This is a genomic window from Aureimonas pseudogalii (assembly GCF_014196835.1).
GTDB classification, from domain to species: domain Bacteria; phylum Pseudomonadota; class Alphaproteobacteria; order Rhizobiales; family Rhizobiaceae; genus Aureimonas; species Aureimonas pseudogalii.
The window spans coordinates 675,363-731,215 of sequence record NZ_JACIEK010000001.1; the positions used below are offsets into that span (position 1 = coordinate 675,363).

Here is a 55,853-nt window from a genome sequence, read left to right on the forward strand (position 1 = left end):
CCGACGGCCCGAGGAAGGAGACGAACTCGCCGCGCTCCACCGAGAGGTCGAACCCCTGCACCACGGTGGTCGGGCCGAACGCCTTGCGAACGCCCGTGATCTCGAGAAAGCTCATCGCGGGGCCCGCCTTGCGAAGGAGAAGAGGGAGCGTCGGACGGAGGCCTCGCGGCGCCGACCCGGCGCCCGTCCGCCGACGAGTTGCAGCAGCACCATGCAGCCCCAGGTGATGGCGAAGGAGATCATCGCGAGCGCGGCGGGCTCGTAGGCGCGGTTGGCGCCGATGTTTTGCAGGTAGGGCCCGAAGGCCGGCCGGTTGAGGAGGCTGGCCAGTACGAACTCGCCGATCACGATCGCGAAGGTGAGGAAGGCGCCGGACATCACGGCGGGCCGCACGTTCGGCAGGATCACCTGCCAGAGGATGGCGCCGCGCTTGGCGCCGAGGCTCTCGGCGGCTTCCGTCAGCGTGCGGATGTCGATCGCCTGCATGCCGGTGTCGACCGCGCGGTACATGTAGGGCAGCGCCAGCACCGTGTAGCCGAAAACGAGGATGAGGTTGGTGCCCGCCACCGAGCCGGTGAAGGGCAACCAGGACGAGGAATTGTAGAGCCGGAGATAGCCGAACACGAGCACGATGGGCGGGATCACCAGCGGCAGGAGCGTCACGAACTCCACCACCGGCCGCAGCTTCGGCAGGCGTAGCCTCACCCAGTAGGCGGTGGGCACCACGAGAGCCGCGCCGAGCACGATGGTGGCGAGCGCGCAGACCAGCGAGAAGGTGAAGGTCGCCTGGAAGGCGGCATCGGCGAAGATCACGCGGTAGGCCTGGAAGCTCCAGGTGCCCCGGATCATCGAGAGCGAGAACTGGAAGGTCGCGACCAGCGGCAGCAGAAAATAGAGCACCGCCACGATCACCATCGCCCAGGGGGCGATGCGCGACAGGAGAAGGCGCGGCGCCTTCGCAGCCGCAGGACTGGGGGTCGCGCCGGCCGACACGGCGCTCATCGCAGCCACCGCTCGGCGCGCGAGCGCAGCCAGATGTAGAGGATGTTGGAGCAGCCGGTGATGAGGATCATGCCGAAGGCCAGCGCGTAGCCGAGATTGGGATTGTAGAGCACGTCGCCCCGGATCTGCGCGTAGAGGAGGATCGGGACGATGTTGAGCGAGGAGCCTGTCAGCGCATAGGCCGTGGCGATGGCGCCGAAGGCGTTGGCGAAGAGCAGGAGGAAACAGCCGAGAAGGCTCGGGAAGAGGACCGGCAGCGCCACCATGCGCCAGTACTGCCAGTTCGAGGCGCCGAGGATGCTGGAGGCCTCGCGCCATTCGCGCTTCAGCCCGTCGAGCGCCGGCGCGATGATCAGCACCATCAGCGGGATCTGGAAGTAGAGATAGGTGATCGTCAGCCCCCAGAACGACAGGAGGTTGAAGCCGAGCCGGTAGAGGTTGATCCCGAAGGTCTCGTTGAGGAACAGCGTCACCAGCCCGAGCCGCCCGAGCGTGGCGATGAAGGCGAAGGCGAGCGGGATGCCGGCGAAGTTGGAGGCGACGCCCGAGAAGGTCACGATCGAGGGCCGGATCCAGCTCGGCAGATTGCCGTGGACGATGGCGTAGGCGAGGAAGAAGCCGATCACCGCGCCGAGCGCGGCGGAGGCGAGGCTGATGCGGATGGAGATCCAGTAGGCCGCGACGATCTGGGGCTGGGCGAGCGCCGCGAGATTGGCGAGCGTCGCGTTGCCGGCCGGATCCTGGAAGGCGCCGGCCACGAGATAGAGCGTCGGGCCGACGAGAAAGAGCAGCGCGAAGAGGAAGAACGGCGCGACGCCGAGCCAGGCGAAGGATGGCTTCGCCCGCCGATCCGCCACCGGGCCGGCCTGCCCCGCCCGAATGCCGTCGCCGATGGACCCGGTGATGGACGTCACGTCGCCTCCGTCTCGCGCTGCCGAGCCAAGCTGGTGTCGATCCGGCGACCATGAGTTCACCGGATCGACACCAGGTCTTCGTTTGCCGCATTGTCCGGACGTGAAAGCCGAATCGGCTTTCACTGGAAATGCTCTCGAGCGAAGGCGAGCGACGCGCCCTCCCCCGTCTCGACGAACCATACTTACTGGACGTTGGCGCCGACGACGCTGTCCCACTTGGCGGCGACTTCGGCCTTCGAGGTGTTCTGGTCCTCGAGGGTCGGGAACTTGGCGGCCTCGTAGCTCGCCGCCGGGGGCAGCTTGTCGAGGAGGTCCTGCGGGATCTTGCCGGCCTTGGCCATCGCGTTGAAGCGGATCGGGTGGCAGTAGCCCTTGAGGTAGCCGATCTGGCCCTCGTCGGAATAGAGATACTCCATCCAGAGCTTGGCGGCGTTCGGATGCGGCGCGTAGGCGCTGATCGCCTGCACGTAGACACCGGCGATGACGCCGGTCTTGGGCACCACGACCTCGACGGCCGGGTTGCCGTTCAGCGTGTCGCGGCTGGAGAGCGCGTTGTAGTCCCAGCGGATCATGATCGGCGTGGTGCCCTGGGCCAGCGAGGCCGGCTTGCCGATCACGGGAACGAAGTTGCCCTTGGCGTTCAGCTCCTTGAAGAAGGCGAGGCCCGCATCGGTGATCTCGGAAGCCGTGCCGTTCGGCTTCTGGGAGAGGCCGGCCGAATAGATCGCCTGGATCGCCTGCGAGGACGAGCGCGGATCGCCCGCCAGCGCCACCGAGTTGGCGTAGTCGGACTTCAGGAGATCGGCCCAATCCTGCGGCACGGTCTCGACGATGTCCTTGTTCACCTCGAAGGTGAGCACGCCGTAATAGTCGCCGTACCAGTAACCCTCGGCGTCCTTGGCGTCGTCGGGGATCTCGGCCCAGGTCGCGACCTTGTAGGGCTGGATCAGCTTGTCGGTCTTGGCGGCCGGGCCGAACGAGAGGCCGACGTCGATCACGTCGGGCGCCTGCGGGCCGGAATTGCCCTGGTTGGCCTTGATCGCCTGGATCTCGTCGCCGGAGCCCGCATCGGGGTTCAGCTCGTTCACGGTCAGGCCGTACTTGGCCTTGAAGCCTTCGAGAATGCCGCCGTAGTTGCACCAGTCGTGCGGCAGCGCGATCGTGGTGAGCTGGCCTTCCTTCTTGGCGGCGGCGACGAGTTCGTCCATCGTCTGCGCGGACGCACCGGGAACGGCGAGCGATCCGAGGGCGAAGGCGGCGAGCGCCGTAGCGGAGACACCGCGCTTCAACGTTCCGATCATGCGAGAGACTCCCGTTTGCCGCCGACCGAACGGCGCTCGACTTCGTTTCGCGAGCCAGCCGCTCGCCGGCCTGGCCCTAGCACCGCCGCATGACAGTTGGGTGTCGGTTGAACGATCGATCAACAGGGCCGTCACGCAGGCGGTATGTGAACGGGTTATCGAAAGTCAGGCAAGCGAAAAGAATCGGCATTCCACTGCCTTGCACGGCGCGCGATCCCTGCCGTTCCCGGCGCCCGCGAGCGGCAGGGCATCCCCTATCTCAGACAAGGACCTCCATGAGCTTCGACGCCTTTCGCGCCCCCGGCCAATTCCGGCGCGCCAATCTGCACACCCATTCGACGCTCTCCGATGGCGCCCTCGCGCCCGAGGCGGTCTGCGCCGCCTATGCGGACCGAGGCTACGAGGTGCTCTGCTTGTCCGACCATTTCACGGAGCGCTTCGGATTCCCGGTCGCCGACACGCGGGCGTTCCGGAGCGAGGGCTTCACCACGATCTTCGGGGCCGAACTGCACGCGCCCGCCAATTCGCAGGGCGAGGTCTGGCACATCCTCGCCTGCGGCCTGCCGCTGGACTTCGCGCCCAACCGGCCGGGCGAGGACGGCGTGGCGCTGGCGCGACGGGCCCGCGAGGCCGGCGCCTTCGTCGCGATCGCCCATCCGCAATGGTCCTCGCTGACGATCGAGGACGGCCGCGCGCTCGCCGGCATCGCCCATGCCGTGGAGATCTACAACACGGGCTGCGATCTCGAATGCGCCCGCCCCGACGGGTTCCAGCTTCTCGACGCTCTGTGGAACGAGGGCCACCCGCTCACCGCCTACGCCGCCGACGACGCGCATTTCCGCATCCCCGACGGCTTCGGCGGCTGGACGATGGTGAAGGCGGAGACGAACGAGCCGGAGGCGATCCTCGCCGCGCTGAAGGCCGGCCTCTCCTACTCGACGATGGGCCCGACGCTCCACGACGTCGCGATCGAAGGAGACGCGGTGACGGTGCGCTGCTCGCCGGCGCGCAACGTCGCGCTGGTCGGGCGCGGTTCGCGCTCCGAAAACGTCTTCGGCGATGGCCTGACCGAGGCGCGCCTGCCGCTGGCACGCTTCGCCGGCGACTGGGCCCGCGTGGTCGTGAGCGATGCCGCCGGCCGCCACGCCTGGTCGCAGCCGCAGCGGTTCTGACGCCCGGCCGAAACGCAGAAAAGCCGGCTCGCGCCGGCTATTCCATTCGTCGTCGCGAAGGGCGAGATCAGCGCGCCTTGCGGTCGTCCGATCGGCTCTTCAGGAGGCTCGCCACCGTGGTGACCACGAGGATGCCGAGTATCACCGAGAGCGAGAAGCCGGTGGTGATGTGCGGCAGGCCCTCGATCGGCTGTCCGCCGTTGACGAAGGAGAGCTCGTTCGCCTCCATCGCGTGGATGATCAGCTTCACGCCGATGAAGGCGAGGATGAGCGACAGGCCGAGGCCGAGATAGACCAGCCGGTCGAGAAGGCCGCCGAGCAGGAAGTAGAGCTGCAGGAGGCCGAGCAGCGCGAAGGCGTTGGCGGTGAAGACGATGTAGGGCGCGTCGGTGAGGCCGTAGATCGCGGGGATCGAGTCCAGCGCGAACAGGAGATCGGTCATGCCGAGCGCCAGGATCACGATGAACATCGGCGTGAAGAAGCGCTTGCCGTTCTCCACCACCGTCAGCGCGTTGCCGCGGAAGTCCGGGGTCGTCGGCAGGTGCCGCTGGAAGTACTTCACCAGCGCGTTCGGCTCGTAGGCCTCGTCGGTCGACTTGGCGCCGTGCGAGAAGCTTTCCGCCGCCAGCTTCCACGCCGTGTAGAGCAGGAACAGGCCGAAGATGTAGAAGACCCAGGAGAACTCCTCGATCGCCGCCGCGCCGAGCGCGATGAAGATGCCGCGCATCACCAGCGCGATGACGATGCCGATGAGCAGCGCCTTCTGCTGGTAGGCCGCCGGCACCTGGAAGCTCTTCATGATGATGACGAAGACGAAGAGGTTGTCGACCGACAGCGACTTCTCGGTGATGAAGCCGGCGAAATACTCGACGCCGTGCTCGGCATCCCAGAAATAGTAGACGCCGCCGCCGAAGACGAGCGCCAGCGCGATGTAGAAGGTCGACCACAGCGCCGATTCGCGGAAGGTCGGCTCGTGCGGCTTACGAACGTGGGTGACGAAGTCGAACACGAACAGGGCGCCGATGGCCCCGATCGTCGCAAGCCAGACCCAGGTCGGCACGACATCCGCCGCGGCCAGTCCGGTCAACGCGGTTTGCTGCACCGCCTCCGAAGTCGTCGGTTCCAAACGTCGCCCCTTCTCAAACTCGTGTGGCACGCCGCAAGGGGCCGCCGTTCATGGATATCGACGGACACCGGGGCGGCTCGCAGCCTGCCCGATCTCCGTTTCATGCGACGCCCGTCTCCGAGCGCCGCCGCGCGCCTTAGATGTGATGCCGCGTGCAGGGCACAAGGTTTTCCGTCGCGTCCGCCATAAAAAGTTCGGCGAAGAAGAGAAACGGTCACAGCCATCCGAAATGTCTGCTGTCATTCGGGCAAAGACCGTAAGGGCGACTTTCTATCTATGAAGCATCATCACGCGATCATCACGGATCGGTGAATTCTAGTCTTGATCGAGTCCCGGTTCAGGCCACCACCGCCGCTCGCAAGGCCTCGATATTCTGCCGATAGGCGGCTTCCGAGCCGCCGCGATAGATTGCCGAGCCCGCCACGAAGCAATCGGCGCCGGCCCGTGCGAGATCGCCGATCGTCTCGGGCGAGACGCCGCCGTCCACCTGCAGCCGGATGTCGCGCGTGCCGATCATCGCCCGCACCCGCGCCACCTTCTCGAGCATCGCCGGAATGAAGCTTTGGCCGCCGAAGCCGGGATTGACGGTCATCACCAGCACGAGGTCGAGCCGGTCGAGAACGTGCTCGATCGCCGTCTCGCTCGTCGCCGGGTTGAGCGCGACGCCCGCCTTGCAGCCGAGGGCGCGGATGCGCTGGAGCGTGCGGTCGAGATGGCGGCAGGCCTCGGCATGGACGGTGATTCCCTCGCAGCCCGCCTCGGCGAAGGCGTCGAGATAGGGGTCGGCCGGCTCGATCATCAGGTGGGCGTCGAAGAACTTCACGGAGGCCTTGCGCACGGCGGCGACGATCGGCGGGCCGAAGGTGATGTTGGGCACGAAATGCCCGTCCATCACGTCGAGATGGATCCAGTCGGCGCCGGCCCGGTCGACGGCGGCGATCTCCTCGCCGAGACGCGAGAAGTCCGACGAAAGAATCGAGGGGGCGATGAGAATCTCGGCGGCCATCGTCAGAACCCGCCCACCGGCCGGTCGCCGAAAAGCGGCGAGGCCTCCGAGAGGCTCGCGGGGTCGGCCAGCGTGCGCGCCACCTGAAGGACCTCCTCGCGCGAGCCGAAGACCACGGGCGTGCGCTGGTGCAGCCCCTCGGGCACGAGGTCGAGGATCGGGTTGAGGCCGTCGCTCGCCGCGCCGCCCGCCTGCTCGGCGCAGAAGGCCACCGGGTTGGCCTCGTAGCAGAGGCGGATGCGCCCTTGCACGTAGCCCTTCCGGGCGTCGCCGGGATAGAGATAGATGCCGCCGCGCACGAAGATGCGATAGGCGTCGGCCACCATCGAGGCGACCCAGCGCATGTTGAAGTCGCGCCCGCGCGGGCCGTCCGCGCCGGCGAGGCACTCGTCGACGTAGCGCCGCATCGGCGCCTCCCAGTGGCGCTGGTTCGAGGCGTTGATCGAGAATTCCTTCGCCTCTGCGGGGATGGAAACCGTCATCGTCTTGGTGAAGACGTTCGTTTCCGGCGACCAGCCGAAGACATGGGTGCCCTCGCCCGTGGTCATCACGAGGAGAAGCTGCGGCCCGTAGACGAAGAAGCCGGCGGCGAGCTGGCGCCGGCCCGGCTGGCGAAACACCGTGGCGGGATCGGCGCGGTGCGACGCCTCCACCGGCAGCACCGAAAAGATCGTGCCGATCGAGACGTTGGTCTCGATGTTGGACGAGCCGTCGAGCGGATCGATCGCCAGCGCCAAGGTGCCGGCGGGGTCGATCGAGACGGCCTCGTCCTGCTCCTCCGAGCCGTAGAACGCGACGCCGGCGCTGCGCGCTGCGGCAAGGAACAGGCGGTCGGCCTCGAGGTCGAGCAGCTTCTGGATGTCGCCGCCGCCATTCGCGCCGCCCTCGGGCGCGGAGGCTGCAGCGCCGCCGGCGGTGCCGCCCGTCGATATCAGACGCTGCAGCGAGGCCGCGGCGCCCGACAGCGCCTCGACGAGCCGCGCGACGTCGGCGCGGCTTCCGCCCGCCGATGCGAGGGGGCCGAGATGGTCTTGCAGCGTCGCGGTCATGCGTCCTCCGGCGGGCGGTTGCGTGACGTCCGCTTAGCGGAACGAGCGCGGACGCCGCAAACGAAATCCGGCGTCAGGCCGCGCCGGGCTCCGGGATGCCGGCGATCGCCGCCCGGCGCAGGGCGGCGAGATCGGCCGAGCCCGTGCAGAAGCAGGCGATGCGCAGCTCCTCGACGACGCCGGCGAAATGGCGGGCGGCGGCCTCAGTCGAGACCTCCGCGGCGGCGAGGCTCGCCGCCGCCTGCCCCACCAGGTCGGCGCCGAGCCGGATCGCCTTGGCCGCGTCCAGCCCGTTGCGGATGCCGCCCGAGCCGATGAGAGTGATCGCCGGGCAGGCGGCGCGCACCGCCGGGATCGCCTGCGCGGTCGGGATGCCCCAGTCGGCGAAGAGCAGCGCCGTGGCGCGGGCGCGCGGATCGGCGAGGCGCTCGGCCTCGATCGCGGCCCAACTCGTGCCGCCGGCCCCCGCGACGTCGATCACGGCGACGCCGACATCGGCGAGGCGACGCGCCACGGGGCCCGAGATGCCGGCCCCGACCTCCTTCACCACCACCGGGCGGCCGAGGTCGAGAACGAGCGATTCGATGCCGGAAAGGATGCCCCGCCAGTTGCGGTCGCCGCCCGGCTGCACGGCCTCCTGCAGCGGGTTGAGATGAACGATCAGCGCGTCGGCGTCGATCATCTCGACGGCGCGGCGGGCCTCGTCCAGACCGTAGCCGAGGCCGAGCTGCGCGGCGCCGATATTGGCGAGCAGCGGCACGTCCGGCGCCAGCGCGCGCAGCGACCGGTCGAGCCCGCCGTCGCCGCGGCCTTCCAGCGCGATGCGCTGCGAGCCGACCGCCAGCGCGATGCCGAGCGTCTGAGCGGCTTCCGCCAGATGTCGGTTGATGCGCGCGGCGCGCTCCGGCCCGCCCGTCATCGAGGAGATGAGAAGCGGTGCCGACAAGCGCCGCCCGAACAGCGTCGCCGTGAGGTCGATCGCGTCGAGGTCGATCTCCGGCAGGGCGACGTGCTCGAAGCGCAGGGCATCGAAACCCGAATCGGCCCGCCGGCCGGCCCGCGACGGTGCCAAAACGATATCGAGATGATCACCCTTTCGCGATCGAATGTCGGTCAAATGGTTCGCCCTCGTATCATTGGCTGCGCCGGACCGGCCGTGGGGCAGGCCGCTTCGCACCAAGCGTCACCGCCGCTTCGCATCCGCGCCCGCTCGTGGCAGTACGTCGTTTCGTCGCATCGCCGGCCCGGTGCGTTCGTCCGGGACTTCCAGAGCGCGCGGAGCGTGCTAGAAATCCGTATCCGCATTCGGTCGGACATGAAATGGTAGTGCCGTGAAAGCGGGAAAGTGACGACGCCACGATGACAGCCGAGCCGGACAGTCGCATCGAACTCCTTCAGAGGCGCGTCAACGCGCGACTGGAGGCGCTGATGCCGCCGGTGCTTGCCGGACAGTCGGCGCTCGACCGGGCCATGCGCGACAGCGTGCTGGCGCCGGGCAAGCGCCTGCGCCCGATCATGGCGCTACTGGTGGCCGAGGATCTCGGCGGCGCAGCCGACGCCGCGCTCGATGCCGGCTGCGCGCTCGAGATGGTGCACGCGGCCTCGCTCATCCTCGACGACCTGCCCTGCATGGACGACGCCGAGCTTCGGCGCGGACGCCCGGCGCTGCACCGCGAGCATGGCGAGGACGTCGCGGTGCTCGCGGCGATCGCGCTGCTCTCGGCGGCCTACGGCACGCTCGCGCGGATCGAGACGCTGGCGGCGGAGCGGCGCGGTGAGGCCGTGTCGATCCTCGCCGACGCCGTGGGCACGAGCGGGCTCGTCGCCGGCCAGTTCCAGGATCTGCGCGGCGGGCGCGGCCAGCGGCGCGTTGCCGAGATCGCCGACGCCAACGGATTGAAGACCGGGTCGCTCTTCACCGCCGCGGTGGAGCTCGGCGCGGTGGCGGCCGGGGCCGATGCCGCGACGCGCCACGATCTGCGTGCCTTCGCCATCGAGATCGGGCTCGCGTTTCAGCTGCTGGACGACCTTCTCGATGGCGGGCCCAGCGCCGTGGCCCTCGGCAAGGACGTCGGCAAGGATGCCGGCAAGTCGACCATCGTCTCGCTGATCGGGCCTGCGCAGGTGCGCCGGCACATCGCCCGCCACGTCGAGGCGAGCGAGCGTCGTCTCGACGCGGTGTTCGGCCCGCGCTCGCGGCTGCATGCGATGGTCGCGGCCATCTTCGAGGGCGCGGGTCTCGCGGACCTCGCCGCCGCGGCGGACGAACCGCTGCTCGAACACGAAGCCGCCCGGTAGCGCTGCGCAAGCGCCCGGCCGGCGAGGAAACCGAGGGCCGCACGCGGCTTCCCTTTCCGCCAACCTGGAAGACGACGACATGGCGAACACTTGGCTCGGCTTCGGCGCGATCGCGATCGCGGTGTTTCTGGTGATGGAATTCGTCGCCTGGGCCGCGCACAAATACATCATGCACGGCGACTGGGGCTGGGGCTGGCACGAGAGCCACCACGAGCCGCACGAGGAGCTGTTCGAGAAGAACGACCTCTACGCCGTGGTCTTCGCGGGCTTCGCCATCGCGCTCTTCGCGCTCGGCCGGTTCGGCGGGCTGCCGGTGGTCACCGCCATCGCCACGGGCATCACGCTCTACGGCCTGTTCTACTTCATCGTGCATGACGGGCTGGTGCACCAGCGCTGGCCCTTCCGGCACATCCCGCACAAGGGCTATGCCAAGCGTCTCGTGCAGGCGCACCGGCTGCACCATGCCGTGAAGGGGCGCGAGGGCTGCGTCTCCTTCGGCTTCCTCTATGCGCCGCCGGTGGAGAAGCTCTCAGCCGAATTGAAGGCGTCGGGCCGGGTGCGGGCCGAGCAATTGGCCGAGCGCCAGCCGCACGGCCTGAACTGAGACGAGTTCAGCCGAGGGCGGGCCGACGCCAGAGCGCGGGATCGCGCTCGCTTCCGCCATAGTCGCGGAAGCGAAGCGCGGTCCAGCCCGCGCCGGCGATGGCGCCGAACTTCTCGCCCTTCGTGGTGGAGATGCGCCGGTCCCCCGCCGCCTCGCCGGCCGCCGTCAGCTTCAGCCCGATGCGCCGGTAGACCCGCTCCGCCGTGGCGATGGCCCAGGCCGAGCGGCGCGGCAGCGCGTCGACGCCGATTCGCGCGGAAGCGTAGTAGGGCTCGGCCGCCGCCACCAGCCGCGCCCGCAGCCGCGCGATGTTGGCCGCATGGCGAGGATCGGCGAGATCGGCCGGCGACACCCCTTCTTCGGCGAGCCAGTCGAGCGGCAGATAGACCCGCCCCTCGGCGGCATCCTCCACCACGTCGCGCGCGATGTTGGTGAGCTGGAAGGCGAGGCCGAGGTCGGCGGCGCGGTCGAGCACGCCCTCGTCGCGCGCGCCCATGATGCCGGCCATCATCACGCCGACGACGCCCGCCACGCGCCAGCAATAGACCATGAGCTCGTCGAGCGTCCGGTAGCGGCACCCCGCCACGTCGTCGGCGAAGCCCGCGAGATGCTCGTCGAGCAGCGCCGGCGACAGGTTCGCGCGCCCGGCCACCGCCGCTAGCGCATGAAAGGCCGGATCGAGCTCGGCGAGGCGCCCGTCGAGCGCCGCGTGCGTGTCGCGCCGAAGCCCTTCGATGCGCTCGACAGGCGTGAGAGACGAGGCGACGCGCCCGCGTCCGCCCTCCTGCCCGTCCACCACGTCGTCGCAATGGCGGCACCAGGCGTAGAGCATCATCACGCGCTCGCGCGTCTCGCGGTCGAAGAGGCGCGCGGCCGCGGCGAAGCTCTTGGACCCCGCCGCGATCGAGCGGGCCGCGAAGGCGGCGACGTCGCCCGGTGTCTCCTTCGGCATCGTCAGGCCGCCCGCTCGCCGAGAATGAGGCCGGCCGTGGCCTTGGCCGAGCCGACGACGCCCGGCACCCCGGCGCCGGGATGCGTGCCCGCGCCCACGAAGAACAGGTTGTCGATGGCGCGGTCACGGTTGTGGGTGCGGAACCACGCCGACTGCGTCAGCACCGGGTCGAGCGAGAAGGCCGAGCCGTGATGGGCGTTCAGCTCCGACTGGAAGTCGAGCGGCGTGAAGATGCGGCTAGTCACGAGATCGGCCTTGAGGCCGGGCATGTAGCGCTCTTCGAGATAGTCGAAGATGCGGTCCCGGTATTTCGGGCCCTCGACCGTCCAGTCGATGTCGGCGTTGCCGAGATGGGGAACGGGCGAGAGCACGTAGTAGCTGCCCATGCCCTCGGGCGCGAGCGAGGGGTCGGTGGCGCAGGGGCTGTGGAGATAGAGCGAGAAGTCGCCGGCGAGTTCCTTGCCCTTGAAGATCTCGTCGATGAGGGCTCGGTAGCGCGCGCCGAAGAGCACCGTGTGGTGGCGAAGCTGCGGCTGGTGGCGCTTCAGCCCGAAATAGATGACGAAGAGGGACATCGAGAAGCGCTTGGACTTCAGTCGCCTGGCTTCCTTCGTGCCGCGCGTCGTCGCGCCCAGAAGCGTTTCGTAGGTGTGCACGATGTCGGCGTTGGAAGCCACGAGATCCCCGGCGAAGCGGCGTCCGTCATGGGTGCGCACGCCCGTGGCGCGCTCGCCCGCCGTTTCGATCTCGGCGACCTCGGCGTTCAGCTCCACCCGCCCGCCGATGTCCTCGAAGAGCTTCATCATGCCGCGTACGAGCGCGCCGGTGCCGCCCTTCGGGAACCAGACGCCCCATTCGCGCTCGAGCGCGTGGATCAGCGCGTAGATCGAGGAGGTCGCGAACGGATTGCCGCCGACGAGCAGCGAGTGGAACGAGAAGGCCTGCCGCAGCTGCTCGTCCTCGATGAACTCGGCGACCTTGGCATAGACCGAGCGCCACGCCTGCAGCTTGGCGAGCTGCGGTCCGGCGCGGATCATGTCGCGGAAGTGGAGGAAGGGCACGGTGCCGAGCTTCAGGTAGCCTTCGCGGAAGACCTCGCGCGAATAGGCGAGGAAGCGCCGGTAGCCCTCGACGTCGGCCGGGTTCTTGGCGAGGATCTGCCGGTCGAGCTCGTCCTGGTCGTTGGCGTAGTCGAAGGCGTAGCCGTCCTCCCAGCAGAGCCTATAGAACGGGCTGACGGGCAAAAGCTCGACATAGTCCTCCATCCGCCGGCCGGCCGCCGTCCAGAGTTCCACGAGGGCCGTCGGGTCGGTGATCACCGTCGGCCCGGCGTCGAAGACGAAGCCCTGGTCCTCGTAGACGTAGGCGCGCCCGCCCGGCTTGTCGCGCTTCTCCAGAAGCGTCGTCTGGATGCCGGCGGCCTGCAGGCGAATCGCCAGCGACAGGCCGCCGAAGCCGGAGCCGATCACCACGGCGGTGCGCGGATCGGCCCCGGCGCGCCCAGCGGCGCGCGCGGGAACCGGCGACGGGGCGGCGGTCGAATGTGCGGTCATTCCTCGTCCTTCAACGTCCGGCGAGCCGCGAGCACGCGAATCGCGCTGCGGATCGAGATCGGAGGTTTACCCGCGAAGATGCGGATCTTGTCGCGGACATCGAGACGTGCGGCGTAGAACCGCGCCACCAGCGGATCGGGCAGCCGGTAGAAATGCTCGAGGATGCGGTAGCGCTCCTCCGGCCGTCCGGCCAGGAAGAGCAGCCGGTTCAGCAGCCGGAAATAGGCGCGGTCCTGCCAGAGATTGCGGGCATGCGCCGAGAGAAGTCGCGCCAGCGAGGGCGAGCCGAGATCGGGCAGCGCGGCCACGAGATCGGCGACATGCACGGCGTCGGGCAGCGAATAGCCGGTGGTCGGGTGGAACAGCGCCCGTGCGAGACCGACCGTCGGCACGCCGGCGGCCTCCTCGACCAGCCCTTCGATGCGCCCGTCGAGCGCGATCGGCAGGATGCCGTGTTCTTCGCGCATCAGCGTGGCGAGCCGCCAGCCCGCGCTCGCGGCGTAGTCGGCGATGGAGCGGCGCAGGCTCTCGGTATCGAGCGCCTCGCCATCGGCATAGTAGGTGTCCTCGATGAGGAGGCGCGTCGGCGAGAAGGGCAGCACGTAGACGAAGCGGTAGCCGTCGCGCTGGGGCACGGTGGCGTCCATCACGATCGGGTGCGCGAGGCCGTGCGGCTCGGCGAGCTCCCATTCCTGGCCGAGGAACTTCTGGAAGCCGAGGCGCAGGTGCCGGCTCGCGCGGTGACCGCGCCCGTCGATCACGGCGCGCCCCGCGAAGACCCGCCCGTCCTCCAGCGTCACGCGGTCCGGCGTCAGCGCGGCGATGCGCGCGCCGAGCACAAGCCGGTCGCCGAGGCGTTCGGTGAGGAGCGCGCGGAAGCGCTCCGACGAGACCGAGGCGTAGCCGGTGGCGACGGCGCGTTTACGCTTGGGGAAACGCACCTCGTAGGTCGGCCAGCGATGCGCCACGAAGGGCTCGATCCAGGCGTGCTCGGCCGGCGAGAGATCGCCGTCGTGGAAGCTCCAGGTGTGGTTGCCGCCGAGCGAGGTGCCGCCCTCCAGCACGACGACCCGCAAATCCGGCCGGCGCTCGGCGAGGCGATAGGCGATGAGGCCGTTGGCGAGGCCGCCGCCGGCGAGGACGAGATCGTGCGTCATGCCAGAGCCAGTTCGCGTGAGTACGAGGCGCTGGCGGCGAAGCGCTCGACGAGCTCGGCGGCGCGCTCGGCCCCGCCGGCTCCGCGGATCTCGGCGCCGATGGCCCGGGCACGCGCCGCGAAGCGCGGCTCGCCGTGAAGCCGGCGCAGCGCCGCCACGACGTCGTCGACATCCAGCCGCCGGCGCGCCAGCCGCAGGCCCGCGCCGTGATGCAGGAGGCGGGCGGCGACGCCGGGCTGGTCGTAGGCGATGGGAATGGCGAGCACGGGCACGCCGGCCTCCACCGCATCGAGCGCGGTGTTGAGCCCGCCATGGCTGACGCAGAGGTCGGCGAGCGCCAGCATCGCGCGCTGGGGCAGGAAGTCGGTGACAAGATCGGCGTCGATCGAGGCGGCCTGCTCGACCGACAAGCGTCCGCAATGGGCGACAACGAGATGCCAGCCGAGCCGGCGGCAGGCGCGCGCCACGGCGTGGAAGATGGAGAGCCGATGTCCCTGAAGGGTGCCGAGCGAACAGAACACCAGCGGCACGCCCGGGCGGCGCGCGAAGGGCAACACGAGACCGCCAATCTCGACCGCCTCGGTGGAGCGGAACGGGCCGACCGCGAAATGGCGCGGGCTCGGCGGGCGGGGGAAATCGAAGCCGGGCACGGTCTGCGCGATCGTGGCGAGGGGCGAGAGACATTCCTCCAGCCGCGAGCGGGAACGGAGGCCGAAGCGCTGCGCCGCCGACTGGATCGCCTCGCGCTGGCGATGGAGCAGCAGGCGCGAGACGCGCTCGCCGCCGCGGTTGCGCTTCAGGCCTTCAGGGCTGGGATCGTAGGGCCATCCGAGAAAGGGCGAAGGCAGGCTCGGATGCGGATCGATCGGCAGGGCCGCAGCCACCGAGAGGAACGGCAGGCCGAGATGCTCGGCCAGCAGCCCGCCGGCAGGCTCCATCTGGTCGGCGAGGACGATTTCGGCGCCGATCCGGCGCAGGATGGCGGGTCCACCGTCGCAAAGTGCGCGCGTGCGGTCGGCGCTGGCGCGAACGGTGCGCAGGATGCCGAACAGCCCGGCCGGATTGCGCCCCGGGCTGCGGCACGGCGTGCGCACCGCGCCGACCTCCTCGACCCCGAACCCACCGGCCTCGACGAGCGCGCCGCCCCCGGCGTTGAGGAGGAAGCTCACCGTATGCCCGCGCCGCAGCAACGCTCCGCCGATCGCCTCGAAGGCGCGCACGTGACTGTGGAACGGAGGGCAGATCAGGGCGTGGTGGGTCATCGGATCGGGGAAGGGCCAGACGGCGGAGAATCGATCGCCTCGCCGGAACGGACGTTCGACGGGGCCTTCCGTTCGTTTTGGCACAATGCCGGCAAAAGGAAAGGGATGCCGACGGCTGGTTCCCGCACGGGCTCGTGTGTGGGGCTCGCACCGACGTCACGCAACCCTTTTTCCGGGCGGCGCGTTGGAGACCCAGCATCACAGCGAGACGAGATGACCCACACCACCAACGCCGTTCCCGCCTTGCGGGCGAGAGGCTGGCTTTCCAGCGCAGCCGGTCAGACGGCGGTGGGTCTGGCGATCGTACTCGCCATGGCCTCCTGGCTCGACGTGATGGGGCGCCCGATGCTCTGCGAATGCGGCACGGTGGCGTGGTGGGACGGCGATCCCCGCTCGCCCGGCGCCTCGCAGCAATTCGCCGACTGGTTCTCCGCGCTCCACGTGATGTTCGGCATGGCGCTGTTCGCCTTCCTCGACCGGATGCGCCCGAACTGGCCGACGTCGTGGAAGCTGCTCGCCACCCTCGCCTCCTCCGCGGTCTGGGAGATCGCCGAGAACACGCCGATGATCATCGCGATGTTCGGGCAGGCCGAGGGCGCGCCGGCCTACGAGGGCGACAGCATTCTCAACGCGCTTGGCGACACGCTCTTCGTGGTGGCCGGTTTCTTCGTCTGCCGGGCGACGTCCTGGCCGGCGCGCATCGCGGTCGCCGTGGCGCTGGAGGCGGCGATCGCCTTCGCGATCTCCGACGGGTTCGTGCTGGGAACGCTGCGGCTCGTCGGCATCACGGTCTGACGCCTCAGCGCGTGCGCGCGAAGCTCCAGCAGTCGCGCGGCACGTCCGACAGGTTGGGATGGACGATCCAGCGCTTGAGCAGGCCTTCGCGCTCGAAGCCGGCCTTTTCCATCACCCGGGCGGACGCCGTGTTCTCGACGTCGCAGACGTCGCCGATGCGCCAGATGCCCTTCTGCTTCATCGCCCAGGACGCGACCTCGGTGAGCGCCTCGGTCATCAGCCCCTGCCCCCAAGAGCGCCGCGAGAGAGCGTAGCCGAAGCCGACGCGGCCCGGAACCGGCCGGCGAATCGTGATGGCGCCGCGCAGCTGGCGGTCGCGCCGGCCGAGCAGCGTAAAGGTGCGCGCGTTCGGGCTGGCGAGACAGCGGGCGATGTAGGCTTCGGTGTCGGCGAGCACCTCGTGCGGCGCCCAGGTCAGGAAGCGCGTGACCTCCGGGTCCTGCGCATACTCGTCGAAGATCGCCGCCGCGTCGCCCAGGGCGATCGGCCGCATGATCAGATCGGTGGTCCAGAGGCTCTCGGGAAACATGGGCTCTCCTTGCCACAGGCCGCGCCGCGAGGCGACCCCGATCGGCATGCCCGACGCCGAATGCCGGCACGGGGAAGTCCGGGCGGAACCCGCGCTCTCGGCCCGAGCGGCTTCGATCACGCGCGGCGCCGTGCCGGACGCGGCGTCCGGCTTCGCGCCCTCTCAGGCCCGGCGCATGCGCGGCGTCGTGCCGGGCGTGCGCGGCCGGGCCGAGCCCGCGCCGGTGCGCCAGCCGTGGCCGGCGATCTCCACCACGCGGTTGCCGCGAAAGTCGGTCTCGGCGGCGATGTAGCCGCGCTCGGCCATGTAGGTGAGGAGAAAGCGCCCGCGAGAGGGCGAATGGCTGCCATAGGCCTTGGCGAGCACGTCGTCGCCGGGGCAGGGCTGGCCGTCGCGCGCGGCCTTGGCGAGCAGCAGGTAGACGCCCTGCATGTCGTCCGGCAGTTCTTCGGAGCGCTGCACCACCTCGCTCCAGCCGGCGTCCTCGCCGTCGGCTCCGACGCCGGCGCGCGCCAGGGCGAGCTTGCGCCGGAAGCCGGCCATGTCGAGCCCCGTGTCGGTGATCCGCTTCAGGCGGCAATGGGTGAGGAAGTCCTGGTAGAGCATCGGCACCGGGCGGAACGCCGCTTCGGGATCGGCCATCAGATCGGCGAAGATCTGGTCGAGCCGGGCCTGCCGCTCGGCCAGCGCCTCCTCGTCGGGCTCCTCCTCCGGGTCCGGCGCGGTGGCCGGCGCCGATCCCGCGAGGCGGGGCGCAGCGGCTCTGGGCGCCGAGACGCGATCGAGAAGCTCGCGCGTCGCCACCGGCTCGCGCCGCACGGGCGCCGGCAGATGCGTCGGCTCGTCGGCCCCGGCGGTGAAGATGAGGTCGGCCAGCGCCTCCGGGCTCGCGTCGGGCAGCGCCATCAGCACGGGGCGCCCCGAACGTCCGGCGGTCTCCACCGGGCCGATGCGGATCGGGATCGGCCGGCGCGACAGGGCGGGACCAAGCGCCACGAACTGCCCCGGCTCCAGGTCGCGGAAGCGCTCGGCCTGTTTTCGGTCCATGCCGAGGAGATCGGCGGCGCGCGCCATGTCGATGTCGAGGAAGGTGCGGCCCATCAGGAAGTTGGAGGCCTCGGCCGCGACGTTCTTGGCGAGCTTGGCGAGACGCTGCGTGGCGATCATGCCGGCCAGACCCCGCTTTCGGCCGCGGCACATCAGGTTGGTCATCGCGCCGAGCGAGACGCGTCGCGCCTCGTCGGCGACCTCGCCGGCCATCGAGGGCGCGAAGATCTGCGCCTCGTCCACGGCGATGAGCATCGGGAACCAGTAGTGCCGGTCGGCGTCGAACAGCCCGTTGAGGAAGGCGGCGGCGCAGCTCATCTGCACCTCGGCGTCCAGCCCTTCGAGATTGAGCACGACGGAGACGCGGTGCTGGCGGATGCGCGCGGCGATGCGGCCGAGCTCGGCCGGCGTGCGGTCGGCATCCACCACCACGTGGCCGAAGCGATCGGAGAAGGAGACGAAGTCGCCCTCGGGATCGATGATCGCCTGCTGCACCCAGCCCGCGCTCTGCTCGAGCACGCGGCGGAAGAGATGCGACTTGCCCGACCCGGAATTGCCCTGAACGAGAAGGCGCGTCGAGAGAAGCTCCTCGAGGTCCATCTCCGCGGGATCGCCGGTGGCGGTCGTGCCGAGATCGACGGCGACTTTCGTCAAGGCTGGCCTCCGGTATGCGGGTGGTTGCCGCCGCACGGCCTGGCGGCCTGCGAGATCGACGTGTCGAACGATCAATCTAGCGACTCGACGCCGCCCGGGGGAGTCCCGCGGCGCTTCATCCACAGCTCGCCGCTCCGACACCATTCGTTCAGATTGCAAAATCAACCTAGAGTTTATTCAATAAACACTGGCGGACTTACGGTCATTGAAGAACATTTACTGATATAAATTGAGTAGGTTTGGCGGCCCTTAGCACAAAATTCAATGATCTATAATATCGATTGTCACACATAACATTGCGTCGCTCGGCGACCATATCCAGCATGAGGCGAGAATGCGCGTGACGATGAAGCTGAAACTTGCGGCAAGCTTCGGTGCCGTCCTTCTTCTGACGGGCGCCGTCGGCTATCTCGGCGTGTCCAGCCTGTCGCAGAGCAACGGGACGCTGCGGGCCTTCGCCGACCGACCCTACGCGCAGGTGCAAGGCGCCAAGGACGCCCAGCGGCTGTTGGAGCGCATCCGTCGGATCACGCTTCTGACGATCGTTTCGTCGGACCCGGACGACGTGAAGATCAACATCGCCGACTATGAAAAGGCCTGGAGCGAGATCGACGCCGCGACGGCGCTGATCTTCGGCAACATGCCCGAGGAAGGGAAGGCGCTGTTCGCCGACGTCGGGGCCCAGTTGCAGGCGCTGCGCACGATGTCCGACGAAACGATGGAACTGGCGGCGCATGCCGATCCGAGCGCCGGCGACACGGCGCTCAAGGCCACCGACGAGCCGTTGGCCGCCTTCAATGCAGCGCTCGATCGCGTCGTCGCGCGGCTGCCGGCCGACGGCGTCCCTTCGCTCGACTTGGTCGAGAGGATCCATTCCGACGTGTCGTCAGCGCGCATGGACATGATGCAGGCCGTGGACCGGACGAGCGGCGAGGCGAAGGCGACGATCGGCGACAGCATCGACGCGCGCGACCGCGCCGTGCGCACGCATCTCTCGGACCTCGAAACCCGGCAGCCTCAGCTGGCAGGCGACATCCGCGCCACCCAGGACGCCTGGGGTCGGCTCTACGTTCCGCTGCGGGCCCAGACCGACATCGGCCTGGAAAACCGCATGTCGGCCGCGATGGACTCGCTGATCACGCGTGTGCGGCCCTTGACCTCGAACGTCACCAAGCGGTTCGACGAGATCAGCGCGCGGGCCTCCTCGCTTGCGACCCGCTTCCTCGCCGAGGCCGAGACCTCGTTCGCCGCGGCGCAGCTGATGCTGATCCTGGTCATCCTCGGCGCCATGACGATCGGAGCCGCGGCCGCCACCTGGATGGCGATCTCGATCTCGCGCAGCCTGTCGCGCGCCGTCCATCTGGCCCGTGCCATCGGTGCCGGCGACCTGACGCAGCGGATCGACGCGAAGGGGAGCGACGAGATCGCCGATCTGCAGCGTGCGATGGGCGAGATGGTCGACAAGCTCTCCGAAATCGTCGCCGACGTCACGACCTCGGCGACGCAGGTCGCCTCCGGCTCCACCCAGGCCGCCATCACGGCCGAGCAGCTCTCGTCCGGCTCCACCCAGCAGGCCGCGGCGACGCAGCGTCTCTCGTCGGGCGTCACCGAACAGGCCGCCGCCACCGAGCAGGCCTCGGCCGCGATGGAGGAGATGGCCGCCAACATCCGCCAGAACGCCGACAGCGCCTCCACCACCGAGAAGATCGCCACGCAGTCGGCCGAGAATGCCGAGCGCAGCGGCGTCGCGGTCCAGAAGTCGGTGACGGCGATGCGCACCATCGCCGAGAAGATCTCGGTGGTGCAGGAGATCGCCCGCCAGACCGATCTCCTCGCGCTGAACGCGGCGATCGAGGCGGCCCGTGCCGGCCCGCATGGCAAGGGCTTCGCGGTGGTGGCGTCCGAGGTGCGCAAGCTCGCCGAGCGCTCCCAGCAGGCCGCACAGGAGATCGGCGCGCTCTCGAGCGAGACGCTCTGCGTCGCTGAGGATGCCGGGTCGATGCTCGAAAGCCTGGTGCCCGACATCCGCCGCACGGCGGAACTGGTGGCCGAGATCTCCGCCGCCTGCCGCGAGCAGAACATCGGCGCCGAGCAGATCAACCAGGCGATCAACCAGCTCGACCAGGTGACCCAGCAGACCGTGACGTCGATCACCCAGCTCGACGAGGTGACGCAGAGCAACAGCGGCGCCGCCAACGAGATGTCGGCCACCGCCGAGCAGTTGTCCGCCGAAGCGCGCCGCCTCGCGGAGCGGGCCGCCTTCTTCGTGACCGACGCCAGCAAGGCGGCCCGTCCGGCCGCGGCTCGTGGCGGAGAGAGCGCCGGACGCAAAACAGGGGCGTCGGTGCCGGTGCACGAACTGCAGGAACGCGCCCAGCGATTCGCAGCGCCCGCCAGGCCTGCCGCCTCCAAGATCTCCGGCGCCGCGCCGAAGACGAACGAGGCCGGCTTCGCCCTCGATCTCGACACGGGCTTCGAGAAGATGAGCGCCTGATCGCGGCGATCTTGGCCTGAGACATCGAAAGCCGGCGCCCTCCCGAGAGGAGAGCGCCGGCTTTTCTCGTTTCAGAGGCCGTGCCGGGTCACAGCCACTTGTCGTAGTCGGAGACGAGAAGATGCACGGGCGCCTCGTCCTCCTCGATCTCGGCGAAGCGGCCGATCGGCTCGGCGAAGACGTTGTCGGTGAGATCGTCGTTGACGGTCGAGACCTCGCCGATGAGGACGTCGCCCCCCTCGCCCCAGAAGGCGTGCCAGTCGACGCCCGGCATCAGCGTCACGCTCTCGCCCGGCTGCAGGCGCAGGATGTCGCCGCCCTTCATCTGGCGCCGCATGCCGTCGGTCACGACGTTCACCGGCAGGCTCTTGTCGATCGTGCCGTCCGGGGCGGCGGTGTAGAGCTTCAGCGCCAGCGTGGCGCCGCCGCGGTTGATGATGTCCTCGGCCTTCAGGTCGTGCCGGTGCATTGGCGAGATCTGGTCCTGGCGCGAGATCATGATCTTCTCGGCATAGAGCATGCCGCGGCCCGACTTCAGATCGGCGTTGTCGCCGTTGCGGGTGGTGAAGAGGAAGAGCCCGAGCTTGTCGAAGTCGCCCTTGCCGTAGTCGGTGATGTCCCAGCCGAGGCGCCGGTCGACGATCGCCGAGAGATCGCCGCGCCGCGCCTTCATCTCGGCCGGCGAGAGATAGGCGAAGGGCGGCAGCACATGGCCGAAGGAGCGGATGAACGCATCGCTCGCCTTCAGGATCTCGTTCACGCGCGATCGTTTCATGGGGGGTCTCCTCCGGGACGTTGCGCCGGCGCTTTAGCACATCGCAGCCCGCCGCGTCAGTTCCGCCGCGCGGCGCCGCGACTTGGACAAAACGCCCGTTGCACGGCGCCGGCGAAAGGCGCCCTCTGGCATCCGACGGCGATGGGCGCGCTCGGCGCCTCGTCGGGCCCGCGTCGCGCCCGAAGGTCCGCGTCGCGCCCGAAGGTCCGCGTCGCGCCCGAAGGTCGCGAGGGGCCAAAGGGTCGCGAAGGGCTTGCGCGAGCCGTCGCATGGGCCATCTCGATCGAGGGGATTGCGGCGTTCGCCGGCTTCCCGTGCAACCAGGATGACGGTGATGTTCGACGGTTTCGACCCGGTGCTGCTGGCGCGGTTTCAGTTCGCCTTCACGATCTCCTTCCACATCGTCTTCCCCGCCTTCACCATCGGCCTCGCCTCGTTCCTCGCCGTGCTCAACGGTCTCTGGCTGGCGACGGGCCGGCGCGTCTATCTCACCACCTTCCAGTCCTGGCTGAAGATCTTCGCGGTGTCCTTTGCCATGGGCGTCGTCTCGGGCATCGTCATGAGCTACCAGTTCGGCACCAACTGGTCGGTCTACGCCGACAAGACCGGGCCGATCCTCGGACCGATGATGGCCTACGAGGTGCTGTCGGCCTTCTTCCTCGAGGCCGGTTTCCTCGGCGTCATGCTGTTCGGGCTCAACCGCGTCGGCAAGGGCCTGCACTTCTTCGCGACGCTGATGGTGGCGGTGGGCACGCTCGGATCGGCCTTCTGGATCCTCTCCGTGAACTCCTGGATGCAGACGCCGGCCGGCTACGCGGTCGCCGCCAACGGCCAGTTCATCCCGGAGGACTGGTGGGCGATCGTCTTCAACCCGTCCTTCCCCTATCGTCTCGCGCACATGGTGCTCGCGGCCTATCTCACCACGGCCTTCGTGGTGGGCGCGGTCGGCGCCTTCCACCTGCTGCGCGACCGCGGCAACGCCTCGGCGCGGCTGATGTTCTCGATGGCGCTGTGGATGGCGACGATCGTCGCGCCGCTCCAGATCATGGCCGGCGACGCCCACGGCCTGAACACGCTGGAGCACCAGCCCGCCAAGGTCGCCGCGATGGAAGGGCATTTCGAGACCAACCGCGACGGCGGCATGCCGCTGACGCTGTTCGGCATTCCCGACATGGAGGCCGGCACGATGCGCGGTGCCATTGCCATCCCCGAGATCGGCTCCCTCATCCTCACCCACGAGATCGGCGGCGTGGTGAAGGGGCTGAACGAGTTTCCGCGCGAAGACTGGCCGAACGTGTGGGTGGTGTTCTTCACCTTCCGCATCATGGTCGCCATCGGCTTCGCGATGCTCGGCATCGGCGTCTGGAGCCTGTGGCGGCGCTACAAGGGCTCGATCTACGACGCGCCCTGGCTGCAACGCGCGATGGTCGCGATGGGGCCGATGGGCTTCGTGGCGGTGCTCTGCGGCTGGATCACCACCGAGGTCGGTCGCCAGCCCTTCACGGTCTACGGCCTGCTGCGCACCTCGGAGAGCCATTCGCCGATCGCGGCCTCGGCCGTCGGCACCTCGCTCGTCGCCTTCATCGTGGTCTATTTCGTCGTCTTCGGCGCCGGCACCTTCTACATCCTGCGCCACATGCGACAGGCGCCGAACGTCTTCGAGGAGGGCCTCAACCCGCGCGAGCCCATCCGCACCGCCGGCCTGACACCGGGGCCGGCGATGGAGCCGGGCGACGCCGTCACGCAGCCGCTCTGAGGAGACGATCCATGGACCTTCCGCTCGTCTGGGCCTTCATCCTCGCCTTCGCGGTGCTCGCCTATGTCGTGCTCGACGGGTTCGACCTCGGCATCGGCATCCTCTTCCCGTTCCTCAAGCGCGAAGAGAACCGCGACACCGCGATCAACACGATCGCGCCCTTCTGGGACGGCAACGAGACCTGGCTGATTCTCGGCGGCGGCGGGCTCTTCGCCGTGTTTCCGCTGGCCTATGCGGTGGTGATGCCCGCGCTCTACGCGCCGATCATCGCGATGCTGCTGGCGCTGGTGTTTCGCGGCGTCGCCTTCGAGTTCCGCTTCCGCACCGTGCGCTGGCGCTTCGTCTGGGACATGTCGTTCTTCGTTGGGTCGCTGGTCGCCGCCTTCGCGCAAGGCGTGGCGCTCGGCACGATCGTGCAGGGCATCCGCATGGAGGGCCGCGCCTATGCCGGCGGCTGGTTCGACTGGGCGACGCCCTTCTCGATGACGACGGGCGCCGCCGTCACGGTCGGCTACGCGCTGCTCGGCGCGACCTGGATCATCGTGAAGACCGAAGGCCCGCTCAACCGGCTGGCGGCGCGCTATGCGGGCGCCTTGATGATCGCGACACTCGCGGCCATCGGGATGGTGAGCGTCTGGATGCCCTTCCTGCAGCCGACCTTCTATTCGCGCTGGTTCTCGTTCCCCCAGATCCTGCTGGTGGCGCCGATCCCGCTCGTGCTCGGCTTCGCCGCCGTCAGCCTGCACCGCTCGCTGCGTGATCACGTGTCGAGCACCCGGCCGTTCCTCGCGGCGCTGACGCTTTTCGTGCTCTCGTTCATCGGCATCGGCATCTCGTTCTATCCGCACATCCTGCCGCCGGAATTGACGATCTGGCAGGCCGCCGCCCCCGACTCGAGTCTCAAGTTCCTGCTCGTCGGCGCTTCCGTCCTCATCCCCTTGATCCTCGCCTATACCGGCTATGCCTACTGGGTGTTCCGCGGCAAGGTGATCGAGGGCGAGGGCTACCACCAGCACCACCATTGAAGGCCGGCGATGAGCCCCACACCCTTCGCCCGTCTGCCGCCACGCCTGCGGCAGATCCTCTGGTTCGTGGCGCTCTGGTGCGCAGGCATCGTGACGCTCTCGGCCGTGGCCTACCCGATCCGCTGGGTGCTGCTCGGCTGACGCGTCAGACCGCGATTTCCGGTACGTAGGCCTTCACCCGGCCCATGTCCTCGGCGAAGGCAGCGCGCTCGCGGGCCTGCGCCTCCGGGTCGGGCAGACGCAGGATGTAGGCGGGGTGGACGGTGACGAGGAGCTTCGTCGCGCCGTCCGGCAGGTCGATAAGACGCGAACGCGTGTCGCGGATCGTCACCGTGCGCCCGAGCACGGACGCCGCGGCGGTGGCGCCGAGCGCCACGATGAGCTTGGGGCGTATGAGCTCGCGCTCCTGCTCCAGCCACCAGCGGCAGACCTTCACCTCGCCCATGTTGGGCTTGGCGTGGATGCGCCGCTTGCCGCGCGGCTCGAACTTGAAGTGCTTCACGGCATTGGTAACGTAGGCCTGGGAGCGGTCGATGCCGGCCTCGGCCAGCGCCGCGTCGAACACCTTGCCCGCCGGGCCGACGAAGGGCTCGCCCGCGAGATCCTCCTGGTCGCCCGGCTGCTCGCCGACGAAGATCACCGGCGCGTCCGCCGGACCTTTGCCGAAGACGGTCTGCGTCGCCGGCTCCCAGAGCGGACAGGCCTTGCAGTGGCGCGCCTGCTCGCGCGCCTCGTCCAGATCGTCGGGGGCCTTGTTGAACCCGTTGAAAGCGGGGACCGCTGTCTTGGCCATGTCGTTTCGCTCGCTCTGCCGTTCGTGTCGCAAACTCGGCAGGGTCGGCGCGGTTTCGATCATGCGGCGCGAGGCCGCTTCCGCGCCGCGGATCAAAGGCTCGATGAGCACGGCCTCGGGCAGGTTGTGCCAGTATTTCTTCGGCATCTCCGCCTGCATCGCCTTCACCTTCAGCCGCGCGGGGTTGAAGATCGAGGCGTAGTAGGTGAGCCAGAGCGCCTCCATGTCGTCGTCGGCGGGCTTCTGCGAGGGGTCGGCGCCGGGAGCGAAGACAAGGTCCGCCCCGTCCCAGTGCACCGAGCGCTTCGGCGTCAGGATCGACCAGAGCATGCCGGGAAAGCGCCGCATGAAGAAGGGCGCGGTCAGTTCCACCACATGGTGGAAGGGCTCGAACCACGCGATGTACTGGCGTTCCCCGTTCACGTCCTCGATCTCGCGGAAGCGCACGAAAGCCTTCATCTTGTGGCTGTCGCGGCGCACCGCCTTTTCCATCTCCACCGCGTGGGCCGTGTCGGGGTCGGACACGATCTCGAGCAGCTTCTTCTCGCCCTGCAGGCGCCAGAGCAGGCGATAGGCGAAGGCGAAGCGCTCCGCGTCGGCATGGCAGACGATCTTGCGGGCAAGATCGGGAAAGGCCTTCGGCACCGTGAAGGGCGCGGCGTCGGCGGGGCGGTCGGGCAGCGGCTCGGCGAAGAGCGTGCCGGCCTCGTCGCCGATCGTGAAGCTCAAGTCCTCGGGCGCGACGCCTAGCGCGAAGGCGGTGCGCGCCGCCTCGCGCCAGCCCTCGAAGTCGGCGGGGTGGTCGAGACGGGCAACGAACATCGGACGAGAACCTCGGGTACGCGGGAGAACGCCAGCCCGAACGCGCGAAGGCCGGGCTTCCGGTGAGAAGCCCGGCCTTCGCCGGATGGTTCCGCAGCGCTCGTCAGGCGCGGTGTCGCATCACGGAGCCTCCCGTCGGCGGAGGGCGCCTTAGTTGGCGGACGGCTTGGCGTCGGCGGAGCCCTCTTCGCCGTCGTCCTCGTCCTCGTCTTCCTCGCCGAACGGGTAGGACTCGATCATCTGCTCGACGTCCTCGTAGATCTCGTCGAGGAACTCCATCGCGCCTTCGGCGTCATCGGTGCCTTGCGTCACGAGCATCGCCATCTGGATCTTCAGGATGCTCGCGACGTCTTCGAGATCCATGCCCTGGAAGAGCGTGGCGATCTTTTCGGAAATGTCGTCGGTCTGCGCTTCGGTCAGCATGTCGGGTCTCCGGTAGGGATGTCACAGAAAGGCGGCCGGTCGCCCGATGTTCCGGCGGGATGCGTCGCCGGGTTCCCGCCGCCGTCGGGACGACGGGAATCGAGTCCGGCGCGGCCGGTTCTAGCAGAAACGCCGGCGAGGGCACCCTCCCCGTCGCGAACGAGCCGCACTCTTTCCGGGCGTTCGGCAAGGCAGGGCCTCAGGCGACGGCGCGGGGCGTCTCGCGCCGGCAGGGTCGCACGAGATGGTCGATGAAGTTGTGGATCTCGGTCATTCGCCGCCGCGGCTGCGTGATCTCCTCGTCGAGCCCGAGCTGCCAGGCAAGGTCGCGCCGGTCCGGCGCGTCGCCAAGCGCAGCCAGCCGGGCGGCGAAGCGTTCGAGATCGCCTTCGTCCTGTGCCAGTCCTTCCTCGAGGAGATCGTCCTTCTCGCGCAGGAGCGCGGCAGCGATCTCGCCGAGCGTCAGCTCGGGATGGTACTGGACGCCCCAGAAGACGCCGCCCTCGAAGCGGATCTCGGCGGCCTGCACCGGCGTCGTGCGTGTGCTGGCGAGGACGAGGCTTCCCGGCGGCAGTTCGGCGATCTCCTGCGAATGCATAGCCGGCGCGTCCCAGGCGATCGGGCGGCCCGCGAGAAGCGGGTGGTTCCGGCCCGCCTCGGTCGCCACGATCCCGCGGGCGAAGCCCGCCTCCAGGCGCGGCTCGCGCGTTCGCGCCCGCCCGCCGGCGGCAACGGTGGCGATCTGCAACCCCGCGCAGGAGCCGAAGGACGGCACGCCCGAACGATACACGCCCCGCATGAAGGCGGCGGCCGAGCGCGTCACGGCGCTGTCCTGCGTCATGTCGATGGGCGAGCCTGCGAAGACAACCGCGTCGTAGCCGCGGAACGTCTCGGCGGACGGCACGGGCGTGCCGTCGACGCAGGAGACGAGGTCGCAGACGCATCCCGGCTCGATGTCGGCCAGCGTCTGCGCGTAGGTTTCGTCGGACGCGGCGCCGACGGCTTGCCGGCGCTCCGCCCGCTGGTCGGGCGTTTCGCTGGCGACGACGAGAAAGCGCAAGGGCAAGTCGGAATCCGATCGAAGGAGGAGATGACGCAGGTAGGCGACGAATGTGCCGAGCCCATGCGCCGTCTCGTCACATCGCCGTGCAGCCCGCGTTTCTCAGCGCCGGATCTCGCGGCCACGCACGGCGCGCACGATGGCGATCAGGATGCAGGCGCCGACGAAACCCGCGACGAGATAGCCGATCCAGCCGCCGAACGAGACGCCGACGATGCCGAAGAGGAAGCTGGCGATCGCCGCGCCGACGATGCCGAGCACGATGTTGAGAAACACGCCGGTCTCGCGCCCCATGAAGCGGTTGGCCAGCCAGCCGGCGAGGCCGCCGATGATGATGGCCGCAATCCAGCCGACGCCTGCATCGTTCATGATCTCGTTCCCTTGCGGCCCGGCTCTCCAGCACGGGCATCCTTCACTTGCGGCCAGAATGAGCGGGCGCCCCGAGGGTTCCCACCCCGGGCGGCCGACGTGATGGTTCGGGCACGCAGGACCGCGCCGGCGCTACTTGACCTGCCGCTTCTCGAGCTTGCGGGCCAGCGTGCGCCGGTGCATGCCGAGGCGGCGCGCGGCCTCGGAGATGTTGAACTCGGTCTCGGCGAGCACCTCGTGGATGTGCTCCCATTCCAGCGTCTTGATCGAGGTCGGGCGCTCCGTCAGCGGCACCCGCACATCGCCCGCCGCCTTCGAGAAGGCGGCCTCGATGTCGTCGGTGTTGGAGGGCTTGGCGAGATAGTGGCAGGCGCCGAGCTTGATCGCCTCCACGGCCGTCGCGATGCTGGCGAACCCCGTGAGCACCACCACCAGCGTCGCGGGATCGTGGGCATGGAGCGCCTTGACGCAGGCGAGCCCCGACGCGGTGCCGAGCTTCAGGTCCACCACCGCGTAGCCCGGCGTGCTCTGGGCGAGCAGCGCGTCCAGCGCGTCCGGCGTCGCCGCCACCTCGACGCGGTATCCCCGGCGCTCGAAGGATCGCTTCAGCGAGGCCGCGAAGACCGCGTCGTCGTCGACCACCACCAGATGACGCTCAGGCTCGCTCATCGTCGTCCTCCCCGTCTTCGTCCTCGACGTCTTCGTCCTCGATCGCCAGCGTCGCCAGCGGCAGGCGAAGCTCGACCTCGGCGCCGCCGCTCTCGCGGTTGCGCACGCTGACATGCCCGCCGAGCTTGCGCACCACGTTGAACACCAGAAACAGCCCGAGCCCCCCGGCGCGGCGATCCTTGGTGGACTGATAGGGTCGCCCGATCTGCGCCAGGATCTCGGGCGGAAAGCCCGGCCCCTCGTCGACGACGCGCAGCACCAGCGTCTCGCCGTCGCGGTGGGCCGTGAAGCACAGCCAGCCGGGCGAGGCCTCGACGGCGTTGTCGAGGACGTTGAAGACGCCTTGCCGCAGGGTGGATTCGGCGACGATCGCCCAATCCTCGTCCACTTCGTTGGCGTAGACGAAATTGACGCCGGGGCGCGTCGCCCGCCAGTCGGCGGCGAGCCCGTCGAGAAAGCGGAAGAGCGTGGTGGCCCCCGCCGACTCGCCCCGCGCCTCGCCGGCCGCCAGCAGCACGCCGGTGACGATCGACTTGCAGCGCGCCACCTCGGCCCGCATCGCGTCGATCTCGCCCGACAGCTCGGGATCGGCGGTGAGCGCGGGCATGCGCCGCCAGTCGCCGAGGATGATGGAGAGCGTCGAGAGCGGCGTGCCGAGTTCGTGCGCGGCGCCGGATGCCAGGAGACCCATGCGCACGATATGGTCCTCCTCGGCCGCCGTCTGGCGAAGATGCGCGAAGCGCGCGTCGCGCTCGCGCGCGTTGCGGTTGATCCGCGTCACGAAGACGACGAGCAGCACCGAGTTGATGACGAAGCAGACGAGGAGGCCCATCGTCTGCGGGGCGAGGACGCCGGTTCCGGCAACGTCGAGCAGGTCGAGCGGACGATGGAAGCGCGTCAGCCCGGCAAAGCTGACGATCGCGAGGCCAACGAGGCAGCCGATCGACCAGGCTTCGAGCAGCACGGCACCGAGCGTCACCTGCAGCAGGAACAGCGCCGTGAACGGGTTCTGCGCGCCGCCGCTGAGATAGAGCTGCACGGTGAGCGCGGCGACGTCGAAGACGAGCGCGGTGAAGAGTTCGCCGTTGGTGACGTGCGTCCGGCTGTAGAGGCGCAGCAGCGAGACGAGATTGAGCGTCACCAGCGCCGCGATGACGAGACCCATCGGCAGCAAGGGCAGCGACGCGCCGAAGCCGTAGGCGACGACCAGGATGCTGACGATCTGGCCGGCCACCGCGAACCATCGCAGCTGGATGAGAAGGACGAGGTTCTTGCGCCCCGCCAGATCCTCGTCGCGCGTCAGCGCCCTCGCCGCGCCCCGCCCGCCGCGAGGGCGCAGGTGCTCGAGCAGCCGGGCGAGCGGCGCCGTGGCGACAGCGTCAGGTTCGGGGGCGCTCACGGCACGCGCTCCGCAGGCGAGCCGGCATCGCCGCGCTCTCGCCGCCGGGCATCGCGCCGGAGCCAGAGGCCGGCGCCGGCGAGCATCGCCGCCAGCGTGTACCAGGTGAGGGCGTAGACGAGATGATGGTTGCGGAAGGCGACGACCGTGAGCCCGCCGACCGGCGCATCCGGACCCGCGCCGGGAACGCCGGCCGCGTCCGCATCGACGAAGTAGGGCGCGACCTCTTCCAAACCCTGCGCCCGCGCGATGGCGGCGACGTCTCGTGAATACCAGCGGTTGCCGGCAGGATCGTTGCCGCGCAGGAAGCCGCCGCCGGGCTCGCTCAGGCGAAGAAGCCCGATCACCGTCACCGGACCGGCCGGCGGCTCGACGCCAAGCGCGCGCCCGCTCAACGGATCGCGGCGTTCCGTCGGCACGAAGCCGCGGTTGACGAGAAGGGTCGTGCCGTCGCCCGCGCGCAGCGGCGTCAGCACCCAGAAGCCGGCGCCCCGCTCGGTCAGCGCCTGCGTCAGCACCTGGTGCTCGGGGAGGAAGGTGCCCTCCAGGCGCACCCGCCGGTACTCGTCGGCGGCGGCGTTCATCCTCGGCCAGTCGGCCGGCCCGGGGGACGGCACGGGGGGGGCCGCGAGACGCGACTCGACGCGGGCGACGAGGTCGGTCTTCCAGGCGATGCGCTGCACCTGCCAGGTGCCGAGCACCAGCAGCAGCACGAAGACGAGCGCGCCTGCCGCGGCGAGGGCCAGCCGCCCCTTGCGCGGGCGGCGCGGCGCGGCAGACCGCTCCGCCCGCCAGCGGAGCTGTGTCACGGCATCTGGCTCATGTCGTGCGTCATGATGCCGGGCTGCATGCCGGGCATCATGTTCGTGTTGAGGTGGTACATGACCCAGAGCGAGCCCGAGATCGTGATGATCACCAGCACGAGCGTGAAGATCAGGGCCAGCATGTTCCAGCCCCCTTCCGACTTCGTGTTCATGTGCAGGAAGTAGACCATGTGGACCACGATCTGCACCACGGCGAAGCCCATCACCAGGAAGGCGGTGATGCGCGGGTTCGAGAAGACCTCGCCCATCACCAGCGCGAACGGAATGGCGGTGAGGATCGCGGCCAGCACGAAGCCGGTGACGTAGTCCTTACGCGTGCCGTGCCCGACCTGGTGCTCGTCGGCGAGCACGTGGACCTGAGCCTCGCCGCTCTCGGTGGTGGCGGTCTCGGCGCTCATTGCAGCACCCCCAGAAGGTAGACGAAGGAAAAGACGCCGATCCAGATGACGTCGAGGAAGTGCCAGAACAGCGACAGGCACATCAGCCGGCGCCGGTTCTCGGGGTGCAGCCCGCGCTGCGCCACTTGCAGCATCAGCACCACCAGCCAGACGATGCCGAAGGTGACGTGCAGGCCGTGGGTTCCCACCAGCGTGAAGAAGGCCGACAGGAAGGCCGAGCGCTGCGGCCCCGCCCCCTCGTGGATGAGATGGGCGAACTCGTAGAGTTCGAGCCCGAGGAAGGCGAGGCCGAAGAGGCCGGTGACCGCAAGCCAGCCGAGCGTCCCCGCATTGTTCTCCTTCTCCATCGCCAGCATGGCGAAGCCGTAGGTGATGGAGGAGAAGAGCAGCATCGCGGTGTTGATCGCCACGAGCGGCAGGTCGAAGAGGTCCGCCGGCGTCGGGCCGGCGGCGTAGGAGCGCCCGTAGACGCCGTAGCAGGCGAAGAGGACCGCGAAGATGAGACAGTCGCTCATCAGGTAGATCCAGAAGCCGAGGAGCGTGCCGCCCTCGGCGTGGCCGTCCTCCTCGGCGACGTAGAACTTAAGATCCTCGGCTTGGGTGGCGGCGACGGTGCTGGTTGCGTTGGCCATTGGTCAGGCGCTCGCCATCAGGGCGCGGGTGCGCCGGTTCTCTTCCTGCACGACGTCCTCGACCGGAATGTGGAAGTCGCGGTCGTAGTTGAAGCTGTGCACGATGGCGACGCCGACGATCGCGGCGAAGGAGAGCGCCGCCAGCCACCAGACGTACCAGATCATGGCGAAGCCGAAGGCGACGCTGAGGACGGCGAGCACGAGGCCGGCCGCGGTGTTCTTGGGCATGTGGATGGCCTTGAACCCCTCGACGGGCCGCTTGTAGCCGCGACGCTTCATGTCGGAGAAGGCGTCGTGATCGTGGATCATCGGCGTGAACGCGAAGTTGTAGGCCGGCGGCGGCGAGGCCGTGGACCATTCGAGGGTGCGCCCATCCCAGGGATCGCCGGTGGTGTCGGCCAGCTGGTCGCGCCGCACGAAGGCCATCACGATCGACAGGATGAACGAGGCGATGCCGCAGAGCACGAGGAAGGCGCCGACGGCCGCGATCACGAACCAGATCTGCAGCGAGGGATCGTCGAAATGCTGCATGCGGCGCGTCACGCCCATCAGGCCGAGCACGTAGAGCGGCATGAAGGCGAGCCAGAAGCCGGTGAGCCAGAACCAGAAGCTCATCTTGCCCCAGAACGGGTCGAGCTTGAAGCCGAAGGCCTTCGGGAACCAGTAGACCGTGCCCGCGAACATGCCGAACAGGACGCCGCCGATGATGACGTTGTGGAAGTGGGCGACGAGGAAGAGCGAGTTGTGCAGCACGAAGTCGGCCGGGGGCACCGCGAGAAGCACGCCCGTCATGCCGCCGATGGTGAAGGTGACCATGAAGCCGACCGTCCAGAGCATCGGCACCTCGAAGCGGATGCGGCCCCGATACATGGTGAACAGCCAGTTGAAGATCTTCGCGCCCGTCGGGATCGAGATGATCATCGTGGTGATGCCGAAGAACGAGTTGACGCTGGCGCCCGACCCCATCGTGAAGAAGTGGTGCAGCCAGACGAGGTAGGAGAGGATGGTGATGACGACGGTGGCGTAGACCATCGAGGCGTAGCCGAAGAGGCGCTTGCCCGAGAAGGTGGACACCACCTCCGAGAACACGCCGAAGGCCGGCAGGATGAGGATGTAGACCTCGGGGTGGCCCCAGATCCAGATGAGGTTCACGTACATCATCGGATTGCCGCCGAGATCGTTCGTGAAGAAGTTGGTGCCCACGTACCGGTCGAGCGTCAGCAGCGCCATCACGGCCGTCAGCACCGGGAAGGCCGCGACGATCAGGACGTTGGTGCAGAGCGAGGTCCAGGTGAACACCGGCATCTTCATCATCGACATGCCCGGCGCGCGCATCTTGACGATGGTCACGATGAGATTGACGCCCGACAGCAGCGTGCCGACGCCGGCGATCTGCAGCGCCCAGATGTAGTAGTCGACGCCCACCCCCGGCGAGTAGGCCGCGCCCGAGAGCGGGGGATAGGCCAGCCAGCCGGTGCGCGCGAACTCGCCGACGAAGAGCGACATCATCACGGTGACGGCGCCGGCTGCCGTCATCCAGAACGAGAAGTTGTTGAGGAACGGAAACGCGACGTCGCGCGCGCCGATCTGCAGCGGCACCACGAAGTTCATCAGGCCGGTGACGAAGGGCATCGCCACGAAGAAGATCATGATCACGCCGTGCGCGGTGAAGATCTGATCGTAATGGTGCGGCGGCAGGAAGCCTTCGGTCTGACCGAAGGCCATCGCCTGCTGGGCGCGCATCATCAGCGCGTCGGCGAAGCCGCGCATCAGCATGATCAGCGCCAGCACGATGTACATGATGCCGATCTTCTTGTGATCGACGCTGGTGAACCAGTCGCGCCAGAGGACGCCCCAGAAGCGGAAATAGGTGATGGCGCCGAGCAGCGCGGCGCCGCCGAGCGCCACCACCGCGAAGGTGACGAGCAGGATCGGGTCGTGCAGCGGGATGGCGTCGAGCGTCAGGCGCCCGAAGATCAGCTGCTGGAGATCCGTATTGGCAAACATGGGAAACCCGTTCGTTCGCGTCTGGCCGTTTCGGGCGGACTTACTGGTTCAGCTGGGTGGGCGCGGGCGAGGATTCGCCCGTTTCGGTCGAGGGCCGGGGCGGCGGCGCCGGTGCGGCACCCATTCCCGGCATGGCGTCGTGGTTCATGCCGGGGATGGAGTGCCCGCCATGGTCGGCGTCGTTGCCGACCGGACCGCTGGCGTCCGGCTGCATGCCTTCGGGCTGGTCGGCCGAGCGGGGCGTGCGGTCGGTGGCCGGGAAGGTCGCGCCCTGCGCCTCGGCGTTGCCATGGCCCGCGCCGTAGCCGAAGCCGTCGAAGGCGCCGGCCCGGTCGTAGATCAGCCGCTCGCGGTTGGCCTCGTGGTTTTCGGCAACGCCCCCGGACATGTCGACATGCATCATCTCCTGCATGCACATCTTGCCGGGCTGGACGCACATGCCGAGGATCGCCTGATACAGGCCGCCGTCGACGGAGCCGAAATAGCGCACCGGATCGTTCTCGCTGGGCGCTGCGACGTTCATGTAGCCGGTGCGGTCAAGCGGCTGGCCTTCGGCCTTCACCTTGGCCACCCAGGCGTCGAAGTCGCCGGCCGAGAGCCCGTGGAACTTGAAGCGCATGCGCGAGAAGCCCGGCCCGCTGTAGTTGGCCGAGAAGCCGTCGTAGACGCCGGGCTCGTTCATCACGGCGTGAAGCTTCGTCTCCATGCCGGGCATGGCGTAGATCTGGCCGGCGAGCGCGGGGATGAAGAACGAGTTCATGATCGCCGAGGAGGTGATCTTGAAGTTGATCGGCGTGTCCACCGGCGCCGCCAGCTCGTTGACCGTGGCGACGCCGAGCTCGGGGTAGATGAACATCCACTTCCAGTCGAGCGCGACCACCTCGACGGTCAGCGGCCTGGTCTCCTGCGTGACGGGGCGCGCGGCGTCGATGCGCTCGAGCGGGCGGTAGGGATCGAGGAGATGCGTCGAGATCCAGGTCAGCGCGCCGAGCGCGATGATGATGAGCAGCGGCGCCGTCCAGATCAGCACCTCCAGGCCGGTGGAATGATGCCAGTCGGGATCGTAGGTCGCGGCCTTGTTGGAGGCGCGGTAGCGCCACGCGAAGAGCAGCGTCGCCGCGATCACCGGCACGATGATGAGGAGCATGAGGAGCGTCGACACGACGATGAGGTCGCGCTGCTGCGTGGCGACGTGCCCGGCGGGCGACATCACCACCATGTTGCAGCCGCCCAGAAGGGCGAGAAGCGGAAGCATCCCGAGGATGCGCAGGAATTTGCCTGGCAAGACGACCATCCGAGCTCCAGTGCGATTGCCGCCATGTACGGTCTCGCCTTCCGGAATGGGATTGGACGTTTTGTCCAACCCGCAACCGTTTGACGGTGACCGGCCATGCACCCTATGCCCATATAGCAGAACGGCGGACGGCACCACGCGGCGCGGCTTCGCCCCGGACGGCAGGAGACCAAGCGGCATGACCACGGCAACCCAAGGCAAGGCCTCGTCGACGCAGCTGGAGAACGATGCGCGTCAGGTGTCGTCGGACGGGCACATCTCGCCGGCCGAGATCGCCATCGGCGTGGTGATCGGCCGCGCCTCGGAGGCCTTCGACTTCTTCGTCTTCGGCCTCGCCTGCATCCTCGTCTTCCCCGCCCTCGTCTTTCCCTTCGCCGACCACCTGACGGGCACGCTCTATTCCTTCGCCATCTTCGGCCTCGCCTTCGTGGTGCGTCCGTTCGGAACCGTGCTCTTCACCGAGATCGACCGGCGCCACGGGCGCGGCGTCAAGCTGACGATCGCGTTGTTCCTCCTCGGCGGCTCCACCGCCTTCATCGCCTTCCTGCCGGGCTACGAGACGATCGGCGCCTGGTCGATCGTGGCGCTCGCCGTGTTCCGCGCCGGCCAGGGCTTCGCGCTCGGCGGCGCCTCGGACGGTCTCGCCTCGCTCCTCGCGCTCAACGTGCCCGAGAACCGCCGCGGCTGGTACGCCATGGTGCCGCAGCTCGGCGGCCCCATCGGCTTCATCCTCGCCAGCGCGCTCTTCGCCTTCTTCACGCTCAACCTCGCCACCGAGGACTTCATCGGCTGGGGCTGGCGCTATCCGTTCTTCGTCGCCTTCACGATCAACGTCGTGGCGCTCTTCGCGCGGCTGCGCCTCATCGCGACCGAGGAATTCGTGCAGATGTACCAGCGCCGCGACCTGGTTCCGGTGCGCGTCGCCGACCTCTGGCGCGTCCAGGGCCGGGCCATCATCCTCGGCGCCTTCGTGCCGCTGGCGAGCTTCGCGCTCTTCCACCTCGTGACGATCTTCCCGCTCTCCTACATCGACAACTTCTCCAACCGCGCGCCCGGCGAGTTCCTGCTGATCCAGACCGGCGGGGCGGTGGTCTGCCTGATCTGCACCATCCTGTCGGGCACGGTCGCCGACCGCATCGGTCGCCGCCGCCTGATCGGCATCTGCGCCGTCGCCATCGCGGCCTTCTCGGTGGTGACGCCCTTCCTTCTCGGCGGCGACATCGCGGGACAGACGGCCTTCGTCTTCATCGGCTTCGCGCTTCTGGGCTTCGCCCACGGCCAGTCGGCCGGCGCCACCGCGTCGAACTTCTCGAGCCAGAACCGCTACACCGGCTCGGCGCTCACCACCGACTTCGCTTGGCTGATCGGCGCCGGCTTCGCGCCGCTGGTCGCACTCGGCTTCTCGTCGAGGTTCGGGCTCGCGGCCGTCGGCCTCTACCTCCTGTCCGGCGCGGTCTGCACGCTGCTGGCGCTCGCCTACAACAAGCGGCTGGGATTGCGGGACGCCTGAGCCGCGTCGTAGAAGGTCGGCCATGCCCGTACAGACCCTCTACATCGTCCAGCAGTTCGAGAAGATGGGCAAGCGCCTCATCGCCGGGCGTCAGATGACCTTCAAGAGCGCGGGCGAGGCATCCGCCCGCGCCGACCGCGACGCCTCGCGCACCGTCGGCGTGGTGGCGATCCAGCAAACGGTGGACACCGACACCGGCGAGGTGCTGGAGGAGCCGGTGGTGCTGGCCCGGCACGGCGAGCTTCCCGCCGAGTTCGATCCGAATTGACCGCGCCGCCCGGCGCGCCGGACGATAGGCCCCCTCGCCTCTCGCCCCCTTCATCCGCGATCGAGCCGACGATCCCCGGCCGGCCCGCCGCGGGTCCCTTCGCACGGCTCGCCTACCGCGCGCTCGGCCTCGTGTTCCTGGCGCTCGCCGTCGCCGGCATCGTTCTGCCGGGCCTGCCGGCGACGCCCTTCCTGCTCCTCTGCGTCTGGGCCTTCGGCCGCGGCGCCCCGGCCTGGGCGGCGCGCGTCGAGGCCCATCCCCATCTCGGCCCGCCCCTGCGCAACTGGCGCGAGCGTGGCGTGGTGCCGAGGGGCGCCAAGATCCTGGCGATCGCCTCGATGGCGGCGAGCCTCGCCCTCCTCTGGCACAGGGGCGTGGCGACGCCCGTGCTGCTCGCCGTCGCCGCCGTGCTGGTGGGGGTCGCCGTCTTCCTTCTCTCACGCCCCTCGCGCTAAGTCCCGGTTCTGCAGCCGGACGGCCCGGCGTCAGGCCGATGCAAGCCCGTGTCGGCACGATCGGCTTGGCATCATGGAGGGCGCCCATGCACCGGTTCACCCGATTTCTCCGTCTCGGCTTCGGCGGCTCATTGCGGGGCGACGATCGTTCGCCGGTCCCCGCGATGATCGACCTCCTGCGGCGGCGGCGGCGGCGTTCGCGCGCGCGAAGCTTCTACTGAACCGCGGCCGTTTCCGCCGTCTCCTTCCCAGCTCGACCTGCCCGATCGAACTATACGAAAGCGTATAGCGGCGGCGACGTCATCGACATCTTCGGCCCCTATCGCAAGCGTCGCGCGGTCCGACGAGACCCCGCGATCCTCGTGCCGGCCCGCCATTCACGGCCAGCGCCGATGCTGCCGGAATGTCGCCGCCCATGCCTCTGCACCGCCCCCGCCTCGCCAGCGCCACGCTGACGTTTCTCGTCTCGGCCGTCCTGCTGCTCGGCTTCAACCGGACCTTCTGGCACAAGGGCCTCGGCTATTTCGCAGGCCACGAGGCGCAGCTCGCCGCGCTCGGCGCCGGTCTCTTCATCCTCACCTTCGCGGTGCTGACGGTGTTTTCCGTCAAGTATCTCATCAAGCCGTTCTTCATCGTGCTGCTGCTCGTGGCGGCCGCCGCGTCCTACTATGTCGATACGTTCGGCATCCTCATCGATCGCGACATGATCCAGAACGTCGCGCTGACGACGCCGAGCGAGGCACGGCACCTCGTCACCGGCGCGATGGTGCGCCATCTCGCTTTCTTCGGCCTTCTGCCCTCGCTCTTGGTCGCCGGCGTCGCGGTGGTGCACCGGCCTTTTTCCGTCAAGCTGCGGCACAACACCGGCACGGTGCTGGCCTGCGTCGCGGCGGCGCTCGTCATCGTCTGGTGGAACTATCCGAGCTTCGCCTCGACCTTCCGCCGGCATCCCGACCTCATCGGCAGCTTCAATCCGGCCGCGCCGGTCGTCTCGGCGGCGAAATATGCCTACAACCGCATCGGCGAAGCCGAGCTCGGACTCATCACCCCGCTCGGCACCGACGCGCATCAAGGCGCCGCGTCGCAGGGCGCGGCCAAGCCGTGGCTCACCGTGCTCGTGGTGGGCGAGACCGCCCGCGCGCAGAGCTTCGGCCTGAACGGAACGGGCCTCGACACGACGCCCGAACTCGCTCGGCGCGACGTCGTCCACTTCTCCGACGTCTCGTCCTGCGGCACGGCGACCGCGGTGTCCGTGCCCTGCATGTTCTCCGTGCTGTCGCGAAGCGGCTATGCCCGCACGAAGGCGCTGGCGAGCGAGAACCTTCTCGACGTTCTCGCGCATGCCGGCCTCGGCGTCTCCTGGTACGACAACGACACCGGCTCGATGCAGGTGGCCGACCGCTCCCCCTACGAGTTCCTGCCCGCCACCGACGACCCGCGCTTCTGCCGAAACGGGGAATGCCACGACGAGATCCTCGTCGATCGGCTGCGGCGCGAGATCGGGTCGGTCACCGGAAACCGCGTGATCGTGCTGCACCAGATCGGCAGCCACGGCCCCGCCTATGCGGAGCGCTACCCGGCCGAGTTCGAACGCTTCGGGCCGGCCTGCCACAGCGGCGACTTCGCCGACTGCTCGCGCGAGGAGATCGTAGCCGCCTACGACAACACGATCGTCTATACCGACCACATCCTCGCCGAGATCGTGGATCTCCTCGCCGAGCACACGGAGCTCACGACCTCGATGATCTACGTATCGGACCACGGCGAGTCGCTCGGCGAGAACGGGATCTACCTGCATGGCGCGCCCTACTTTCTGGCGCCCTCGACACAGACGCAGGTGCCGATGGTCGCCTGGTTCTCGCAGCCCTATCGCGAGGCCACCGGCCTCGACATGGCCTGCCTTCGCGCCGAAGCCGACACGCCGCTCTCGCACGACAACTTGTTCCACACGGTGTTGGGAATGGCGGACGTCGCCACCGGCGTGTACGATCGCTCGCTCGACGCCTTCGCCGCCTGCCGTCGCCCGCCTGCCGGGGGGCCTCTCGCCGACATCGGACGAACCGGACCATGAGCCTCGACCTTTCCGACCGCAAGCTCGCCGGCAAGAAGCGCGGTCTCGACCATCTCCTGTCGGCAGCGGGCTATTCGCTCGGCGGCTTTCGCCGCATGCTCGGCGAGACGGCGTTCCGCCACGAGCTCGCGGCCGCCGCAGTGGTCTTCGTGCTGTTCGCGCTGCGCGGCGCGGAGGTGGCGAGCTACCTGACGCAAGGGGTGCTGATCCTCGTGCTGATGGCCTGCGAGGCGCTGAACACGGCGATCGAGATCATCGTCGACAGGGTGTCGCCGGAGATCTCGGAATTCGCCCGCCACGCCAAAGATCTCGGATCCTTCGCGGTGTTCTGCCTTCTCGCCGCCAACGGCGCCTATGCCGCGAGCGTATTGATCGCCGGCGCCTAGCGGTAGCCCTGCGCCTGCAGCGCGAAGAGTTCGGCGTAGCGGCCGGGCCGGCCGACGAGATCGTCGTGCGTGCCAGAGGCCTCGACCCGCCCGTCCGCCAGCACGAGGATGCGGTCGGCCATGCGCACGCTGGAGAAGCGATGCGAGATGAGGACGGCGGTGCGCCCGGCGCTGAGGTCGCGGAAGCGCTCGAAGACCTCGACCTCGGCGCGCGCGTCGAGCGCGGCGGTCGGCTCGTCGAGGATCAGCACCTGCGCCTCGCGCATGTAGGCGCGGGCGATGGCGATCTTCTGCCACTCGCCGCCCGAGAGCTCGACCCCGTTGGTGAAGCGCTTGCCGACCATCTGCTCGTAGCCCTCGGGCAGCCGGGCGACGACGCCGTCGGCGAGGCTGCGCGCCGCCGCCGTTTCGATCCGCGTCCGGTCCTCGCGTGCCTCGATGCGCCCGACCGCGATGTTCTCGCCGGCGCTCATGTTGTAGCGCACGAAATCCTGGAAGATCACGCCGATCTCGGCGCGCAGCGCGGCTGGGTCGTGCTCCCGCAGATCCCGCCCGTCGAGAAGGATGCGGCCTTCGGTGGGGTCGTAGAGCCGGGCGAGAAGCTTGACCAGCGTCGTCTTGCCGGCGCCGTTCTCGCCCACCAGCGCCAGGACCTCGCCCGCCCGCAGCGTGAAGGAAAGGTGGCGCACGGCCCAGCGCTCCGAGCCCGGATAGCGGAAGCCGACGTCCTCGAACACGAAACCCCCATGGATCGGCCGGGGCACGGGCACCGGCGCAGCGGGCGCGGCGATGCCGGGGCGCACGGCGAAGAAGGAGAAGAGATCGTTGAGATAGAGCGCCTGTCCCGCGGTGGAGGAGAAGCTCGCGAGCAGCCCTTCGAGAAGCCCGCGCAGCCGCAGGAACGAGCCGGCGAGAAACGACAGGTCGCCGACGCTGAACGGCCCCGCGACGGTGCGCCAGACGATGGCGGCATAGGCGGCGTAGTAGCCGATCGTGCCGAGCGCCGTGAACAGCGCGCCCCAGCTCGCGCGGCGCAGCGCCAGCGCCCGGTTGTCTGCGAAGAAGCGGGCCGAGAGGGCGCGGTAGCGCGCGACGAGGAAGTCGTCGAGCCCGAAGATGCGCACCTCCTTGGCCGTCTCGACGCTCGCCGCCGTCTGGCGGACGTAGTCGAGCTCGCGCCGCTCGGGCGTCGTCGCATAGGCGAGCCGGTAGCTCTCGGCGTTGAAGTGGAACTCGCCGAGGAAGCCGGGCACCAGCGCCAGCGCCAGCAGCAGGATCAGCCAGGGCGCGTAGGCGAGGAGCCCGACGACCAGGCTTGCCACCGTCACGAGGTCCTGCACCTGCGCGAAGATCTGGCTGAGCAGCGTCATGCGCCCGCTCGTCTGGCGGCGGGCGCGCTCCAGCCGGTTCTGGAAGTCGGCATCCTCGAAGGTCTGGAGGTCGAGCGTCGCGGCATGCTCCATCAACCGGACGCTGGAGACGATCGAGACGCGCTCGGTCAGGAGGCTCTCGGTGAAGGTGACGACGCGCCCGAGGAGGTCGGCGACGACGGCGAGCGCGAACTCGGCGAGAAGCAGCAGCGCGATGCGATCGAGAAGGCCGGCAGCGATCCAATCGCCCAGGCTCTCGGGGCGATCGGCCAAGCCGGCGAGCCGCACCACCTCGTCGACGATGAGCTTGGCGACGAAGAGCGCGGCCACCGGCTGCAGCGCGCGCACCAGACGGAGGGCGCCCGACAGCGCGGTCAGCCAGGGGCTCGCCTGCCAGACGAGGCGCAGGAATGGCGGCAGGTTGCGCAGCGCGCCGAAGCGCTGGCGGAAGGTGACGGGTGCGGCCAGGGGGAAGCGTTCCTCGACGGGTTTCGGGCGGGTGCGCGGTCGGGCCGACGCACATGGGGTCGCCTCAGGGCCCTCGTCTGCCGCATGGTTGGGACGGGGAAGCCGACTCGGCCGTCATTGGAAACGTTCTAACACGACTCGCTCCCGTCGCATCCCTCTCTCCCACCTGCGCACGCAGGGTTCGCCGTCACAGCGCCAGGGGCGCCGCGTAGCCGGTGAGTTCGAGATAGCCGCGCCCGCCGGGCGTGCGCACCGCGCCCTCCCAGTAGACCGGCAGGCCGCCGGAGCGCCCGTCGAGTTCCTGGTCGGGAAAGAGCGGCGTCAGTGGAAAGGCGCGCTCGCCTTCGGGCAGCCGCAGGCGCAGCATCTGCGCGACCGGATAGATCGCGTCGGTGCGCGGCGAGCGCCAGGTTTCCACCGTCGTCCACGAGACGTCGCCCGGCGCGAAGCGCACGATCTCGCCGCCGGGCCGGCGCAGCGAGCCGCCGGCATGAAGCGTGCCGCCGTCGCGGTCGCGGATGCGGAACGCCATGAGCGCGCCGCCGTCGTCGAGATTGAGGCCCGTCCAGTCCCAGCCGACGGCGCCGGGCATGAGGTAGTCGGAGGACCATTCGCGGTCGAGCCAGGCCTCGCCGGTCACCGCTTCGCCCACCCCTTCGCCCCCTCGGCGCAGCGTGCCGGTGACGGTCAGGTGCGGCATCGAATAGTAGTAGCTCGCCTGCCCCGCGAGCGGACCCTTGCGGCTGTAGCCGTTCTCGCCCTGCAGGAAAGGCGGCTGCGTCGGCTCGAAGGCGAGCTCGAAGCCGAACTCGGGCGTCGCGACGCGCGTGTGGAACCGCTCGTCGGCGTCGCGCCGCAGCCACCAGTCGCGGATGGCGACGTCGGCATCGGTCTCGGCCGCCTCGGCCAGCCCGAAGCCGGCACGTGCGGCCCGCTCGCCGTGCAGCAGGCGCCCCTCGGCGGGGTCGGAGAGGGCGGCGTGGGCGAAGAGCACCTGCGAGGGGGCGAAGCGGCTGGGGTTGGCAGGATCCATCGACGGCCGCGTGCGGAAGAACGTAACCTGAAAGCCTCGCTCGCGCCCGTCCGCCCCCTTCAGCCAGCCGGTGACGTACCACCATTCGGTGCGGAAGTCGGGATGGGCGCCGTGGTCGGCGGGAAAGGCGAAGGCCCGGCCGGGCGCCACGACGGCCGGCGCATCGGCCGCGCGGGCCGGCGCGACAGAGATCAGCAGCACCAAGAACATCCGCAGCCAGTGCATCACCAATCCTCCCGAACCGCATCCACCGCGCCGCGGCCAGTGGCGCGCCGCCCGGCCAGGACGGCCGTGCCCGCGGCGGCGAGCACCAGCGCCGCCACCACGGCAAGGATCGTGCCGAGCGGCAGGCGCGTCGTCATCGTCCAGTTGAAGGACTGCGGGTTGATGACGTGGATGAGCACCTGCGACAGCACGAGCCCGAGCGCCACGCCCGCGAGCGCCCCGACGGCGCCGAGCGTGGCGCCTTCCAGACCCAGCATGGCGACGATCTGCCCTTTGGAGACGCCGAGATGACGGAGCATGCCGAACTCGCGCACCCGCGCGATCGTGCCCGCCGACATGGTGGCCGCGACGCCAGCGAGCCCGACGAGGATGGCGACGGCCTCCAGCGCGTAGGTGATGGCGAAGGATCGGTCGAAGAGATCGAGCGCGAAGCGGCGCAGCGTCGCCGGCTCGGCGATCTCGACGCCCGGCGTGTCGGCAAGCGCCGCCAGAAGCGCTTCGCGCACGTTGGCACTCTCGGCGCCGGGCGCGAGCGTCACCGCGCCCTCGCCGCGCGAGGCATCGCCGGTGAGCCGCGTGTAGTCCTCGGCGCGCATCGCCACCGCGCCGGTCTGGCGCGCGTAGTCGCGCCAGATGCCGGCGACCGCGAAATTCTGCGAGCCCGGCCCGAGCGGCAGTGCCACGCGCTCGCCGGGGCTCCAGCCGTAGAGGCGCGAGGCCGGCTCCGAGATCCAGACGGGGATCGCGCCCTCCGGCACCGGCGTCTGGCGCAGCAGCACGAGCGAGGCGTCGGGCCGGGCGGGATCGACGGGCCGCGCGATCAGCGTCACCGGCGGCCGGTCGGGCGCGAGCGTCAAGGGCAATTGCCGGCTGAAGTCGAGCCGGCCGATGCCGGACACCGCAGCGAGCCGCGCCTGCGCGGCGGGATCGAGGCCCGCGCCCTCGACGCGAAGATAGAGGTCGGCCGAGAGTACCTGTGCCAGCCATTCGTCCACCGCGCCGCGAAAGCTCGTGACCATGGTCGCCATGGCGATCATCAGCGCCGTACTCGCGACGATGCCGCAGAGGGCGGTGGCCGCCTCGCCCGGCGCGCCGTGCACGTGGCGCAGCGCCAGCGAGAGCGGCAGAGGGCGCAGCGGCCGGCCGACCCATCCCGCCAGCAGGCGGCGCGCCAGCCACGGCACGCCGGCGACGCCGCCGGCGAGGATCAGCGCCATCGCCGCGAAGCCTGCGAGCGGCAGGCCACCGATCGAAGGCAGCAGCGCCGCGACGCCGCCCGCCGCGAGCAGCACCACGGCCGGGCGCCAGGGAACGGGGCGGCGGGGGTCGAGAAGGTCGCCGCTGTTCTTCAAGGCCGCCGCGGGGGCGGCGCGCGAGGCGGCGCGCGCCGGCAGCACGGAGCCGAGCAGCGCCGCGGCGAGGCCGAGCGCGAAGAACAAGGCCGCCGCGCCCGGCGCGAAGACTATCCGCACGTCGGCGCCCCGGAAGTAGCCGGCGCCGAGATCGCCGCCGAGAAGCCGCAGCGCCAGGACGGCCAGCCCGTAGCCGGCAAGGAGGCCGGCGGCCGAGCCGAGGACACCGATGACGAGACCTTCCAGGCCCACCGCCGCGACGATGCCCGAGCGCGGCAGGCCGAGCGTTCGCACCAGCGCGAAGGCGCGAAGACGCCGCGCCACCGACAGCGACTGCGCGGAGAAGACGAGGAAGCCGCCGGTGATCAGCGCGACCAGCGCCAGCATGGTGAGATTGACGCGATAGGCGCGCGACAGAGCACTGCCCTGCGCCGCTTCGCTCTCGCCGGTGGCGAGCGCCGCATCCGCCGGCAGCAGCGCCGTCAACGCGGCCTCGGCGGCGCGGCGGTCTGAGAGCTTGAGGTCCAGCCGGTCCAGCCGCCCGAGCCGGTCGAAGCGCCACTGCGCGGCGGCGATGTCGAGCGTGCCGATCCGCTGGCCCGCGGCGACGCCGGACAGAACGCCCGCGATGCGCAAGGCGGCGCGCCGGCCGTTCGCCGCCACCTCGATCGTCTCGCCGACGGTCCGGCCGGTCTCGGCCAGCGCGTCGCGCGAGAGAAACAGCGCGTCGTCGGCGAAGGCCGCGGCCTGATCGGCGTCCGGCCCCGCCGGCGGCAGGCCGACGAGGCTCAGCGTCACTGCCCCGGCGCGGATGACGTCGAGCCCGAGCAGCGTGAAGCGCGCCGCGCCGGCTTCCGCCTCGAGGCTGACGACGGGGCTGGCGTCCATGACGCCTTCCGCCAGCGCCACGCGGGGGTAGAGCGCCTCGTCGAAGCCGAGGGGGCTCGCGGCCCGCACCGCGAGGTCGGCCGCGCCGTTGACGCCGCGCACCGCGCCGTCGAACGAGGCGAGCGCCGAGCCGTTGACGAGATGCACGGCGAAGCCGAGCGCGACGCCCACCGCGATCGCCACCGCCGTGGCGAGGAAGCGCGCGGGATGGGCGCGCCACTCGCCGGCGATGAGCCAGACGAGCGCCCGGCGCGCGGCCGCGAGATCGGCGCTAGCGGCCCGCATGAGGCTCCAGCCCGGTGGCGGTGAGGCGGAGCACGCGGTCGGCGACGGCGGCGGTCGCCTGCGAATGCGTGACGATCACCGCCGCCGCGCCTTCCTCGCGCACCGACCGGCGCAGGAGGTTCAACACGACGTCCGCCGTGTCGGGATCGAGATTGCCGGTCGGCTCGTCGGCAAGGATCAGCGCCGGGCGATGGACGAGCGCACGGGCGATGGCGACGCGCTGCAGCTCGCCGCCGGAGAGATCGCGCGCGTAGGAGGAGCCGCGCCCTTCGAGGCCGACGCCCGCCAGCATCGCCTCGGCCCGCGCGTCCACCGTTCCGCGCTCGGCCGAGATCAGCGCCAGCGGCAGCGCCACGTTCTGGCGCAAGGTCAGGTAGGGCAGGATGTGGAAGGCCTGGAACACGAAGCCGATGCGCTCGCGGCGAAGCTTGGTGGAGGCTGCCTCGCCCAGCGCGCCGAGATTAATACCGTCGACGAGCACGGTGCCGGCGTCGCCCGCGTCGAGCCCCGCGAGGATGTTGAGGAGCGTCGACTTGCCGACGCCGGATTCGCCGACGATCGCAACGATCTCGCCGGCCCCGGCGTCGAGCCGCAGGTTCGAGAAGAGTTGCCGGCCGCCGGGCACCGATTTGGCGAGATCGCGGACGGTGAGAACGGGTGTTCCGTCGGGTCTCAAGCTGCCTCGTCCTTCATGCCGGTCTGTTCTCTCGGTCTACCTGCTACCCAAGATGGGGCGCGCCGTCGGATCGGCAGGGCCAAGCGGGCGGGCGCATCGTCGCGGAGGCACCGGCAGCACGACGCGAGCCCGTCAGTCCTCGTCCGTCTCCGCGGCGCAGAGCTTCTCGACCGCGGCTTCGTAAGCCTTGAAGTCGATCTTGCGCAGCGAGTTCTCGCTCTGGTAGCGCACCGTGCCGAAGATCGGCCTTCGCGCCCAGGGCCGGTCGTGCAGGCCGTAGGTCCAGGCGACGTTGGTAAAGGAGTTGGGGTCGCGCCCGTCGAGGAAGAAGCGGTTGTTGAGGCGCAGCGTGCGCTCGAACCCCTCCTTCGCGCTGCCCGACCATTCGAGGATCTTCTTGGCCCAGTACATGCGCAGGTGGTTGTGCATGTAGCCGGTGACCCGCATCTCGGCCATCGCGACGTTCCAGCCGTGGTCGTGCGTCTCGCCTTCGATCAACTGATCGTCGGTGTAGCGGTGCTCGCGATGGTCCTTCGCCTGCTCGTGCAGGGTCTTCTGCGCCCATTCCGGCACGGCGTCCTCGAACCGGTCGTAGTGCTCGGTGGTGTTGACGTGGTTCATCGACAGCTCGCGCCGCACCACGAGCTCCTCGACGAAGGCGTCGCGATCCTCGTCGCTTCCGCCCTCGGCCTCGCGCACCGCCAACACGATCTCGGCCGGCGAGATCTGCCCGAAATGCAGGTATGGGCTCATGTGCGAGGCTGCGCCCGCCTCCGGCTTGCCGCGGCCCGCGCCGTAGGAGCGGAAGGGCCCGTCGAGATAGGCCTTCAGAAGCCGGCGCGCCTCGCTCTCGCCGCCCCGGAACCGGCGCACCGGCGGCACCGAGCGATCGAGCGTCATGCCGGCCAGCACCTTGGCGGGGTCGGAAATGTCGACGTCGCCCTTCGGCACCGTCGTCGCCTTGTGCTTCACGGGCGCGGCGCGCAGCGGATGGAGGAAGTCGTCGAGATGGCGGCGGATCTTCGGGCGGATGGTGCGCGCGCCGTATTCGTGTTTGTCCGACGCGATCTCGACGGGCACCACGACGTCGCCCTCGACCTGGACGATCCGTCCCTCCACCGCCCCAGTGATCTCGCCGTACCAGCGCTTCTGGATGGCGAGATAGCCGCAGTCGAGCACTAGGAGGGCGGCATCGCGCGCAAGGTCGATCGCGATCTCGGCGGGCGAGGCCTTGCGCATCACGAAGCCGATGCCGCGTTTCTCCAGCCCCGCGGCCATGTCGGCGAGCCCGTCGAGCAGGAAGGCGTAGTGCCGGGCGTTCGCCTCGGGAAAGCCGTTGGAGCCATCGAGCAGGCCGAAGCAGACGACGACGGGGAGCTTCAGCCGGTTGGCCTCCCCCACCGCATATTCGAGCGCCGGGTTGAAGCGCGCGCGGTTGGCCTGCTGGGCGAGGTAGAGCACGTAGCCAGCATCGCCGCGCGGCTCGACGTCCTTGAGAATGCGCACGCGCCCGTCTTCGATCGTCATGAACCCTCGTCACCTCGCGAGCCGCCCGGCGCGGCTCTCCGCGCGATGGAAATGGCCTTCGCGCGGGCGGCGCACAGGGGAGAACCGGCCTCGCTGCACGGCTTCGGCATGGTTGCGGCAAACTGCTGCAGCGGGGATCGTTGCCTTGGAACGGTTCCAGCCCATTTGCGCCGCATGCCCGAAAACGTCGCCGTCCCTCGCCCCACCTTCGTTCTCCTCCACTTCCTCGGCGGCAGCGCCCGCGAGTGGCGGCACGTCCGCACCGATCTCAACGCGGAGGCCGACACGCTCGCCGTCGATCTGCCCGGCTTCGGCGACGCCGCCGGGATCGCCCGCTATTCGGTGGACGAGATGGCCGATCACGTCGTGGCCGCGATCGTCGCGGCGGCCCCGGCGCGCTGGATTCTCGTCGGCCACAGCATGGGCGCCAAGGTGGCGATGGCGATCACGCGCCGGATCGAGGACGGGGTGCTCGCGCTGCCCGGTCTCGCCGGCCTCGCGCTCGTCGCGGGATCGCCGCCCGCGCCCGAGCCGATGGAGGAGGAACGCCGCGCGCGCATGCTCGGTTGGTTCAAGGGATCGGCGGACGAGTCGCGCCGGCAGGCGGAGGAGTTCGTCGACGCCAACGTCGTGGCGCTTGGGCTAGATGACCGCGCCCTTGCGGTGGAGGAGGTGCTGCGGCTCGACCGCCGCGCCTGGGAGGCTTGGCTCGAGTCCGGCAGCAAGGAAGACTGGCGCGAGCGGATCGGCGTGCTCGCGACGCCCGCGTTGATCGTCTCAGGCGGCGAGGATGCCGATCTCGGCCCCGTCGCGCAGGACGAGTTGACCCGGCCGCATTTCCGCACCGTCCACGCCGCGGTGCTCGAAGGCGCCAAGCACCTCCTTCCGCTGGAGCGCGCCGAGCAACTGGCGCGGCTCCTGCTCCAATTCGCCGGGAGCGATGCGGAAGGCGACGACACCGACGGCCCCGACGGCGAGACGCTCGATTCCGCCTATCGCGACCTCATCGCGTCCGACCGCGTCTCGCCCAAGCTGCGGGCGATCCTTTTGGATCGCGCTCGCCCCGACGATCCCGCCTACGCGCCGCAGGCGCTGACCGCCCCCCAGTTCGCCACCCTGCGCCGTCTCGTCGAGCGTCTGATCCCGCAAGAAACCGAGACGCCAATCGACCTCGCGGCGCGGCTCGATGCGATGATGGCGGAGGCCACCGGCAACGGCTGGCGCTTCGAGGCGCTGCCGACCGACCCCGACGCCTATCGCCATGCGCTGGACACGCTGGCCGAACTGCCACTCCCTGGCGCGACGAGCTTCGCCGAGTCCGACGAGGCGACGCGTGACGAGACGATCCGGCGCATCGCGGCTGGCGAGATCGAGGCGCCCGGCGGTCCCGGCCGTCTCGACGGCGCGGGCCTGACGCTCTGGTTCCAGGAGGTCCTTTCCGACGCTCTGCGCCTCTACGCGGCCCACCCCGCCACCATGGCCCGCATCGGCTATTCCGGCATCGCCAATGGCGGGCCGGGCGGCGCCGGCTTCCAGGGCTTCCGCCGGGTCGGGATCGGCGAGCGCGAACCCTTCGAGCCTCTCGCCGCCGCCGATCGCGCCCGATGAATCCGTCTCGCCCCCTGCCGACCCCGATCCGCCCCGCCGAAGGACCATCCCGTTGAACCTCGATCGCATGCGCCGCCACGCCCTCAACGAGACCGTCGACGCCGTGGTGATCGGCACCGGCGCGGGCGGCGCCCCGCTGCTTGCGCGCCTCGCCAAGGCCGGGCTGAAGGTCGTCGCCCTCGAGGCGGGCTCGAACCGGCGCCCGGAAGAGGAGTTCGTCGCCGACGAGGCGGCCTCGGGCGATCTCTACTGGATGCGCGAGCGCATCAGCGGCGGGCGCACCCCGGAAGCCTTTGGCGCCAACAACAGCGGCGTCGGCGTCGGCGGCTCCACCCTGCACTGGGGCGCCTACGTGCCCCGCGCCGACGCGCGCGACATGCGCCTGCGCTCGCAGACGGGCGTCGGCGAGGACTGGCCCATCGCCTTCGACGAGTTGCTCCCGTATTTCCGCTCGGTCGAGGATTTCATCGGCGTCTCCGGCCCGGCCGACTACCTGTGGGATCCCCGGCGCGGCTACAAGCTGCCGCCGGTGCCGCGCAACGCGCCGGCGCAGGCGATGGCGGCGGGCTGCGAGAAACTGGGCCTGCGGGTCTCCGACGGGCCAGTGGCCGTGGTGTCGCGCCCCTTCGAGCAGAAGGGCGGCGATCTGCGCCATGCCTGCGTCAATTGCGGCTTCTGCCACCAGGGCTGCCGCAACGGCGCCAAGGCCTCGATGGACGTGACCTACCTGCCGCTCGCGGTGGCGCATGGCGCGGAGATCCGCCCGGACTGCTTCGTCCACAAGATCGAGTTCGACCGCTCGGGCCGCGCCACGGGCGTCGTCTACCGGCACGAGGGCGTCGATCATCGCCAGCCCTGCGGCGCGGTGTTCCTGTGCGCCGGCGCCGTCGAGACGCCGCGGCTCCTCCTCAATCTCGGCGTCGCCAACGCCAACGGACAGGTCGGCCGCAACTATCTGGCGCATGTCGCGACGCAGGTCTGGGGCACGTTCGACGCCGAGATGCGGATGAACAAGGGCTATCCGTCCGCGATGATCACCGAGGACATGGTGCGCCCGCAGGATGCCGATTTCGCCGGCGGCTACCTCGTGCAGAGCCTCGGCGTGGTGCTGCAGACCTTCGCCGACCAGGTGGCGCGCGGACGCGGCCTCTGGGGCCAGCCGCTGGTGGACTATCTCGACCGCTACAACCATCTCGCGGGCATCGGCATCAACGGCGAGACCCTGCCGAGCGACGACAACCTGTTGACGCTGTCGGACGAGACCGACGATCTCGGCCTGCGCAAGGCCTTGATCCAGTTCAGCGAGGGCGAGAACGAACGGCGGCTGAAGGCCCATGCCACGGCCTTCATGAAGGGTATCTGGGAGGCGGCAGGCGCCAGCGACATCTGGGTGCTCGATCGCACCGCCCACACGATCGGCACCTGCCGCATGGGCACCGACCGCGAGCGCTCGGTGGTCGATCCCACGGGGCGCAGCCACGAGGTTCCCAACCTCTGGATCGCCGACAATTCGGTGTTCCCCTCCTCGCTCTCGGCCAATCCGGCGCTCACCATCATGGCGCTGTCGCTGCGCACGGCCGACGCCTTCCTCGCCGCTCGCTGAGCGGGGTCCGTTCGCGCCTGACGATCCCGCGCGGGGCGAGAGGGATCGCATGGCTGCCTGCGACGTTGGGCCTCGGGGAACCGGGACCGACGAGGGGACAGATCATGCGCCGAACCAAGACCAGATCCGGCGGGGCCAGCGACGTCGTCGTCGGCCTCGCCTCCGTGGTCGGGCTGACGCTCGCCGGCTTTCTCGCAGGCCGCGACCATGCCGGGCGCGACGGCGAGCCCTGGACGGGCGACGAGCCGGCCCCCGGCGGCTGGTCCGACGACGGCAAGGCGGCGGGTGCCGATGCGTCGTCCGGGACGCAAGCCTCGCCGCTCGCCGACAACCGTGGCCGCTCCGCCCGGCGGCCGCAGGACGTGCCGGCCAAGGGATGGATGGACGTTCTCTGGCGCACCTACGAGGAGTTCTCGTCCGACCGCCTGATGCTGGTGGCGGCGGGCGTCACCTTCTACGTGCTCCTGGCCTTGTTTCCCGCGATCACCGCGATGATCTCGATCTACGGCCTCTTCACCGACGCCTCGAACATCGGCGACCAGATCGCGACGCTCCGGGGCGTCCTGCCGTCGGGCGCGCTCGACATCATCTCCGAGCAGATGGCGCGCGTCGCCTCGCATGGCGACGAGAAGCTTGGCTTCGGCCTCGTCTTCGGCCTGGGCGTCGCGCTGTGGAGCGCCAATGCCGGTATGAAGACGCTCTTCGACGCGATGAACATCGTCTACGAGGAGGAGGAGAAGCGCGGTTTCGTGAAGCTGACGCTCGTCACGCTTGCCTTCACGCTCGGCACCATCGTCTTCCTCATCCTGGCGCTTGCCGGCGTCGTGCTGCTGCCGATCGTGCTCGACTTCATCGGCCTCGGGTCGATCGAGTCCTGGCTCCTCTTCCTGCGTTGGCCGGTGCTGCTTCTGGTGGTCGCCTTCGGCCTGTCGCTCGTCTACCGCACCGGCCCGAGCCGGCGCACCGCGCGCTGGCGCTGGATCTCGCCGGGCGCCGGCGTCGCAGCCCTCCTTTGGGTCGTCTTCTCCATCCTCTTCTCCTGGTACGTGCAGAATTTCGGCAATTACGACGAGACCTACGGCTCGCTCGGGGCCGCCATCGGCTTCATGACCTGGATCTGGATCTCGACCATCGTGGTGCTGCTCGGCGCCGAGCTCAACGCCGAGCTCGAACACCAGACCGCCGAGGACACCACCCGCTCGCCCGAACGCCCGCTCGGCCAGCGCGGCGCGCGCATGGCCGACACGCTCGGCGAGACGAAGGGCTGAGCGCGGCGATGCCGGGCTGTTCATGGGGGACGCCGAGGGTTATGGCCTGCCACCCGGCTTCGAACCTGCGGCACCGCGCATGACCTCCAACCAGTCCCTCCTCGCCGGCATCGGGCTGACGGTCGTCGCCGGCGCGACCTTCGCGGGCATGGACGCGCTCGGCAAGCACCTGACGACGCTGGTTCCCGTGCTGCAGGTGATCTGGGGCCGCTACTTCGTGCAGACGGTGCTGATGACCGGCTATCTGGCGACGACCACCGGCACCGGGTTCCTGCGCACCGCCCATCCCGTTTTGCAGATCCTGCGCGGCATCATGCTGCTCGCCTCCACCGGGCTGATGTACACGGCGCTGACGCATGTGCCGTTGGCCGATGCGACGGCGGTGCTCTTCTTCACGCCGATCGTGGTGACGCTTCTTTCGGTGCTGGTGTTGCGCGAGACGATCGGCCTCCATCGCATCGGGGCGATCGTCGCGGGCTTCGCCGGCATGCTCCTGATCCTGCGGCCGGGCTTCGGCGCGATCCACCCGGCGCTCGGGCTGGCGCTGGCGGCCTCCGTCACCAACGCGATCTACCTCATGCTCACCCGCCACCTCGCGGGCCGCGAGGACGCCGCGTCCACGCAGTTCAACACCACGGCGGCGGGCGCGCTCATTCTGACGCTTCTCGTGGTGCCGGTCTGGCAGACGCCGGCGCCCTCGACGCTGGCGCTGATGCTGGCGATCGGGGTCGTCGGCACGATCGGTCATTTCACGCTGGTGCGCGCCTTTGCCAGCGCGCCCGCCTCGCTCCTGTCGCCCTTCCTCTATTCGCAGGTGCTGACGGCGGCGGTCCTCAGCCTCGCGGTCTTCGGCGATCCGCTGCGGGGAACGACGATCCTCGGCACGCTCGTCCTCGTGGCGAGCGGGGTCACGATCTGGTGGCGGGAGAACCGGCGGCGTCTCGCCGCCTGAGGCGCCGCCAGGTCAGGATGCCGGGGGCTTGAGGCTGCGGGCCAGATCCACCGCCGTTCCCGAGAAGATCTCGCCTCGGCGGGGATCGCGGAAGCACTTCCACAGGCCCGTCTTCTTGTCGCGCTTCCAGCCGGCCTTCGCCAGCGTCGCCTCGGCGGCCGTCTCGGCCGGCGTCTTGAACGCCATGGTTCACCTCCTCGCATGCCGCCGCCTCGCGGGCGGCCGGTCTTTGCCGGTGTCATTGCGCGACCCCGTGCGTCGGTCAACACGCCTCCCCGTGCCATTCGCCGCCGGCATCGCGGGGGAACCGCCCGCGTCCGCGCGGCTTGTCGCTAGATGACCTCATCCACCAACCCCAGAGCGCCCGCCCCCGACGAGATCAGCGAGGTCGAGCGCTTCGATCTAGACGTGGCGGTGGAGGTTCGCCACCATCACCACAACCCATTCGTGCGCTGGGCCGGGAAGGCCAGCGAGATCGCCGACCAGCCGCAGCTGCTCGCGGTCTGTGGCTGCGTCGTCGCCGCGGGCCTGCTCGGCGGCCGCCCCGCGCTGACGCGAACCGGGCTGCGGATGCTCGCGGCCTTCGGGCTCGCGACCGGCATGAAGAACTGGCTCAAGGCGCGGATCCGGCGAACCCGCCCGAAGGCGGCCCTCGAGAAGGGGCGCTACGAGATGGAGGCCGCCGAAAGCCAGGATGGGGACGAGGGCTCCTTCCCCTCCGGCCACACGGCCGGCGCCGTGGCGGTGGCGGGCGCGGTGGCGAGCGAGCATCCGCGCCTCGCCCTTCCCGCCTTCGGGCTTGCCGCCGCCATCGCGGCGATCCAGGTGCCCCGCGGCAAGCACTATCCGAGCGATCTCGCCGCCGGCTTCGCGGTCGGTCTCGCCGCCACGGCCCTCGCCGCCGCGCTCTTCGCGAGTTTCGACCACGCCGCAGGGCGGCACGACCGACGCCGCTGACCTCGCCTTCCCGGCCGTCGAAGCGTCGCCGCCTTGCCCCCGCCGCGAGGCGGCCGTAAGCCGCCCCTTTCGACCGAGGACGGAGACCCGACATGGCCGCTCAGCGCGCGAGCATCGAGACAAGGATCGCCGGCGAGATCGGGGCCGAGGCCCGGCAGGTCGCGGCGGCCGTGGCGCTTTTGGACGGCGGCGCCACCGTTCCCTTCGTGGCGCGCTACCGCAAGGAGGCGACCGGCGGCCTCGACGACGTGCAGCTGCGCACGCTGGAGACCCGGCTCGCCGCGCTGCGCGACCTCGAAGCCCGCCGCGACACCGTGCTGCGCTCGATCCGCGAGCAGGGCCAGCTGACCGACGCGCTGAGTGGCGCGATCGAGGCCGCCGCGACGCGGGCGCAGCTGGAGGATCTCTACCTTCCTTACCGGCCCAAGCGCCGCTCGCGCGCCACCGCCGCGCGCGAACGCGGCCTCGGGCCGCTGGCCGAGCGCATCCTCGCCGATCGCACGCTCGACCCTGCCGATCTCGCGCGCGGTTTTCTCGGTGACGACGTGCCCGACGCGAAGGCGGCGCTGGAGGGCGCGCGCGATATCATCACGGAGCAGATGGCCGAGACCGCGCCGCTGCTCGGGGCGCTGCGCCGCCACATGCAGGCCAACGCCCGGCTGCGGGCGCGGGTGGTGCCGGGGCAGGCGGAGGCCGGCGCCAAGTTCTCCGACTATTTCGACCACGAGGAGCGCTGGGCGAACGCGCCGAGCCACCGGGTGCTGGCCATGCTGCGCGCCGAGAAGGAGGGCGCGATCACGCTCGACATCGAGGTGGACGCCGCCGACCCCGCGCCGGTGAAGCCTGCCGAGGCGACGATCGCGCGCGAGTTCGCCATTCGCACGCAAGGCGGCGGCGCGGCCGACACGTGGCTCGCGGGCGTCGCGCGCTGGGCTTGGCGCAACCGCATCCAGCCGACGCTCGTCGGCGAGTTGACGGCGACGATGAAGGAAACCGCGGACGCCGAGGCGATCCGGGTCTTCGCGCGCAACCTCAAGGACATTCTCCTCGCCGCCCCCGCCGGCGCCAAGACGGTTATGGGCCTCGACCCCGGCATCCGCACCGGCGTCAAGGTGGCGGTGGTCGATGCCACCGGCCGGCTGGTGGACACCGCCACGGTCTATCCGTTCCAGCCACGCAACGACGTGTCGGGCGCCACCGCGACGCTCGCCGCCCTCGCGAAGCGCCACGGCGTCGCGCTCGTCGCCATCGGCAACGGCACGGCGAGCCGCGAGACCGAGAAGCTCGCCGCCGACATGATCGCCGCGCTGCCGGGCGAAAAGCCGGTGAAGGTGGTGGTGAGCGAGGCCGGCGCCTCCGTCTATTCGGCCTCCGAGATCGCCTCGAAGGAGATGCCGGGCGTCGACGTCTCGCTGCGCGGTGCCGCCTCGATCGCGCGCCGGCTGCAGGATCCGCTCGCCGAGATCGTGAAGGTGGACCCGAAGGCCATCGGCGTCGGCCAGTACCAGCACGACGTCGATCAGGGCGCGCTGTCGCGGGCGCTGGAAAGCGTGGTGGAAGACGCGGTGAACGCGGTGGGCGTCGACGTCAACACCGCCTCGCCCGCGCTTCTCGCGCATGTCTCCGGCATCGGCCCGACGCTGGCCGAGGCGATCGTCGCGCACCGCGACCGCGAGGGGCCGTTCGAGACGCGTCGAAAGCTTCTGAAGGTCGCGCGTCTCGGGCCCAAGGCCTTCGAGCAATGCGCGGGCTTCCTGCGCATCACCGGCGGGCCGGAGCCGCTCGACGCC

The 55,853-nt window shown here is 69.8% G+C and carries 51 protein-coding genes (2 of these 51 cut by a window edge); 19 read left to right on the forward strand and 32 right to left on the reverse strand.

What is annotated here, in order from left to right; genetic code table 11:
* From GGR04_RS02985 to GGR04_RS03000, 4 genes are all read right to left on the reverse strand, one after another.
* Positions 1-115: the beginning of an ABC transporter ATP-binding protein gene (locus GGR04_RS02985; RefSeq protein ID WP_183197689.1), read on the reverse strand. The gene continues 1,001 nt to the left of window position 1, outside the view; only the first 115 of its 1,116 coding nucleotides appear in the window; it begins with the start codon at positions 113-115; its stop codon lies beyond the left edge, outside the window.
* Entirely contained in the window at positions 112-915 is an 804-nt protein-coding gene (locus GGR04_RS02990; RefSeq protein ID WP_183198998.1) for an ABC transporter permease, read from the reverse strand. The genes GGR04_RS02985 and GGR04_RS02990 overlap by 4 nt, the downstream gene beginning before the upstream one ends.
* A gap of 83 nt (positions 916-998) precedes the next feature.
* Positions 999-1,883 carry an ABC transporter permease gene (locus GGR04_RS02995; protein ID WP_183198999.1) on the reverse strand — a complete coding sequence of 295 codons (885 nt, stop codon included), beginning with the start codon at positions 1,881-1,883 and terminating at the stop codon, positions 999-1,001.
* A gap of 215 nt (positions 1,884-2,098) precedes the next feature.
* On the reverse strand, positions 2,099-3,124 hold the full coding sequence (locus GGR04_RS03000; protein ID WP_376769823.1) for an ABC transporter substrate-binding protein: 1,026 nt from the start codon (positions 3,122-3,124) through the stop codon (positions 2,099-2,101).
* A gap of 368 nt (positions 3,125-3,492) precedes the next feature.
* On the opposite strand from GGR04_RS03000, the gene GGR04_RS03005 reads away from it, so the two are divergent.
* A complete protein-coding gene (locus GGR04_RS03005) occupies positions 3,493-4,389 on the forward strand; it encodes a PHP domain-containing protein (RefSeq protein ID WP_183197693.1) in 897 nt (298 codons plus the stop codon).
* Positions 4,390-4,456: 67 nt separating this feature from the next.
* On the opposite strand, the gene GGR04_RS03010 is transcribed toward GGR04_RS03005, so the two are convergent.
* From GGR04_RS03010 to fni, 4 genes are all read right to left on the reverse strand, one after another.
* Positions 4,457-5,515, reverse strand: coding sequence for a TerC family protein (locus tag GGR04_RS03010; protein ID WP_246392651.1), 1,059 nt, complete (start codon positions 5,513-5,515; stop codon positions 4,457-4,459).
* Between the two features lie 337 nt (positions 5,516-5,852).
* Positions 5,853-6,521, reverse strand: a complete 669-nt coding sequence (rpe, locus tag GGR04_RS03015; RefSeq protein ID WP_183197695.1) for a ribulose-phosphate 3-epimerase — start codon at positions 6,519-6,521, stop codon at positions 5,853-5,855.
* A 2-nt stretch (positions 6,522-6,523) separates the two neighbouring features.
* On the reverse strand, positions 6,524-7,570 hold the full coding sequence (locus GGR04_RS03020) for a class 1 fructose-bisphosphatase (protein ID WP_183197697.1): 1,047 nt from the start codon (positions 7,568-7,570) through the stop codon (positions 6,524-6,526).
* Between the two features lie 73 nt (positions 7,571-7,643).
* Positions 7,644-8,687, reverse strand: a complete 1,044-nt coding sequence (fni, locus tag GGR04_RS03025; RefSeq protein ID WP_183197707.1) for a type 2 isopentenyl-diphosphate Delta-isomerase — start codon at positions 8,685-8,687, stop codon at positions 7,644-7,646.
* Between the two features lie 242 nt (positions 8,688-8,929).
* On the opposite strand from fni, the gene GGR04_RS03030 reads away from it, so the two are divergent.
* Together GGR04_RS03030 and GGR04_RS03035 are read left to right on the forward strand one after the other, a co-directional pair.
* The gene (locus GGR04_RS03030; RefSeq protein ID WP_183197709.1) at positions 8,930-9,868 is read left to right on the forward strand and encodes a polyprenyl synthetase family protein; all 939 of its coding nucleotides are present in this window, start codon (positions 8,930-8,932) and stop codon (positions 9,866-9,868) included.
* Between the two features lie 79 nt (positions 9,869-9,947).
* On the forward strand, positions 9,948-10,472 hold the full coding sequence (locus GGR04_RS03035) for a sterol desaturase family protein (protein WP_183197719.1): 525 nt from the start codon (positions 9,948-9,950) through the stop codon (positions 10,470-10,472).
* A gap of 7 nt (positions 10,473-10,479) precedes the next feature.
* Here GGR04_RS03035 and GGR04_RS03040 read toward each other — a convergent pair whose 3' ends face one another.
* Genes GGR04_RS03040 through GGR04_RS03055 form a run of 4 tightly spaced genes read right to left on the reverse strand, consistent with a single transcriptional unit; the run spans position 10,480 to position 15,396 of the window.
* Entirely contained in the window at positions 10,480-11,424 is a 945-nt protein-coding gene (locus GGR04_RS03040) for a phytoene/squalene synthase family protein (protein ID WP_183197721.1), read from the reverse strand.
* A 2-nt stretch (positions 11,425-11,426) separates the two neighbouring features.
* Entirely contained in the window at positions 11,427-12,977 is a 1,551-nt protein-coding gene (locus tag GGR04_RS03045; RefSeq protein WP_183197723.1) for a phytoene desaturase, read from the reverse strand.
* Positions 12,974-14,134, reverse strand: coding sequence for a lycopene beta-cyclase CrtY (gene crtY, locus GGR04_RS03050; protein ID WP_183197725.1), 1,161 nt, complete (start codon positions 14,132-14,134; stop codon positions 12,974-12,976). Before crtY ends, GGR04_RS03045 begins: the two co-directional genes overlap by 4 nt.
* Positions 14,131-15,396: a glycosyltransferase gene (locus GGR04_RS03055; protein ID WP_183197727.1), complete on the reverse strand. Its 1,266-nt coding sequence runs from the start codon at positions 15,394-15,396 to the stop codon at positions 14,131-14,133. Before GGR04_RS03055 ends, crtY begins: the two co-directional genes overlap by 4 nt.
* Positions 15,397-15,609: 213 nt before the next feature.
* Between GGR04_RS03055 and GGR04_RS03060 the strand changes: the two genes are divergently transcribed.
* On the forward strand, positions 15,610-16,191 hold the full coding sequence (locus tag GGR04_RS03060) for a DUF2585 family protein (protein ID WP_183197730.1): 582 nt from the start codon (positions 15,610-15,612) through the stop codon (positions 16,189-16,191).
* Positions 16,192-16,195: 4 nt separating this feature from the next.
* Here GGR04_RS03060 and GGR04_RS03065 read toward each other — a convergent pair whose 3' ends face one another.
* Positions 16,196-16,720, reverse strand: a complete 525-nt coding sequence (locus tag GGR04_RS03065; protein WP_183197732.1) for a GNAT family N-acetyltransferase — start codon at positions 16,718-16,720, stop codon at positions 16,196-16,198.
* 162 nt (positions 16,721-16,882) lie between these two features.
* Positions 16,883-18,367: an ATP-binding protein gene (locus tag GGR04_RS03070; protein WP_246392784.1), complete on the reverse strand. Its 1,485-nt coding sequence runs from the start codon at positions 18,365-18,367 to the stop codon at positions 16,883-16,885.
* Positions 18,368-18,767: 400 nt separating this feature from the next.
* Between GGR04_RS03070 and GGR04_RS03075 the strand changes: the two genes are divergently transcribed.
* Positions 18,768-20,915, forward strand: coding sequence for a HAMP domain-containing methyl-accepting chemotaxis protein (locus tag GGR04_RS03075; protein ID WP_183197736.1), 2,148 nt, complete (start codon positions 18,768-18,770; stop codon positions 20,913-20,915).
* 88 nt (positions 20,916-21,003) lie between these two features.
* Here GGR04_RS03075 and GGR04_RS03080 read toward each other — a convergent pair whose 3' ends face one another.
* Positions 21,004-21,690, reverse strand: a complete 687-nt coding sequence (locus GGR04_RS03080; RefSeq protein WP_183197738.1) for a D-lyxose/D-mannose family sugar isomerase — start codon at positions 21,688-21,690, stop codon at positions 21,004-21,006.
* 334 nt (positions 21,691-22,024) lie between these two features.
* Here GGR04_RS03080 and GGR04_RS03085 point away from each other — a divergent pair, with 334 nt between their 5' ends.
* The 3 genes from GGR04_RS03085 to GGR04_RS03095 are packed head-to-tail and all read left to right on the forward strand — an operon-like array spanning position 22,025 to position 24,612.
* Positions 22,025-23,446, forward strand: coding sequence for a cytochrome ubiquinol oxidase subunit I (locus tag GGR04_RS03085; protein WP_183197740.1), 1,422 nt, complete (start codon positions 22,025-22,027; stop codon positions 23,444-23,446).
* An 11-nt stretch (positions 23,447-23,457) separates the two neighbouring features.
* Positions 23,458-24,471, forward strand: a complete 1,014-nt coding sequence (cydB, locus tag GGR04_RS03090; protein WP_183197742.1) for a cytochrome d ubiquinol oxidase subunit II — start codon at positions 23,458-23,460, stop codon at positions 24,469-24,471.
* A 9-nt stretch (positions 24,472-24,480) separates the two neighbouring features.
* Positions 24,481-24,612: a DUF2474 domain-containing protein gene (locus tag GGR04_RS03095; protein WP_183197744.1), complete on the forward strand. Its 132-nt coding sequence runs from the start codon at positions 24,481-24,483 to the stop codon at positions 24,610-24,612.
* A gap of 4 nt (positions 24,613-24,616) precedes the next feature.
* Here the strand turns inward: GGR04_RS03095 and GGR04_RS03100 are convergent, their stop codons facing one another.
* The 11 genes from GGR04_RS03100 to cyoA all read right to left on the reverse strand — a co-directional run bounded on the left by GGR04_RS03100 (position 24,617) and on the right by cyoA (position 35,161).
* Positions 24,617-26,086 carry a UdgX family uracil-DNA binding protein gene (locus GGR04_RS03100; protein ID WP_183197746.1) on the reverse strand — a complete coding sequence of 490 codons (1,470 nt, stop codon included), beginning with the start codon at positions 26,084-26,086 and terminating at the stop codon, positions 24,617-24,619.
* A gap of 150 nt (positions 26,087-26,236) precedes the next feature.
* Positions 26,237-26,509, reverse strand: coding sequence for a hypothetical protein (locus tag GGR04_RS03105; RefSeq protein WP_183197748.1), 273 nt, complete (start codon positions 26,507-26,509; stop codon positions 26,237-26,239).
* A gap of 199 nt (positions 26,510-26,708) precedes the next feature.
* Positions 26,709-27,575 (reverse strand): type 1 glutamine amidotransferase, encoded by an 867-nt coding sequence (locus GGR04_RS03110; protein ID WP_183197750.1) that lies wholly within the window; start codon positions 27,573-27,575, stop codon positions 26,709-26,711.
* 96 nt (positions 27,576-27,671) lie between these two features.
* A complete protein-coding gene (locus GGR04_RS03115; protein ID WP_183197752.1) occupies positions 27,672-27,938 on the reverse strand; it encodes a GlsB/YeaQ/YmgE family stress response membrane protein in 267 nt (88 codons plus the stop codon).
* Positions 27,939-28,070: 132 nt separating this feature from the next.
* Complete coding sequence (locus GGR04_RS03120) at positions 28,071-28,607, reverse strand: response regulator transcription factor (RefSeq protein WP_183197754.1); 537 nt, start codon at positions 28,605-28,607, stop codon at positions 28,071-28,073.
* Complete coding sequence (locus GGR04_RS03125; protein WP_312857389.1) at positions 28,594-30,006, reverse strand: ATP-binding protein; 1,413 nt, start codon at positions 30,004-30,006, stop codon at positions 28,594-28,596. Before GGR04_RS03125 ends, GGR04_RS03120 begins: the two co-directional genes overlap by 14 nt.
* Positions 30,003-30,815, reverse strand: coding sequence for an SURF1 family protein (locus GGR04_RS03130; RefSeq protein ID WP_183197756.1), 813 nt, complete (start codon positions 30,813-30,815; stop codon positions 30,003-30,005). Before GGR04_RS03130 ends, GGR04_RS03125 begins: the two co-directional genes overlap by 4 nt.
* Positions 30,812-31,228 carry a cytochrome o ubiquinol oxidase subunit IV gene (gene cyoD, locus GGR04_RS03135; RefSeq protein ID WP_183197758.1) on the reverse strand — a complete coding sequence of 139 codons (417 nt, stop codon included), beginning with the start codon at positions 31,226-31,228 and terminating at the stop codon, positions 30,812-30,814. The genes GGR04_RS03130 and cyoD overlap by 4 nt, the downstream gene beginning before the upstream one ends.
* Positions 31,225-31,860: a cytochrome o ubiquinol oxidase subunit III gene (cyoC, locus tag GGR04_RS03140; protein WP_183197760.1), complete on the reverse strand. Its 636-nt coding sequence runs from the start codon at positions 31,858-31,860 to the stop codon at positions 31,225-31,227. Before cyoC ends, cyoD begins: the two co-directional genes overlap by 4 nt.
* Positions 31,861-31,863: 3 nt before the next feature.
* Entirely contained in the window at positions 31,864-33,867 is a 2,004-nt protein-coding gene (cyoB, locus tag GGR04_RS03145; RefSeq protein ID WP_183197761.1) for a cytochrome o ubiquinol oxidase subunit I, read from the reverse strand.
* 40 nt (positions 33,868-33,907) lie between these two features.
* Complete coding sequence (gene cyoA, locus GGR04_RS03150; protein ID WP_183197763.1) at positions 33,908-35,161, reverse strand: ubiquinol oxidase subunit II; 1,254 nt, start codon at positions 35,159-35,161, stop codon at positions 33,908-33,910.
* Positions 35,162-35,339: 178 nt separating this feature from the next.
* Here cyoA and GGR04_RS03155 point away from each other — a divergent pair, with 178 nt between their 5' ends.
* From GGR04_RS03155 to GGR04_RS03175, 5 genes are all read left to right on the forward strand, one after another.
* The gene (locus GGR04_RS03155) at positions 35,340-36,671 is read left to right on the forward strand and encodes an MFS transporter (protein ID WP_183197765.1); all 1,332 of its coding nucleotides are present in this window, start codon (positions 35,340-35,342) and stop codon (positions 36,669-36,671) included.
* 22 nt (positions 36,672-36,693) lie between these two features.
* Positions 36,694-36,939: a hypothetical protein gene (locus GGR04_RS03160; RefSeq protein ID WP_183197767.1), complete on the forward strand. Its 246-nt coding sequence runs from the start codon at positions 36,694-36,696 to the stop codon at positions 36,937-36,939.
* Positions 36,936-37,394, forward strand: a complete 459-nt coding sequence (locus GGR04_RS03165) for a YbaN family protein (RefSeq protein ID WP_210291609.1) — start codon at positions 36,936-36,938, stop codon at positions 37,392-37,394. Before GGR04_RS03160 ends, GGR04_RS03165 begins: the two co-directional genes overlap by 4 nt.
* Before the next feature lie 415 nt (positions 37,395-37,809).
* Complete coding sequence (locus GGR04_RS03170; RefSeq protein ID WP_183197769.1) at positions 37,810-39,465, forward strand: phosphoethanolamine transferase; 1,656 nt, start codon at positions 37,810-37,812, stop codon at positions 39,463-39,465.
* Positions 39,462-39,851, forward strand: coding sequence for a diacylglycerol kinase (locus GGR04_RS03175; RefSeq protein ID WP_183197771.1), 390 nt, complete (start codon positions 39,462-39,464; stop codon positions 39,849-39,851). Before GGR04_RS03170 ends, GGR04_RS03175 begins: the two co-directional genes overlap by 4 nt.
* Here GGR04_RS03175 and GGR04_RS03180 read toward each other — a convergent pair.
* The 5 genes from GGR04_RS03180 to GGR04_RS03200 all read right to left on the reverse strand — a co-directional run bounded on the left by GGR04_RS03180 (position 39,848) and on the right by GGR04_RS03200 (position 47,675).
* Positions 39,848-41,689, reverse strand: a complete 1,842-nt coding sequence (locus tag GGR04_RS03180) for an ABC transporter ATP-binding protein (RefSeq protein ID WP_183199003.1) — start codon at positions 41,687-41,689, stop codon at positions 39,848-39,850. The two genes, GGR04_RS03175 and GGR04_RS03180, sit on opposite strands and share 4 nt — an antisense overlap.
* Before the next feature lie 187 nt (positions 41,690-41,876).
* Positions 41,877-42,947, reverse strand: coding sequence for a lipocalin-like domain-containing protein (locus GGR04_RS03185; protein WP_183197773.1), 1,071 nt, complete (start codon positions 42,945-42,947; stop codon positions 41,877-41,879).
* Positions 42,947-45,472, reverse strand: coding sequence for an FtsX-like permease family protein (locus GGR04_RS03190; RefSeq protein ID WP_183197775.1), 2,526 nt, complete (start codon positions 45,470-45,472; stop codon positions 42,947-42,949). Before GGR04_RS03190 ends, GGR04_RS03185 begins: the two co-directional genes overlap by 1 nt.
* Entirely contained in the window at positions 45,459-46,148 is a 690-nt protein-coding gene (locus GGR04_RS03195) for an ABC transporter ATP-binding protein (protein ID WP_183197777.1), read from the reverse strand. Before GGR04_RS03195 ends, GGR04_RS03190 begins: the two co-directional genes overlap by 14 nt.
* A gap of 132 nt (positions 46,149-46,280) precedes the next feature.
* Entirely contained in the window at positions 46,281-47,675 is a 1,395-nt protein-coding gene (locus GGR04_RS03200; RefSeq protein ID WP_183197779.1) for a deoxyribodipyrimidine photo-lyase, read from the reverse strand.
* A gap of 174 nt (positions 47,676-47,849) precedes the next feature.
* Here GGR04_RS03200 and GGR04_RS03205 point away from each other — a divergent pair, with 174 nt between their 5' ends.
* The 4 genes from GGR04_RS03205 to GGR04_RS03220 all read left to right on the forward strand — a co-directional run bounded on the left by GGR04_RS03205 (position 47,850) and on the right by GGR04_RS03220 (position 53,106).
* Entirely contained in the window at positions 47,850-49,283 is a 1,434-nt protein-coding gene (locus GGR04_RS03205; RefSeq protein WP_183197781.1) for an alpha/beta hydrolase, read from the forward strand.
* 52 nt (positions 49,284-49,335) lie between these two features.
* The gene (locus GGR04_RS03210) at positions 49,336-50,886 is read left to right on the forward strand and encodes a GMC family oxidoreductase (protein WP_210291610.1); all 1,551 of its coding nucleotides are present in this window, start codon (positions 49,336-49,338) and stop codon (positions 50,884-50,886) included.
* 104 nt (positions 50,887-50,990) lie between these two features.
* Positions 50,991-52,154, forward strand: coding sequence for a YihY/virulence factor BrkB family protein (locus tag GGR04_RS03215; RefSeq protein WP_183197783.1), 1,164 nt, complete (start codon positions 50,991-50,993; stop codon positions 52,152-52,154).
* A gap of 79 nt (positions 52,155-52,233) precedes the next feature.
* Positions 52,234-53,106, forward strand: coding sequence for a DMT family transporter (locus GGR04_RS03220; RefSeq protein WP_183199005.1), 873 nt, complete (start codon positions 52,234-52,236; stop codon positions 53,104-53,106).
* A gap of 12 nt (positions 53,107-53,118) precedes the next feature.
* Here GGR04_RS03220 and GGR04_RS03225 read toward each other — a convergent pair whose 3' ends face one another.
* On the reverse strand, positions 53,119-53,292 hold the full coding sequence (locus tag GGR04_RS03225; RefSeq protein WP_183197785.1) for a hypothetical protein: 174 nt from the start codon (positions 53,290-53,292) through the stop codon (positions 53,119-53,121).
* A 150-nt stretch (positions 53,293-53,442) separates the two neighbouring features.
* Here GGR04_RS03225 and GGR04_RS03230 point away from each other — a divergent pair, with 150 nt between their 5' ends.
* Entirely contained in the window at positions 53,443-54,063 is a 621-nt protein-coding gene (locus GGR04_RS03230) for a phosphatase PAP2 family protein (protein ID WP_183197788.1), read from the forward strand.
* 92 nt (positions 54,064-54,155) lie between these two features.
* A protein-coding gene (locus tag GGR04_RS03235; protein WP_183197790.1) for a Tex family protein crosses the window boundary here: on the forward strand, positions 54,156-55,853 show its 5' portion. 621 nt of this gene lie beyond the right edge of the window; 1,698 of the gene's 2,319 nt are visible here — the first part of the coding sequence; it begins with the start codon at positions 54,156-54,158; its stop codon lies beyond the right edge, outside the window.

What these genes read in the sequence shown, in the direction of transcription:
- GGR04_RS02990 (WP_183198998.1), bottom strand. Translation starts at nt 915, where the DNA reads ATGGTGATCGTGGCGGTGCTCTATTTTCTGCTGCCGCTGGTCGCGACC.
- GGR04_RS03000 (WP_376769823.1), bottom strand. Translation starts at nt 3,124, where the DNA reads ATGGACGAACTCGTCGCCGCCGCCAAGAAGGAAGGCCAGCTCACCACG.
- GGR04_RS03005 (WP_183197693.1), top strand. Translation starts at nt 3,493, where the DNA reads ATGAGCTTCGACGCCTTTCGCGCCCCCGGCCAATTCCGGCGCGCCAAT.
- rpe (WP_183197695.1), bottom strand. Translation starts at nt 6,521, where the DNA reads ATGGCCGCCGAGATTCTCATCGCCCCCTCGATTCTTTCGTCGGACTTC.
- GGR04_RS03020 (WP_183197697.1), bottom strand. Translation starts at nt 7,570, where the DNA reads ATGACCGCGACGCTGCAAGACCATCTCGGCCCCCTCGCATCGGCGGGC.
- GGR04_RS03030 (WP_183197709.1), top strand. Translation starts at nt 8,930, where the DNA reads ATGACAGCCGAGCCGGACAGTCGCATCGAACTCCTTCAGAGGCGCGTC.
- GGR04_RS03035 (WP_183197719.1), top strand. Translation starts at nt 9,948, where the DNA reads ATGGCGAACACTTGGCTCGGCTTCGGCGCGATCGCGATCGCGGTGTTT.
- GGR04_RS03040 (WP_183197721.1), bottom strand. Translation starts at nt 11,424, where the DNA reads ATGCCGAAGGAGACACCGGGCGACGTCGCCGCCTTCGCGGCCCGCTCG.
- GGR04_RS03045 (WP_183197723.1), bottom strand. Translation starts at nt 12,977, where the DNA reads ATGACCGCACATTCGACCGCCGCCCCGTCGCCGGTTCCCGCGCGCGCC.
- crtY (WP_183197725.1), bottom strand. Translation starts at nt 14,134, where the DNA reads ATGACGCACGATCTCGTCCTCGCCGGCGGCGGCCTCGCCAACGGCCTC.
- GGR04_RS03055 (WP_183197727.1), bottom strand. Translation starts at nt 15,396, where the DNA reads ATGACCCACCACGCCCTGATCTGCCCTCCGTTCCACAGTCACGTGCGC.
- GGR04_RS03060 (WP_183197730.1), top strand. Translation starts at nt 15,610, where the DNA reads ATGACCCACACCACCAACGCCGTTCCCGCCTTGCGGGCGAGAGGCTGG.
- GGR04_RS03065 (WP_183197732.1), bottom strand. Translation starts at nt 16,720, where the DNA reads ATGTTTCCCGAGAGCCTCTGGACCACCGATCTGATCATGCGGCCGATC.
- GGR04_RS03070 (WP_246392784.1), bottom strand. Translation starts at nt 18,367, where the DNA reads ATGGACCTCGAGGAGCTTCTCTCGACGCGCCTTCTCGTTCAGGGCAAT.
- GGR04_RS03075 (WP_183197736.1), top strand. Translation starts at nt 18,768, where the DNA reads ATGAAGCTGAAACTTGCGGCAAGCTTCGGTGCCGTCCTTCTTCTGACG.
- GGR04_RS03080 (WP_183197738.1), bottom strand. Translation starts at nt 21,690, where the DNA reads ATGAAACGATCGCGCGTGAACGAGATCCTGAAGGCGAGCGATGCGTTC.
- GGR04_RS03085 (WP_183197740.1), top strand. Translation starts at nt 22,025, where the DNA reads ATGTTCGACGGTTTCGACCCGGTGCTGCTGGCGCGGTTTCAGTTCGCC.
- cydB (WP_183197742.1), top strand. Translation starts at nt 23,458, where the DNA reads ATGGACCTTCCGCTCGTCTGGGCCTTCATCCTCGCCTTCGCGGTGCTC.
- GGR04_RS03095 (WP_183197744.1), top strand. Translation starts at nt 24,481, where the DNA reads ATGAGCCCCACACCCTTCGCCCGTCTGCCGCCACGCCTGCGGCAGATC.
- GGR04_RS03100 (WP_183197746.1), bottom strand. Translation starts at nt 26,086, where the DNA reads ATGTTCGTTGCCCGTCTCGACCACCCCGCCGACTTCGAGGGCTGGCGC.
- GGR04_RS03105 (WP_183197748.1), bottom strand. Translation starts at nt 26,509, where the DNA reads ATGCTGACCGAAGCGCAGACCGACGACATTTCCGAAAAGATCGCCACG.
- GGR04_RS03115 (WP_183197752.1), bottom strand. Translation starts at nt 27,938, where the DNA reads ATGAACGATGCAGGCGTCGGCTGGATTGCGGCCATCATCATCGGCGGC.
- GGR04_RS03120 (WP_183197754.1), bottom strand. Translation starts at nt 28,607, where the DNA reads ATGAGCGAGCCTGAGCGTCATCTGGTGGTGGTCGACGACGACGCGGTC.
- cyoD (WP_183197758.1), bottom strand. Translation starts at nt 31,228, where the DNA reads ATGAGCGCCGAGACCGCCACCACCGAGAGCGGCGAGGCTCAGGTCCAC.
- cyoC (WP_183197760.1), bottom strand. Translation starts at nt 31,860, where the DNA reads ATGGCCAACGCAACCAGCACCGTCGCCGCCACCCAAGCCGAGGATCTT.
- cyoB (WP_183197761.1), bottom strand. Translation starts at nt 33,867, where the DNA reads ATGTTTGCCAATACGGATCTCCAGCAGCTGATCTTCGGGCGCCTGACG.
- cyoA (WP_183197763.1), bottom strand. Translation starts at nt 35,161, where the DNA reads ATGGTCGTCTTGCCAGGCAAATTCCTGCGCATCCTCGGGATGCTTCCG.
- GGR04_RS03155 (WP_183197765.1), top strand. Translation starts at nt 35,340, where the DNA reads ATGACCACGGCAACCCAAGGCAAGGCCTCGTCGACGCAGCTGGAGAAC.
- GGR04_RS03160 (WP_183197767.1), top strand. Translation starts at nt 36,694, where the DNA reads ATGCCCGTACAGACCCTCTACATCGTCCAGCAGTTCGAGAAGATGGGC.
- GGR04_RS03170 (WP_183197769.1), top strand. Translation starts at nt 37,810, where the DNA reads ATGCCTCTGCACCGCCCCCGCCTCGCCAGCGCCACGCTGACGTTTCTC.
- GGR04_RS03175 (WP_183197771.1), top strand. Translation starts at nt 39,462, where the DNA reads ATGAGCCTCGACCTTTCCGACCGCAAGCTCGCCGGCAAGAAGCGCGGT.
- GGR04_RS03185 (WP_183197773.1), bottom strand. Translation starts at nt 42,947, where the DNA reads ATGCACTGGCTGCGGATGTTCTTGGTGCTGCTGATCTCTGTCGCGCCG.
- GGR04_RS03190 (WP_183197775.1), bottom strand. Translation starts at nt 45,472, where the DNA reads ATGCGGGCCGCTAGCGCCGATCTCGCGGCCGCGCGCCGGGCGCTCGTC.
- GGR04_RS03200 (WP_183197779.1), bottom strand. Translation starts at nt 47,675, where the DNA reads ATGACGATCGAAGACGGGCGCGTGCGCATTCTCAAGGACGTCGAGCCG.
- GGR04_RS03205 (WP_183197781.1), top strand. Translation starts at nt 47,850, where the DNA reads ATGCCCGAAAACGTCGCCGTCCCTCGCCCCACCTTCGTTCTCCTCCAC.
- GGR04_RS03215 (WP_183197783.1), top strand. Translation starts at nt 50,991, where the DNA reads ATGCGCCGAACCAAGACCAGATCCGGCGGGGCCAGCGACGTCGTCGTC.
- GGR04_RS03220 (WP_183199005.1), top strand. Translation starts at nt 52,234, where the DNA reads ATGACCTCCAACCAGTCCCTCCTCGCCGGCATCGGGCTGACGGTCGTC.
- GGR04_RS03225 (WP_183197785.1), bottom strand. Translation starts at nt 53,292, where the DNA reads ATGGCGTTCAAGACGCCGGCCGAGACGGCCGCCGAGGCGACGCTGGCG.
- GGR04_RS03230 (WP_183197788.1), top strand. Translation starts at nt 53,443, where the DNA reads ATGACCTCATCCACCAACCCCAGAGCGCCCGCCCCCGACGAGATCAGC.